The 56,989-nt window shown below is 67.0% G+C and carries 53 protein-coding genes and 1 tRNA gene (2 of these 54 only partly in view); 19 read left to right on the top strand and 35 right to left on the bottom strand.

Features of this window, described 5'->3' with window-relative positions:
• The 4 genes in view from NRB20_RS13635 to NRB20_RS13620 are tightly spaced (at most 37 nt apart) and all read right to left on the bottom strand, a layout consistent with a single transcriptional unit that may run on beyond the window.
• Positions 1–279, bottom strand: partial view of an ABC transporter substrate-binding protein gene (locus NRB20_RS13635; protein ID WP_153410487.1) — the start only. Its footprint begins 747 nt before the window's first position; 279 of the gene's 1,026 nt are visible here — the first part of the coding sequence; the start codon lies at positions 277–279; its stop codon lies beyond the left edge, outside the window.
• A 5-nt stretch (positions 280–284) separates the two neighbouring features.
• Positions 285–1,163, bottom strand: coding sequence for a hypothetical protein (locus NRB20_RS13630; RefSeq protein WP_153410486.1), 879 nt, complete (start codon positions 1,161–1,163; stop codon positions 285–287).
• Between the two features lie 36 nt (positions 1,164–1,199).
• Positions 1,200–2,411: a DUF3500 domain-containing protein gene (locus tag NRB20_RS13625; RefSeq protein WP_194289837.1), complete on the bottom strand. Its 1,212-nt coding sequence runs from the start codon at positions 2,409–2,411 to the stop codon at positions 1,200–1,202.
• A 37-nt stretch (positions 2,412–2,448) separates the two neighbouring features.
• Positions 2,449–3,255 (bottom strand): ABC transporter ATP-binding protein, encoded by an 807-nt coding sequence (locus tag NRB20_RS13620; protein WP_153410484.1) that lies wholly within the window; start codon positions 3,253–3,255, stop codon positions 2,449–2,451.
• A 447-nt stretch (positions 3,256–3,702) separates the two neighbouring features.
• Between NRB20_RS13620 and NRB20_RS13615 the strand changes: the two genes are divergently transcribed.
• Together NRB20_RS13615 and NRB20_RS13610 are read left to right on the top strand one after the other, a co-directional pair.
• Positions 3,703–4,398: a hypothetical protein gene (locus NRB20_RS13615; RefSeq protein WP_153410483.1), complete on the top strand. Its 696-nt coding sequence runs from the start codon at positions 3,703–3,705 to the stop codon at positions 4,396–4,398.
• Positions 4,399–4,521: 123 nt separating this feature from the next.
• The gene (locus NRB20_RS13610) at positions 4,522–5,646 is read left to right on the top strand and encodes a Nickel transporter NicT (RefSeq protein WP_227833484.1); all 1,125 of its coding nucleotides are present in this window, start codon (positions 4,522–4,524) and stop codon (positions 5,644–5,646) included.
• A gap of 8 nt (positions 5,647–5,654) precedes the next feature.
• Here NRB20_RS13610 and NRB20_RS13605 read toward each other — a convergent pair whose 3' ends face one another.
• The 4 genes from NRB20_RS13605 to NRB20_RS13590 all read right to left on the bottom strand — a co-directional run bounded on the left by NRB20_RS13605 (position 5,655) and on the right by NRB20_RS13590 (position 8,781).
• Complete coding sequence (locus NRB20_RS13605) at positions 5,655–6,365, bottom strand: GntR family transcriptional regulator (RefSeq protein ID WP_153410482.1); 711 nt, start codon at positions 6,363–6,365, stop codon at positions 5,655–5,657.
• Between the two features lie 221 nt (positions 6,366–6,586).
• Positions 6,587–7,606, bottom strand: coding sequence for an ABC transporter substrate-binding protein (locus tag NRB20_RS13600; protein ID WP_153410766.1), 1,020 nt, complete (start codon positions 7,604–7,606; stop codon positions 6,587–6,589).
• A gap of 2 nt (positions 7,607–7,608) precedes the next feature.
• Positions 7,609–8,403, bottom strand: a complete 795-nt coding sequence (locus tag NRB20_RS13595) for an amidohydrolase family protein (RefSeq protein WP_153410481.1) — start codon at positions 8,401–8,403, stop codon at positions 7,609–7,611.
• Positions 8,404–8,511: 108 nt separating this feature from the next.
• On the bottom strand, positions 8,512–8,781 hold the full coding sequence (locus NRB20_RS13590; protein WP_153410480.1) for a hypothetical protein: 270 nt from the start codon (positions 8,779–8,781) through the stop codon (positions 8,512–8,514).
• A 156-nt stretch (positions 8,782–8,937) separates the two neighbouring features.
• On the opposite strand from NRB20_RS13590, the gene NRB20_RS13585 reads away from it, so the two are divergent.
• Positions 8,938–10,089 (top strand): RNA-guided endonuclease InsQ/TnpB family protein, encoded by a 1,152-nt coding sequence (locus NRB20_RS13585; RefSeq protein ID WP_153410479.1) that lies wholly within the window; start codon positions 8,938–8,940, stop codon positions 10,087–10,089.
• Here NRB20_RS13585 and NRB20_RS13580 read toward each other — a convergent pair.
• Both NRB20_RS13580 and NRB20_RS38900 read right to left on the bottom strand, forming a co-directional pair.
• Complete coding sequence (locus NRB20_RS13580) at positions 10,025–10,948, bottom strand: ABC transporter substrate-binding protein (RefSeq protein ID WP_194289836.1); 924 nt, start codon at positions 10,946–10,948, stop codon at positions 10,025–10,027. The genes NRB20_RS13585 and NRB20_RS13580 overlap by 65 nt on opposite strands.
• Before the next feature lie 244 nt (positions 10,949–11,192).
• Positions 11,193–11,324, bottom strand: a complete 132-nt coding sequence (locus tag NRB20_RS38900) for a hypothetical protein (protein ID WP_264766350.1) — start codon at positions 11,322–11,324, stop codon at positions 11,193–11,195.
• A 34-nt stretch (positions 11,325–11,358) separates the two neighbouring features.
• Here NRB20_RS38900 and NRB20_RS13575 point away from each other — a divergent pair, with 34 nt between their 5' ends.
• Genes NRB20_RS13575 through NRB20_RS13550 form a run of 6 tightly spaced genes read left to right on the top strand, consistent with a single transcriptional unit; the run spans position 11,359 to position 17,354 of the window.
• Positions 11,359–11,859: an SRPBCC domain-containing protein gene (locus NRB20_RS13575; protein ID WP_319944860.1), complete on the top strand. Its 501-nt coding sequence runs from the start codon at positions 11,359–11,361 to the stop codon at positions 11,857–11,859.
• Positions 11,856–12,707: an HpcH/HpaI aldolase family protein gene (locus tag NRB20_RS13570; protein ID WP_153410476.1), complete on the top strand. Its 852-nt coding sequence runs from the start codon at positions 11,856–11,858 to the stop codon at positions 12,705–12,707. The genes NRB20_RS13575 and NRB20_RS13570 overlap by 4 nt, the downstream gene beginning before the upstream one ends.
• Before the next feature lie 21 nt (positions 12,708–12,728).
• Positions 12,729–13,784, top strand: coding sequence for an amidohydrolase family protein (locus NRB20_RS13565; RefSeq protein ID WP_153410475.1), 1,056 nt, complete (start codon positions 12,729–12,731; stop codon positions 13,782–13,784).
• Complete coding sequence (locus tag NRB20_RS39285) at positions 13,781–15,430, top strand: thiamine pyrophosphate-binding protein (protein ID WP_319944859.1); 1,650 nt, start codon at positions 13,781–13,783, stop codon at positions 15,428–15,430. The genes NRB20_RS13565 and NRB20_RS39285 overlap by 4 nt, the downstream gene beginning before the upstream one ends.
• Positions 15,431–15,463: 33 nt before the next feature.
• Complete coding sequence (locus tag NRB20_RS13555; protein WP_153410474.1) at positions 15,464–16,450, top strand: substrate-binding domain-containing protein; 987 nt, start codon at positions 15,464–15,466, stop codon at positions 16,448–16,450.
• A gap of 46 nt (positions 16,451–16,496) precedes the next feature.
• A complete protein-coding gene (locus NRB20_RS13550; RefSeq protein WP_153410473.1) occupies positions 16,497–17,354 on the top strand; it encodes an amidohydrolase family protein in 858 nt (285 codons plus the stop codon).
• Between the two features lie 389 nt (positions 17,355–17,743).
• Here NRB20_RS13550 and NRB20_RS13545 read toward each other — a convergent pair whose 3' ends face one another.
• Genes NRB20_RS13545 through NRB20_RS13530 form a run of 4 tightly spaced genes read right to left on the bottom strand, consistent with a single transcriptional unit; the run spans position 17,744 to position 20,566 of the window.
• Positions 17,744–18,970, bottom strand: a complete 1,227-nt coding sequence (locus NRB20_RS13545) for an NAD(P)/FAD-dependent oxidoreductase (protein ID WP_153410472.1) — start codon at positions 18,968–18,970, stop codon at positions 17,744–17,746.
• Positions 18,967–19,152 carry a rubredoxin gene (locus NRB20_RS13540; RefSeq protein WP_153410471.1) on the bottom strand — a complete coding sequence of 62 codons (186 nt, stop codon included), beginning with the start codon at positions 19,150–19,152 and terminating at the stop codon, positions 18,967–18,969. The genes NRB20_RS13545 and NRB20_RS13540 overlap by 4 nt, the downstream gene beginning before the upstream one ends.
• Positions 19,149–19,337, bottom strand: coding sequence for a rubredoxin (locus NRB20_RS13535; protein ID WP_153410470.1), 189 nt, complete (start codon positions 19,335–19,337; stop codon positions 19,149–19,151). The genes NRB20_RS13540 and NRB20_RS13535 overlap by 4 nt, the downstream gene beginning before the upstream one ends.
• A complete protein-coding gene (locus tag NRB20_RS13530) occupies positions 19,337–20,566 on the bottom strand; it encodes an alkane 1-monooxygenase (RefSeq protein ID WP_153410469.1) in 1,230 nt (409 codons plus the stop codon). Before NRB20_RS13530 ends, NRB20_RS13535 begins: the two co-directional genes overlap by 1 nt.
• 96 nt (positions 20,567–20,662) lie before the next feature.
• On the opposite strand from NRB20_RS13530, the gene NRB20_RS13525 reads away from it, so the two are divergent.
• Entirely contained in the window at positions 20,663–21,280 is a 618-nt protein-coding gene (locus tag NRB20_RS13525) for a TetR family transcriptional regulator (protein WP_227833483.1), read from the top strand.
• Between the two features lie 53 nt (positions 21,281–21,333).
• On the opposite strand, the gene NRB20_RS13520 is transcribed toward NRB20_RS13525, so the two are convergent.
• From NRB20_RS13520 to egtA, 5 genes are all read right to left on the bottom strand, one after another.
• Positions 21,334–22,380 carry a ParB/Srx family N-terminal domain-containing protein gene (locus tag NRB20_RS13520; protein WP_194289835.1) on the bottom strand — a complete coding sequence of 349 codons (1,047 nt, stop codon included), beginning with the start codon at positions 22,378–22,380 and terminating at the stop codon, positions 21,334–21,336.
• Between the two features lie 211 nt (positions 22,381–22,591).
• Positions 22,592–23,563, bottom strand: a complete 972-nt coding sequence (egtD, locus tag NRB20_RS13515) for an L-histidine N(alpha)-methyltransferase (RefSeq protein WP_153410467.1) — start codon at positions 23,561–23,563, stop codon at positions 22,592–22,594.
• Between the two features lies 1 nt (position 23,564).
• The gene (gene egtC / locus NRB20_RS13510) at positions 23,565–24,359 is read right to left on the bottom strand and encodes an ergothioneine biosynthesis protein EgtC (protein WP_153410466.1); all 795 of its coding nucleotides are present in this window, start codon (positions 24,357–24,359) and stop codon (positions 23,565–23,567) included.
• On the bottom strand, positions 24,359–25,699 hold the full coding sequence (gene egtB / locus NRB20_RS13505) for an ergothioneine biosynthesis protein EgtB (protein WP_153410465.1): 1,341 nt from the start codon (positions 25,697–25,699) through the stop codon (positions 24,359–24,361). The genes egtC and egtB overlap by 1 nt, the downstream gene beginning before the upstream one ends.
• A 56-nt stretch (positions 25,700–25,755) precedes the next feature.
• A complete protein-coding gene (gene egtA, locus NRB20_RS13500) occupies positions 25,756–27,006 on the bottom strand; it encodes an ergothioneine biosynthesis glutamate--cysteine ligase EgtA (RefSeq protein WP_153410464.1) in 1,251 nt (416 codons plus the stop codon).
• A 297-nt stretch (positions 27,007–27,303) separates the two neighbouring features.
• Here egtA and NRB20_RS13495 point away from each other — a divergent pair, with 297 nt between their 5' ends.
• Positions 27,304–28,500, top strand: coding sequence for an aminotransferase class V-fold PLP-dependent enzyme (locus NRB20_RS13495; RefSeq protein WP_406603822.1), 1,197 nt, complete (start codon positions 27,304–27,306; stop codon positions 28,498–28,500).
• 11 nt (positions 28,501–28,511) lie between these two features.
• Here NRB20_RS13495 and NRB20_RS13490 read toward each other — a convergent pair whose 3' ends face one another.
• The 4 genes from NRB20_RS13490 to NRB20_RS13475 form a co-directional block, all read right to left on the bottom strand.
• The gene (locus tag NRB20_RS13490) at positions 28,512–29,609 is read right to left on the bottom strand and encodes an ADP-ribosylglycohydrolase family protein (RefSeq protein ID WP_153410463.1); all 1,098 of its coding nucleotides are present in this window, start codon (positions 29,607–29,609) and stop codon (positions 28,512–28,514) included.
• A 363-nt stretch (positions 29,610–29,972) separates the two neighbouring features.
• On the bottom strand, positions 29,973–30,584 hold the full coding sequence (gene pth, locus NRB20_RS13485; protein ID WP_227833482.1) for an aminoacyl-tRNA hydrolase: 612 nt from the start codon (positions 30,582–30,584) through the stop codon (positions 29,973–29,975).
• Positions 30,585–30,616: 32 nt separating this feature from the next.
• Positions 30,617–31,207, bottom strand: coding sequence for a 50S ribosomal protein L25/general stress protein Ctc (locus NRB20_RS13480; RefSeq protein ID WP_153410462.1), 591 nt, complete (start codon positions 31,205–31,207; stop codon positions 30,617–30,619).
• Between the two features lie 678 nt (positions 31,208–31,885).
• Positions 31,886–32,458, bottom strand: a complete 573-nt coding sequence (locus NRB20_RS13475; protein ID WP_153410461.1) for a Uma2 family endonuclease — start codon at positions 32,456–32,458, stop codon at positions 31,886–31,888.
• A gap of 167 nt (positions 32,459–32,625) precedes the next feature.
• Here NRB20_RS13475 and NRB20_RS13470 point away from each other — a divergent pair, with 167 nt between their 5' ends.
• A complete protein-coding gene (locus NRB20_RS13470) occupies positions 32,626–34,245 on the top strand; it encodes a peptide chain release factor 3 (RefSeq protein WP_319944858.1) in 1,620 nt (539 codons plus the stop codon).
• A 6-nt stretch (positions 34,246–34,251) separates the two neighbouring features.
• Here NRB20_RS13470 and NRB20_RS13465 read toward each other — a convergent pair whose 3' ends face one another.
• Positions 34,252–34,785 (bottom strand): nuclear transport factor 2 family protein, encoded by a 534-nt coding sequence (locus NRB20_RS13465; RefSeq protein WP_153410460.1) that lies wholly within the window; start codon positions 34,783–34,785, stop codon positions 34,252–34,254.
• 160 nt (positions 34,786–34,945) lie between these two features.
• Entirely contained in the window at positions 34,946–35,779 is an 834-nt protein-coding gene (locus NRB20_RS38060; RefSeq protein ID WP_319944857.1) for an Abi-alpha family protein, read from the bottom strand.
• Positions 35,780–36,198: 419 nt separating this feature from the next.
• Between NRB20_RS38060 and NRB20_RS13455 the strand changes: the two genes are divergently transcribed.
• On the top strand, positions 36,199–37,521 hold the full coding sequence (locus tag NRB20_RS13455; RefSeq protein ID WP_319944856.1) for a hypothetical protein: 1,323 nt from the start codon (positions 36,199–36,201) through the stop codon (positions 37,519–37,521).
• On the top strand, positions 37,512–38,252 hold the full coding sequence (locus NRB20_RS13450) for an Abi-alpha family protein (RefSeq protein WP_153410459.1): 741 nt from the start codon (positions 37,512–37,514) through the stop codon (positions 38,250–38,252). The genes NRB20_RS13455 and NRB20_RS13450 overlap by 10 nt, the downstream gene beginning before the upstream one ends.
• 160 nt (positions 38,253–38,412) lie before the next feature.
• Here the strand turns inward: NRB20_RS13450 and NRB20_RS13445 are convergent, their stop codons facing one another.
• The 3 genes from NRB20_RS13445 to NRB20_RS13435 all read right to left on the bottom strand — a co-directional run bounded on the left by NRB20_RS13445 (position 38,413) and on the right by NRB20_RS13435 (position 41,758).
• Positions 38,413–40,218 (bottom strand): ABC-F family ATP-binding cassette domain-containing protein, encoded by a 1,806-nt coding sequence (locus tag NRB20_RS13445; protein WP_153410458.1) that lies wholly within the window; start codon positions 40,216–40,218, stop codon positions 38,413–38,415.
• A gap of 214 nt (positions 40,219–40,432) precedes the next feature.
• Positions 40,433–40,506 (bottom strand) — tRNA-Met (locus tag NRB20_RS13440).
• A gap of 331 nt (positions 40,507–40,837) precedes the next feature.
• Positions 40,838–41,758 carry a 4-(cytidine 5'-diphospho)-2-C-methyl-D-erythritol kinase gene (locus tag NRB20_RS13435; protein ID WP_319944855.1) on the bottom strand — a complete coding sequence of 307 codons (921 nt, stop codon included), beginning with the start codon at positions 41,756–41,758 and terminating at the stop codon, positions 40,838–40,840.
• Positions 41,759–41,926: 168 nt separating this feature from the next.
• On the opposite strand from NRB20_RS13435, the gene NRB20_RS13430 reads away from it, so the two are divergent.
• Both NRB20_RS13430 and NRB20_RS13425 read left to right on the top strand, forming a co-directional pair.
• Entirely contained in the window at positions 41,927–42,133 is a 207-nt protein-coding gene (locus NRB20_RS13430; RefSeq protein WP_153410456.1) for a heavy-metal-associated domain-containing protein, read from the top strand.
• A 60-nt stretch (positions 42,134–42,193) separates the two neighbouring features.
• Positions 42,194–44,785, top strand: a complete 2,592-nt coding sequence (locus NRB20_RS13425; protein ID WP_227833481.1) for a heavy metal translocating P-type ATPase — start codon at positions 42,194–42,196, stop codon at positions 44,783–44,785.
• 429 nt (positions 44,786–45,214) lie between these two features.
• On the opposite strand, the gene rsmA is transcribed toward NRB20_RS13425, so the two are convergent.
• Positions 45,215–46,096, bottom strand: coding sequence for a 16S rRNA (adenine(1518)-N(6)/adenine(1519)-N(6))-dimethyltransferase RsmA (gene rsmA, locus NRB20_RS13420; RefSeq protein WP_319944854.1), 882 nt, complete (start codon positions 46,094–46,096; stop codon positions 45,215–45,217).
• 395 nt (positions 46,097–46,491) lie between these two features.
• Positions 46,492–47,643, bottom strand: coding sequence for a lipase family protein (locus NRB20_RS13415; protein WP_153410454.1), 1,152 nt, complete (start codon positions 47,641–47,643; stop codon positions 46,492–46,494).
• A 269-nt stretch (positions 47,644–47,912) separates the two neighbouring features.
• Between NRB20_RS13415 and NRB20_RS13410 the strand changes: the two genes are divergently transcribed.
• Positions 47,913–48,680 (top strand): SDR family NAD(P)-dependent oxidoreductase, encoded by a 768-nt coding sequence (locus NRB20_RS13410; RefSeq protein ID WP_153410453.1) that lies wholly within the window; start codon positions 47,913–47,915, stop codon positions 48,678–48,680.
• Positions 48,681–48,725: 45 nt separating this feature from the next.
• Here the strand turns inward: NRB20_RS13410 and NRB20_RS13405 are convergent, their stop codons facing one another.
• Together NRB20_RS13405 and NRB20_RS13400 are read right to left on the bottom strand one after the other, a co-directional pair.
• Entirely contained in the window at positions 48,726–49,853 is a 1,128-nt protein-coding gene (locus NRB20_RS13405; RefSeq protein ID WP_153410452.1) for a resuscitation-promoting factor, read from the bottom strand.
• A 204-nt stretch (positions 49,854–50,057) separates the two neighbouring features.
• The gene (locus NRB20_RS13400) at positions 50,058–50,891 is read right to left on the bottom strand and encodes a TatD family hydrolase (RefSeq protein WP_153410451.1); all 834 of its coding nucleotides are present in this window, start codon (positions 50,889–50,891) and stop codon (positions 50,058–50,060) included.
• A 58-nt stretch (positions 50,892–50,949) separates the two neighbouring features.
• On the opposite strand from NRB20_RS13400, the gene metG reads away from it, so the two are divergent.
• Positions 50,950–52,509, top strand: coding sequence for a methionine--tRNA ligase (metG, locus tag NRB20_RS13395; RefSeq protein WP_153410450.1), 1,560 nt, complete (start codon positions 50,950–50,952; stop codon positions 52,507–52,509).
• Between the two features lie 395 nt (positions 52,510–52,904).
• On the opposite strand, the gene rsmI is transcribed toward metG, so the two are convergent.
• Positions 52,905–53,723, bottom strand: a complete 819-nt coding sequence (gene rsmI / locus NRB20_RS13390; RefSeq protein WP_153410757.1) for a 16S rRNA (cytidine(1402)-2'-O)-methyltransferase — start codon at positions 53,721–53,723, stop codon at positions 52,905–52,907.
• Positions 53,724–53,792: 69 nt separating this feature from the next.
• Here rsmI and NRB20_RS13385 point away from each other — a divergent pair, with 69 nt between their 5' ends.
• On the top strand, positions 53,793–55,370 hold the full coding sequence (locus NRB20_RS13385; protein WP_406603821.1) for a dolichyl-phosphate-mannose--protein mannosyltransferase: 1,578 nt from the start codon (positions 53,793–53,795) through the stop codon (positions 55,368–55,370).
• Between the two features lie 144 nt (positions 55,371–55,514).
• Here the strand turns inward: NRB20_RS13385 and NRB20_RS13380 are convergent, their stop codons facing one another.
• Both NRB20_RS13380 and arcA read right to left on the bottom strand, forming a co-directional pair.
• A complete protein-coding gene (locus tag NRB20_RS13380; RefSeq protein WP_153410449.1) occupies positions 55,515–55,871 on the bottom strand; it encodes a GntR family transcriptional regulator in 357 nt (118 codons plus the stop codon).
• Between the two features lie 8 nt (positions 55,872–55,879).
• Positions 55,880–56,989 carry the 3' portion of an arginine deiminase gene (gene arcA / locus NRB20_RS13375; protein WP_153410448.1) on the bottom strand. Its footprint extends 120 nt past the window's final position, so 1,110 of the gene's 1,230 nt are visible here — the last part of the coding sequence; its start codon lies beyond the right edge, outside the window — the gene reads right to left on this strand; the stop codon is at positions 55,880–55,882.

The following is a 56,989-nucleotide window of genomic DNA, read 5'->3' as shown; positions in this document are numbered from 1 at the left end:
GTCGTTGTAGAACTGCACCGAATCCGATTCCAGCGCAGCAGAACCGATCGAGGCGGTGAGCGAGACGAAATCGACCTTCAGGCCCGCGGCCCGGAAGAAGCCTTTGGCGTCGGCCACATGCAGCTGGGTGTCGAAGATACTGCCGCCGACGCCGATGGAGATCTTCGTGAGCCCGTCGGCGTCGTCCGAACCGCACGCGGTCACCAGCGTCGCACCGAGCAGCGCGATCGCCGCGAGCACGCCGATCCGAATGCGCCTGGGTACCAATGAATTACGCATCCGAATCAGCCACCGAGACGCGCGGGTGATACGCCGAGGGCGTCACACGACTGGGAGACCAGCTCGTCGAAGTCGACCCGCCGGGGCAGCACTTGCTGTTCGAACGCGAAGTCCGCGGCTGCGGAGATCGGCCCGCGCAGCGCCTCGAAGCCCGCCGAATCACGTTGCGCCGCACCGGATGCCGAGCTTTCCTCGACGGCGTCGCGCATGCCGTCGTAGATCGCGCAGATCGACGCCGAATTGACCCGTGCCGCAGCGACACTCACGCCCATCACGTGATTGACCGGAGCGAAACCCTTGTCCGCCGCCCATTGTGCGGCGACATCGAGCGCGTCGGGCACGACGGTGCGAATGCGATCGTCCTTCGGCAGTTCGTTACCCATGATCCCGAAATCGAGACGGCCGTCGAGGAAGTCCTGCTGCAATTTCTCCCCCGCCGGTGCGCGGCTCACCCATTCCGGATCGGTGTATTCGTCGACGTGCCCGCCCTCGTACACGATCCAGTTCACCTTGCGCAGGTCGACGCCGTACTGCTGGGACAGGAATCCGCGCATCCACACCCCGGTGGTCTGGCTCCAGGACCGGATGCCGACGCTACGGCCCTCGATATCCCCGACCGTCAGCTCCCCGCACGTCACCAGGGTCTGGTGCTGGAACCGGGTCAATGTGGTGATCGGCAGCAGCACAACGGGTTTGCGGTAGGCGACCGCCTGCAACAGCGTCACGATGGCCAATTCACAGACCTCGGGCGAACCGCCGTTGAGGAATCCGCGCGACGCCTTGTGCACCGGTTTCACCGCGAGCCGCTCCAGCGGTGCACCGGCCGCAGCGGCCGCCTTCTCCGCCGCGGCCGCGAGATCGTCACGGCCCGTTACCAATTTCATTGTTCCTCCACGTGGATAAGTCTGGGAATGCGCGTTTCAGGCGTGTGGGCCGTGCGTGTGCGAATGCGAATGTCCGTGCGGCGCATGGTCGTGCGGCTCGTGCCCGTCGGGGCCGTGCCGATGCCGCTCGTGATGCTGCCGCAGCAGGTCGACGCCGTAGTCGTTGCCGTTGGGCGTACGCACGATGGTGTGGATGTGCCGCCGCGTCGGGGTGTCGTTGTCGAACATCACCCCGGCCATGTGCTCGAATTCGACGAGGATCACCGGACTGTGGATGCGGTAGTAGAAGACCCCGTTCGCATCACCGGCCCAGGCGAAATGCGTGTCCGATTCGCGGGCCAGCACCTCGTCCATTCGCACCGCGGCGTGTCCGTCGTTGGCCCGATTGATGTACAGCCCCAACAGATCCCGCGCGATCACATGTTGTTCGGCGGTCAACTCCCCGAACGGCAGACCCGAATAGTTCAGCTCGAAATTGTCCCGGAACGCGCCGACGAACAGTTCCGGCGGCAGGTCCTCGGCAATGGTCGCGGCCTTGCGCTGCTGCTCGTCCAGGCTGGCGAACAGATTCCGGCCGACGACCTCCTCGCGCCCGAAAGCGCGTGTGCCCGCGTACTTTCCGGACTCCGCGAGCACCGGTTCGGCCCCGAGGAAACTCGGCGTGAGCACCATCTGATCGCCGACGAAGACGCAGTTGACATTGACGTGATGCCCGTCGAGTTGCCAGCCCCACGGACCGCCCTTCTCCGGCTCCCCGTAAATGCTGAACCAGTACAGCCATTCGTTCAGCAGATCGACCTCGTCACGCATCTCGCCGATCGTGAGATTCAGGTGCATCAGGTCGATGACCTGTGCGTATCCGGCCGCACTGAGGCTGCGGCGCAGGATCTCCAGCACCAGATCGCGGGTGGTCTCGTCGAGTTCCTCCAGGCACACCCCGTGCCGCAGGAAATAGCGAGCGCCATTGTTCCAGTGCCGCCAGGACACATCACGCATGGTGAAACGCCCCTCGGCCAATTGTTCCGGCGTGAGCGCGGCGAGATAATCCTGTGCCGCGCGCCGGGGGCGTTCGACGTCGACGCCGGTGCTGCGCAGCGGGAACAATCCGGGCACCACGCCATCCGAAGTGCCAAGTCCGCGAAAGGGTTCCGCGGCCGCGCGCCGACGCCATTCGACCTTCGCCAGCAGCTCCGGTGTCCACACCGTCGGCCGCCGCGTCGGCGCGGCTCCCCGATTACGCAGTCCCATTGATTCTCCTTCGCGGCCCGCGCTCGGCGGACTTGATTTATCGGACGCCGGCATCGGCCGTATCCAGCTCGGCCTTGAACAGGCTCCACAGGTCGTTGTAGAGCTCGGCGAATTCGCTCGTCTCGAGCAGCGAACCGATGTGCCGGGGCCGTTCGAACGGAATCGGCAGCACCCGGCGGACCGTGCCCGGCCCGCTCGACATCACGATGACCTCGTCGGCCAGATAGATCGCCTCGTTCAGATCGTGGGTGACGAATACGAGCGTGCCGTTCTGCTCCTCCCACAGGTCCAGCAGATCCTGCTGGAGTTTGAGCCGGGTGATCGCGTCCAGCGGGCCGAACGGCTCGTCCATCAGCACGATCGAGGGGTCGTAGATCAACGCGCGCGCGATCGAGACGCGTTTCTGCATACCGCCGGACAGCTCGCGCGGGTAATGGTTCTCGAATCCGGTGAGTCCGACGAGCGAGACCCAGTGGGCGATGCGGTCCTCGCGTTCGCTCTTGGGCACGTTCCGGAATTTCAGCGCCAGCCCGATATTGGCTTTCACGCTCAGCCACGGCAGCAGATTGGCGCGCTGGGTGACGTAGGCGGCCGTGGAATTGACCGTCGTGACGGGTTCGCCGTCGAAGTAGACTCGCCCCCGGGTCGGGCGCAGCAGGCCCGAGGCGAGGTCCAGCACGGTGCTCTTACCGCAACCGCTGGGCCCGATCACCGCGATGAACTTTCGCTTGGTGACCTGGAAAGATACATCACGAATAGCGGGCCGGTGGCCCCCTGGGAACTCCAGGGTGACGTCCTCGAAGCGAAGCGCTTCCGCAGCTGGATCGCGCTGATCGGTCGACATCGGTGTCTCCTTGACGTGCACGCGGGTACTGGAAGCCCGCAGCCTCACAACTGGCGTCGAGTGCACCCTCCGGCGGGACGTCCCGGGCGCCGCCCGATCCACCGTCCCACACGGCCACTCATAGATTGTCTAACAATTTGTGACTCGAAACTAGCACGGCGAGATCTCCGCCACAAGCATCACAAGGTCATAGCCGATTGACCCTGACGAGTCGGCTATGAAAGCCCTTGCGCAACACAGTCTTGTATGACAATCTCATGTGACCTGCGACATACCCGACATCCCCACCGCTACGTGCGGATGCGGCGTCAGCGGCGGCGGAACCCGACGTCGCCATCTCCTCCGGCGGACTCGACCACCGAGCCGACCGTTCCTACCGGCGACCGTTCGTTCCGACCGGCGGAATCTCACGCATCGCAGGGAACCCAGAAGAGGAAGTGAACCCAGATGAGGAAAATCGCAACAGCATCGGTGCTGCTCGCGGCCGCGTTGAGCATCCCGGCCGGCACCGCGACCGCGACCACCGCACACAATGGCGCGGTCGATTTCACGGCCAGGGCCAGCGACAGTTCGACGATCATCAAGACCGACGCCGGTTCCATGGACGTCGCGAACGGCGTCTTCGAGATCAAGGCGGCCGACGGCACGGTCCTGGCCGGAACTCCGTTGAAGTTCCGCGTCGACGATTTCGAATTCCCGATCGCCGCGAACATCGCCGACCACACCGCCATGCTGACCCCGCAGTTCGACATGGGCCACGCGGTCTACAAGCCGGTCGATCTGCCCTACCAGAACACCGCGCCCTGGAAGACCCCGTACGACCGTGAGCAGGCGGCCTGGAACCGGATGAAGGACACCATCTCCACCGGCGCCACCATCGGCACCCTGACCGGCGGCCTGACCGGCGGGGCCGTGGGCTGCGTGCTCGGCGGTATCGCGGGGGCGACCGTGGCCGCGGCGACCATCGTCGGCCTGTTCGGCGCGTTCGTCCCGGCCGCGGTGATCGGTTGCATGGGCGGCATCATCGCGGTCGGCGCGCTGGGCACGCTCGCGGGTCAGCTGCTGGTGACCGCACCGGCGGCGATCGTGGCCGTGGCGCAGTACTTCAGCACGATCAACGCGCCGTTCACCCCGTCGAAGTAGAACCGTTCTCCCGCAACGGATTCCGCTGACGAGTCAGCCTCGGCCCGCCCGGTTCCGCACCGGGCGGGCTGTGGCCGTTGGTCGAGCGGCCTAGAATTCCCACTTCCCGGCAGAGGAGATCCCTTGGCGCACACCACCGACCGCCGCGCACCCTGGCACCGCACCGTCGCCGCCGCCCTGACCGGGCGGGAGTGGGCCTCGGTCGCCACGATGGCCGCGGTGGTACTGCTCCTGCACGTGCTGGGCTGGCTGACGTTGACCATGCTCGTCGCGCCGCGCCATTTCGCGTTGGGCACCAAGACATTCGGCATCGGTATCGGCCTGACCGCGTACACGCTGGGCATGCGGCACGCCTTCGACGCCGACCACATCTCCGCCATCGACAACACCACCCGCAGGCTGATGAACAACCGGCAACGCCCGCTGTCGGTCGGGTTCTACTTCTCCCTCGGCCACTCCAGCATCGTGTTCGGCCTGGCGCTGCTGCTCTCACTCGGGATGCGGTCGCTCGCCGGTTCGGTCGAGGACGACTCCTCGGCGCTGCACCGCTACACCGGCCTGATCGGCACCGGCGTCTCGGGCGGGTTCCTCTATCTGATCGCGGGGCTGAATCTCGTCGCGTTGCTCGGCATCGTGCGCGTCTTCCGGGACATGCGCACCGGCCGCTACGACGAACGCGAACTCGAGGACCGACTTGCCAAGCGCGGCTTCATGAATCGGCTGCTGAACGGACTGACCGGCGCGATCCGGAAACCGTGGCAGATGTATCCGGTCGGGCTGCTGTTCGGGCTGGGATTCGACACCGCCACCGAGATCGCGCTGCTGGTGCTGGCGGGCACGGGCGCTGCGGCCGGGCTGCCGTGGTACGCGATCCTTTGTCTGCCAATCCTTTTCGCCGCCGGGATGAGCCTGTTCGACACCATCGACGGCACGTTCATGAACTTCGCGTACAGCTGGGCCTTCGCCGAACCCGTGCGCAAGGTCTACTACAACATCGCGGTCACCGGACTGTCGGTCGCGGTCGCGCTGGTCATCGGCAGCGTCGAGTTGCTGGGCCTGCTCGCACAGCAACTCGGCTGGCAGGGCGGGTTCTGGGGGTGGATCGGCGGACTGGATCTCAATATCGTCGGGTTCGGGATCGTCGCGCTGTTCGTGCTGACGTGGGCGGTCTCGGCGTTGATCTGGCGCTTCGCCCGGATCGAGCAGAAGTGGTCCGCCCCAACGGATTACGCCACACCGTCAGACTGACGCCGCCCTCAGCAGTCGTGGCCGTGCGCCGACGACGTATCGTCCGGCACACTGAAATTCAACTGCAACGCGCGCCGCACCGCCGAGAGGTGATGCCGCATCGCCGCCGCGGCCGCCTCCGGATTGTGCGTGACGATGCAGGCCAGGATCGCCTCGTGCTCCTTGACCGAATCCAGACGCGGATTGGTCCGATCGGCATTGCTGTACTGCCGCAACACGAGTGGGTACAGCAGGCTGTCCACGAACCGGGTCAGGGTGGACTGCCGCGCGGTCTGCCGGATCTGCTCGTGGAAGCGGTGGTTCAACCGCACGTATTCGTCACGGCCGCCGGGCTTCTGGTGATCCCACATGCGCCGGCAGGTCTCGGTCATGGCCGCGATGTCCTCCTCGGTCGCGCGTTCGGCGGCCTTGGCGGCCAGCGCCGCCTCCAGCACCGCGCGCGTCTCCAGGATCTCCACGGCCTCGTCCACGGTGAACGAGCGGGTGCGGGCCCCGCGATTCACCTCGGTGGTGACGTAGCCCTCCTGCGCGAGCCGCGCGAGTACCGACCGTATCGTGCCGCGCGACACCCCGAGTTGCGCGGTGAGCTCCGATTCGGTGAGTCGGGAGTCCGGCGCGTAATGTCCGGACAGGATCAGCGTGCGCAGATCCTGATACGCCTGCGCGGTCCGGTTGGCGACCGAATCCGCCCCGGTCTCGTTACCCACAGCGATCACCATGGTGCAGTACCTTCCCCGCGGTTCGGGGACAACGCTCGCACTGCCATGTTGTTCAACAACACTGGAGCGTTGCCCTGCGATTGCTCGATCATCATCCAGTATGGGCCTGCCCAGCCGAATGCTTGTATTCAGCATTGTTGCACAATATGACGGCCCAACGCGAGCACGCAGCCGATCGGGTTCCCCGCGGTTTCCGGGTACCCGATCGGCTGCGTGCGTCGTTATTTCCGGGCCAGGGCCAGCGCCTCGGTCCGCAGCGACAGGTCGGTGTAGCTGTCGTAGGCCAGCACCTTGCGCTGACTGCCGCTCGCCACGTTCTGTCGCTGGATGAATTCGGCCTTGTTCTCGGGGAATTCGAGCGTCGGCGAGTAGGCCGCGTTCGTGCTCACGAACTGCCACTCCACCTCGCCCTCGGCCTGCGAGCCGCCCGCGCCCATATACGCCTTCACGTACGGATCCTTGGATTCGGGCGTGGTCAGGTAGGCGAAGAGCATGGCGTAGGCCGCCAGCACCTTCACCATCGCGGGGCGTTTGTCGGCGATCGCCTGGGTCGAGGCCACCGCGGCGTTGTTCATCCACAGCGGCAGTTCCTGGTTGACCGTGGCGATCATCCGGGTGTGCTGCTTCTTCGCCAGTACTTCGTTGCCGACCTGGCCGTACCCGCAGTCGACCTGACCGGCCAGCGCGGCCTTCAACGAATCCGCGCTGCTGCCGACATTGCGAAAGGTCGCGCTCTCCTTGGGAATTCCGTACTTGGCCAGCAGCGCGGCGAACACCGCGTACAGCTCCGACCCGACCGCGCCCACCCCCAGCGTCTTGCCGCGGAGGTCGCGCGCGGAGGTGATCTTCGGATCGCTGCTGAACAGGGCACTGGTGGAGACGACCTGGGTGCCGCCGACGACCTTGAGCCGCATACCCTTCTCGATACCGGGCAGGATGCCGATCAGCCCGCTGGTCATGGTCAGATCCGAGGAGCCCGACGCGACCGCGGCCAGCACCTGATTGCCGGAACTGACGTTGGAGATCTTCGCCTGCGCCCCGAGTTTCTCGAAATACTTTCCGTCGCTGAGCAATTGGTTCAGCGCGACGGCTGCGGTGGCGGAGGTGTTGATGATCCGGACGGTATTCGGATCGCTGCCGCAGGCCGCCAGCAGCCCGGCCGCGCCCACCCCGGCGGTGAGACCGAGGAAGCCGCGCCGCGACAGCCGTCCGAGCGGAACCTGCCTCGTTGCATGGTTCATCGCTATCTCCTTGTGCCGGAATAGATCCGGGCCGCGGTGCCGCCGAGGATCTCATCGCGCTGCACGGGGGCGAGTGCGGCGAGCGCGTTCTCGACGAAGCCGCGCAGTTCGGCGAGCGACCCCTGGGAGGCGGGGAAATTCGAACCCCACGCGATCCGCTCCGCGCCGAAACCCTCGACCAGCCGCGCGATCAGCTTGACCGGATCACCGTCCGGTTCGGCCGCGGCCCGGCGGATGGTGATCGGGGTGATCTTCAGGAACACGTTCGGGAACTCGGTCAGCTCGAACAACTCGCTCAGACCCGAATATGGCGGTCCCCCAGCGAGATTCGGCCGACCACCGTGATCGAGCGCGACCACCAGATCCGGATGCCGGCGCAATACCGACGCCAGGATCGGCGCGTGATGCGAATGCATCTGGATGCAGACCGGGATCCGCTCGGCCGCCAGCCGCGACCAGGCCGGTTCCAGCCGGGGATCGTCCAGGCTCGCGGCATTGGCGACCGGCGTCGTACCGTCGGCCGCGCGAACCCGCACCCCGGCGAATCCCCGCTCACCGATCCAGTACTCGATGCGTTCGAGGGCGTCGTCGGCGACCAGATCGATCGAACAGACCCCGATCAGCCGATCCCGGTGTGCACCAAGGGAATCCGCGACGTAGCTGTTGTCGAAACCGTACATCGTCGCCGCCTGCACCACGGCCGCCCGCTCGATCCCGGCCTCGTCGAGCGACCGCAGCAACTCATCGAGCGTGGCCGGACGTTCCGAGGACCAGGTGGATTGCTTGCCGTCCACCATGGATGCCGGATAGCGCTCAGCACCCCGGATTGTATGTGCGCGTGCAATTCGACCAGTCTTATCGTCACTTTCACCTCGATTCGTCACGCGACAGCGCGGCAATCTCCTTCAGCCAACGGGCCACACCTCGAGCAGCACGCCGATCCGCATCAAGATCAGCAACGGAGACATGGAGTCTGCCTGATAGACAGCAGTATGAGTCTGGATCCGACCGTCGAATCCGGATATGCCGGTGAAGAGTTCGGCAATCACACCGATCAGCGCGCGGCCGATCGAGATGTGGAGACCCCCCATGACGAACAGCACCGAACTCGACAGGATCGGTCTTGCGACCATCTGGTATGCCGAAGCCACGTACGCGCGGTAGACGTAGAGCACGTGCTGAACGACCTCACGCGCCTATGACGCGTTCAACAGCATCGAGAACAAGGTCAGCATGAACGCCTTGGTCGAGCGTGACCCGCCGTCCCTGGCAGAGAGGGCACGGGAAAGCGACTTATGGCACATGACAACCTTCTTCGATAGTATGTTCGAATGGACGAGGTGGTGCGATACACATACCGGCTTCGGCCCGGTCGCACCGCAGAGAAAGCGCTGCTGGCCGAATGGGGCCGCTGCCGATGGCTGTGGAATGAGGCGGTCCACCAGCAGCGATCGGGGCAGAAGCCAACGTTCGCGCGGTTGGGAAAGCTGCTGACTCGGGCGCGAGCGGCGATGCCGTGGCTACGGGAAGGTTCCAGGGTTGCCCAGCAGCAGATGCTACGCGAATACGCGCAGTCGTTGGATCTTTCTTTCAGGGTGAAAGAGCGACGCCGCCCGAAGGTGAAGTCCCGCAAGACATCCCTACCCTCGCTGGAGTACACGCGAAGTGGGTTCTCGCTTCGCAAGGGTCGTTTGATACTGCCGAAGGGCGTCACGATCCCAGTGGTTTGGTCGCGAGAGTTGCCATCCGAACCAACATCGGTCCGTGTCCGCCAGGACAGTCTGGGACATTGGTATGCCTCGTTCGTTGTACGACGCGAGATTACCGATTCTCCACAGGGTCAGGGTGGCATCGGGATCGATTGGGGTGTAACCACCACTGCGACCACCACCGACCCGACCTTCGATCTACCGCATCTCGGCCATCGCAGGCGTTGTGCCGCAGAGTTGGCGAAGGCGCAACGTGCAATGGCGCGACGTCATCGAAAAGGTCGCCCACAGTCTCGCGGTTATTCCGATGCCAAACGCCGAGTTGCTCGGTTAACGAAGAAAGCGGCCCGGCGAACCACCCACGACTCGCGCATGTGGGCCAAACATGTTGTTGACCAGCATAATCTGATCGCAATCGAGGACTTCAAACCGACTTTCCTGGCCAAGTCCACCATGGCCCGCAAAGCCGCTGACGCTGCGATCGGTACAGCCAAGCAGGAACTGATCAAACGTGCCAAGCGGTCCGGGCGGACGGTGGTGATGGTCCGGCCCGCATATACAACCATGACATGCAGCGCTTGCTTTGCGAGAACCAAGCAAAGACTGGAACTGCACGAGAGGGACTTCCGGTGCGACAGTTGCGGATTCGCAGACAGTCGAGACCGGAACGCTGCCAGAGTGATTCTGGCCGTGGCAGAACGGGGCCACGTCAGTGTTGAGGACGTAAGACGATCGAATCACCACCCCCAGGTGGATAGTCCGGTTGCAGTCTGAGCTGGAAATCTCCCACCTCAGGGGGGAGAGCCGCTAACAGATGTTGTTGTGCCGCATAGTCGATCGACAAGCGCAGCGCTTCTTGAATACTGTCGGTGAGACCGTGGCCGTAGCCGCGCGGGCCCGGTTCGGACCTCGCGGTGAAGGCGTCGATCTCTGCGGCGAATGCATCATAGACCGCACGCACAGCCTCTGGATCCTCGCGCAAGAGTTCGGTGCGCACGGTTAGAAGATGATTGATCGGGACGGTCCGATGCCGTTCATACCATGCCTTCTCGACCTGTTTATAGTCCTGAATCAGCGGTTCGAGCGGGGCACCGGCAGGCACTGCCTTCGGGCCCATCACTACCGCAGCGATATCACCCGAGCACACCAGATCGATCAGCGATTCGGAGGTCCGCTCGACATTGGCCGGTTCGACGTATTCCGCAACATGCGGCCCCTCGGTGGTCACCCAGGTGATGTCATCGGGGTCAATGCCATAGTCCTCGGCAAGCAGTCCACGCACCCACATCCCGGTGGTTTGTGTATAAGCTCGGACCCCAACTCGTTTGCCTGCCAAGTCCTTCGGGCTCTTGATCGGACCGCTAACCATCTGGCAGATCGACCGGTGATGAAAGTTCCCGTGCAGAGCTAGAGGCAACGCACTCAGCTCAATGCCCGCTTCCCGTGCTTGAAGATAGGTCACCAAGGCCAGTTCACAGAAGTCGAATTTCAGCTCCCGCACCATCGGCGCGAAGGCCCGGTGGATGGGTTCGATCTCCGGGAATTCGACCCGGCAGTTCTCCGGTGCACGCGCGCCGGACTTCACCGGTGTCGTGTACGGGTAGTCGCGAACCGCCGCTGTGTAGGTCTTCACTGTCCACCAACCTCCCATGCGTTTCGGGTGTGGCCCGGCCGTCGTCCGACTCGCGCCGCGCGGGGTGACCGCCGGGCCGTGAGGTGCGGATCCGATTCGAGGGGTAGCGAGGTCGAACCATCGCTCTCAACGCAGATTGTCTAACAAGATGTGAGATCAAGCTAACATCGTTGTGACATCGCGGCAAGTATCTTGCTCTATCTAATGACCCACTGCTAACGTGCCTGAGAAGTTGTTAAACAATCTAGGCGATCGAGGGATAGTTCTCCCCCAGCCGCAGAACCGTCTCCGGCGTCCGTCCGCAGCCGAGCTCACCCGTCCGACGCCGCCCGAGCCAAGTGAGGTCCAGTGCGTTGATCACGATCACAGAAGACATAGACGTCCCCTGCCCGACCGAGCGCGTGTGGGAGGTGGTTTCGGACCCCTCGCAGGTCGTGGGGTGCATCCGCGGCGCGGAACTGGGGGAATCCCACGAGGACGGTTCGTTCGACGGCGCGCTGGTGGTGAAATTCGGCGCGGTGCGGGTGAAATTCGGCGCTCGCATCGCCCTGGATCTGGACGCCGACACCCGGGAGGGGCATCTGACCGCCCGCGGTAACGACGGTCAGGGCGCGACGCGCTACAAGGCGAACGCCACCTTCGGGGTCGGTGCGGGTCCGAAGGAGGGGACGTCCCGAGTGCGTGTCCGGGGCGAGATCACCCTCACCGGAAAACTCGTACCGCTGATCGAAGCCGGAGCGGGAGCGGTCATTTCGCGGATGACCAAGGACTTCGCCGATGAACTCGTGCGGCGGTGCGCGGGTGACGAGGTGGCCGCGGAGGTCGCGCCGGTCCGGCGGTCCTGGTGGGCGCGCCTGGGCGATTGGTGGCGACGCGTCACGGGGAAGCGGACCGCGGAGGCCGTGCGATGAGACTGAACAGTGTGATCGCCGCCCTGGAATCGGGCGGCCATGCCTTCGCGGCCTTCGCGGCCCCGGAACCCGCTGTGGCACTGGACTTCGCGACGTCGGACTACGACGGCCTGGTGTTCGAATCCGAGCACAAGCCCTGGGATGCGACGACTTTGCGCGACAGCCTGCAATATCTGCTGAACCGCCGCCGCATCTTCGAGGCCGACACGCTCGCCCCCGCACCCACTCCGCTGATCCGAATCCCGGTGAACGGCGCGGAATTCGGGCAGTGGCACGCCAAGCAGGCACTGGATCTGGGCGCCTACGGCATCGTCTGGCCGCACATCTCGACGGTCGAAGAAGCGCGCAATGCCGTTGCCGCATGCCGTTATCCGCGCCTGCCCGACGCGAAATACCATGAGCCACCGGGCCTGCGCGGTGACGCACCGGCCGCCGCCGCCCGCTACTGGGGTGTGTCCACCACCGAGTACTACGCCAAAGCCGATGTGTGGCCGCTGGATCCGGACGGGGAGATCCTGGTGGTGATCCAGATCGAGGATCAGCTCGGCATCGAGAACCTGCCGGCGATCCTCGAGCAGGTACCCGGGATCGGGCTCATCCTGATCGGCGAGGGCGATCTGAGCCAGGAACTCGGCATACCGCGTCAGCTGGACCATCCGCTGCTGGTCGAGGCCCGGCGGCGCATCGTGCGGATCTGCCACGACCACGGCGTCGTCGTCGGGCACCCGCACGTCACCCCCACCAACGTCGAGCAGGTGCTCGACGAGGGCTACCGCTTCCTGATGTCCGCGCCGGTGCGCGGTTATCCGGGCCTGGACCTGGGCCGCACGCTCACCGGCCGCGCCTGAATCAGCACTCTTGGAGAATTCATGATCATCGACTGTCACGGCCATTTCACCACGGCCCCAAAGGAATTGGGGATATGGCGGGAGCGCCAGATCGCCGCGTTCGAGGGTTCGGGCGCGCGCGTCTCGCCGAGCGAACTGGAGATCGGCGACGAACAGATCCGCACCGCCATCGAACAGGGGCAGCTCAAACTCCAGATCGAGCGCGGCACCGATCTGACCATCTTCTCGCCGGGCGCGGGCAAGATGGCGCACCACTACGGCGACGCGCGGACCAGCCTGGACTGGTCGCAGGTGAGCAACGATCTGATCGCGCGGGTGTGCGGGCTGTTCCCGGACCGGTTCGTCGGCGCGTGCCAGCTGCCGCAGTCGCCCGGAGAGGCGCTCGCGGAATCCATCCGCGCCTCGGCGATCGAGGTGGAGCGTTGCGTCACCGAGCACGGATTCGTCGGCTGTCTGCTCAATCCCGATCCGTCCGACGGGTTTTGGCAGGCCCCGCCGCTGACCGACCGGGTCTACTACCCGCTCTACGAGAAGCTGGTCGAACTCGACGTGCCCGCGATGGTGCACGTCGCGATGTCCCGCAATGCCGCGATCCAGGGCACCTGCGCGCACTACCTGAACGGTGACACCTCGGTGTTCATGCAGCTGTGCCAGTCGGAGCTGTTCCGCGACTTCCCGACATTGCGGATGATCATCCCGCACGGCGGCGGCGCGGTGCCGTACCACTGGGGTCGCTACCGCGGCATGATGATCGATCAGGGGCGGCCGCCGCTGGAAGAAGCGTTGCTGCACAACGTCTTTTTCGACACCTGCGTCTATCACAAGCGCGGCCTCGAGCTGCTCACCGATATCGTGCCCGCGCGCAACGTGCTGTTCGCCTCGGAGATGATCGGCGCGGTCCGCAGCGTGGATCCCGAGACCGGACGCCGGTTCGACGACACCAAGGCGATCCTGGATTCCATCGAGTCGATCGGCGACCAGGATCGCGCGGCGATCTACGGCGACAACGCATTACGCGTCTTCCCGCGGCTGAACGCGGCATTGCAGAACACCAAGCAGCAGGAGGTTGCGCAGTGAAGGTCTACGAAGCGCTCGCCAACGCGTTCGCCGCCGAGGGGGCGACCCACGTCTTCGGCATGATGGGCGACGCCAATATGCACTGGATGAACGCCCTGGCCGAACACGGAACGCGGTTGTACGAGGTGCGGCACGAGGGTGCGGGCCTGAGTATGGCGCACGGATTCGCCCGTGCCACAGGGCAACCCGGCATCGTGACCACGACCAGCGGTCCGGGCACCGCGCAGCTGGCGACCTCGATGATCGTGGCGAGCCGGGCACGGATTCCGCTGGTGGCGTTCTGCGGGGAGACCTCGCTCGGTGACACCTCGGCCGTGCAGTATCTGGATCAGCGTCGGTTCGCCGCCGCGATCGAGTCCGAGTTCATCCAGGTGACCAAGGCCGACTCCGCCGAAGATGTTGTGCGACAGGCGTTCTACCGAGCGCGGACCGAATCGCGGCCGGTGCTGATCAGCGCGCCGTTCGACGTGCAGTTGCAGGAGTTCGACGACTTCAACGACTACGTTCCCTCGACCGAGCTGATCCGGCCCCCGACGCTGCTGCCGAATCCGGAGCGGATCGCGCGGGCGTGCGAGCTGATCGCGGCGGCCAAACGTCCGGTGATCATCGGCGGGCGCGGGGCACGGCGGGCCGAGGCGGGTGCGCAGATCCTCGAATTGCAGCGTCGCACAGGGGCTTTGCTGGCCACCACATTGCAGGCCAAGAACTGGTTGTACGGGGAGACCGACTATCACGTGGGTATCGCGGGCCTGTTCGGCAGCAAGGTCGCGATGGAGTTGTTGCAGGAGGCCGACTGCGTGATCGCGGTGGGCGCGAGCCTGAACCACTACACGATCGAGAGCGGATATCTGTTCCCCGAAGCGACTTTCGTGCAGATCGACACCGCGCCGCATCTGGTGATGGGCAACGGCAAGGTCGCCGACTGCTACATCCAGGCCGACGCGATCAGCGGGCTCACCGAGCTGACCACGGCCCTGGATTCGCGCGGCGTCGGGCTGACCGGATTCCACACCCCCGAGGTGCACGACCGGCTCACCGCACCGCTCATCGATCCCGCCGAATACCGCAGCGGCAACGGACTTCTCGATCCGCGCGAGGCGATCGCGGTGATCGACGCCGAGCTGCCCGGTGAGATCGGGCTCGTGCTGGGCAGCGGACACCAGACCGATTTCGGCACCATGCTGTTCCAGCGTTCGCGCGAAATCACCTCGAACTACGGCATGTTCGGCGCGATCGGGCAGGCGCCGCTGCTCACCATCGGCATCGCCGTCGCGACCGGGGAGCCGACGTTCGTGGTGGAGGGTGACGCGAGTTTCCTGATGCACCTCTCGGAATTCGAAACCGCTTGCCGCTACGGGCTTCCCGTGCTGGTTGTGGTCATGAACGACGAGGGGCTGGGCGCGGAGTACCACAAGTCGCGGGCCAAGGGATTGGATCCGGAACTCGCGGTGATCTCCACGCCGGAGTTGGGCGCGGTGGCCGAGGCGCTCGGCGGGAACGGCGCGACCGTCCGCACCGTCGCCGAATTGCGTTCCGCGCTGGGCGAATACTTGCGCGCGCCGGGGCCGACGGTGATCGACGTCCGGATCACCCGCGACGTGCTGAGTGTGCCGTACCGGCGGATCCAGTTCGGCGAGGACGTCTGATCCGATTCCGATTTCTGAACGAAAAGGCAAGATATGAACAAGCTTTCGATGGTTCTGGGCAACTACCCACACGCCGCGCCGCTGCTGCGGGGTGACGTCGAGCTCGACGGGTACGCGGTGGAACCCGTGACGGTCGAACCGGTCATCGGCGCGTACCGGCGGATGATCCGCGACCTCGAATTCGACGTCTGCGAACTCGCCCCGACCTCCTACCTGATGGCCCTGCAGGCCGAGGTGGGGCTGACCGCGATCCCGGTCTTCCTCAACCGCCGCTTCCACCACTCCGATGTGCAGTGCGCCGCCGGATCGGGCATCGGTGTCCCGAAAGATCTGGCGGGCAAGCGAATCGGCGTGCGCGCCTACACCGTGACGACCGGGGTGTGGGTGCGCGGCATCCTGTCGAACGAGTACGGCGTCGACACCGATTCGATCACCTGGGTCGTGGACGACGACGACCATATCGAGGGCCGCGCGCCGTCGAACGTCGAGCGGGTCACCGACGGGCGTTCGCTCGGAGAGTTGTTGCGCGCCGGGGATATCGACGCCGCGCTCAGCGGTAACGCCGGGACCGGTCGCGCGGGCGCACCCCGCTCGGGCTGGCAGGCCGCGCAGCCCGACGCGCAACCCGAGGCCGACGCCGGACCGTATCCGCTGTTCGCCGAGCCGGAGATACTGGCCACCGACTGGTACCTGCGCACCGGGATCTACCCGCTGCACTCGGTGATCGCGATCCGCAGCGAACTGGTCCGGCGCGATCCCGAACTGCCGACCGCGCTGTACGCCGCGTTCGCCGAGTCCAAACGTCGTCAGGTGGAGGCGGATTCGCAGTGGTCGGCGCTGCCGCGACTGGGGAGGCAGGCAGCTCAGATCGGTGGCGACCCGATTCCCTACGGCCTCGAGGCGAATGACGCCAGCCTGCGCGCGCTGGTGCAGTTCTCCCGGGAACAGGGCCTGCTCGACCCCGAATTCCCCGCCGATCCCGCGCGCCTGTTCGACGACGGCGACTATCCGGACGCCTGAGCGCACTGCACCGAAAAAGACTGTCCCGCAATGGAAAAGATCAGCTATGGACATCATAGATACGCACTGCCACATCATCTCCGACGACACCGCCCGCTACCCGCGCGCGCCGCTGGGCGGTAAGCAGTCCGGCTGGGCCTCCACCCGCCCGGTCACCGCGGCGGGCATGGTCGCGGCCATGGACGAGACCGGAATCTCCCGATCGGTGCTGGTCCAGGCCACCACCGCGTACGGCTACGACAACTCGTACGTGCTGAACAGCCAGGCACAGCGGCCGGACCGGTTCATCGCGGTGGGCACGGTGGATCCGCTGCGGCCCGATGCCGCCGACAAGCTGGCCGCGGCCGTGGGCGACGGCGGCCTGTCCGGGGTGCGGCTGTTCACCAGCGGCAGCACGGTTCCCGTGCAGGGTGAATGGTTCGCAGCCCCGGAGACCTACCCGTTCTGGGAGAAGGCCACCGACCTCGGCGTCACCGTCTGCATGCAGATGCGCCTGGGCCCCGCGACCGCCCAACTCGAGGAACTGCTGCGCCGCTTCCCCTCGGTCTACGTCCTGCTCGACCACATGGGCTACCCCGACGTCGTGGCCTCCCCCTCGGCCGCCGGCAAAGAGGTCGCCGCCCTGGCCCAGCACCCCGGCCTGCACCTCAAACTGACCCACCGCACCCTCGAACCCCTCCGCGACGTCGGCAAGGAAGCCGCGAGCTTCCTCGACCCCGTCCTGACCGCCTTCGGCGCGAACCGCATCGCCTGGGGCTCCAACCTCCCCGCCGCCGAACAACCCCTCCCCGAACTCCTCGCCCTGGCCCAAGCCGTCCTCAGCGACGTCCCCCAGGCCGACCGCGAGGAGATCTTCGCCGGAACAGCCCGTCGGCTCTACCCCCGCCTGGCAGCATCGGCGTAGCCGCAAACCCACAAGTCCGCTGGAATACGTTGTGCGCCTCGCAGTTAAGCGCATCCGACGACCGCAGGCAAGGCGAAGTACGTGGCCGGTCTCGATCCGGAAACGCACGGATCACCACGAGACACTTCGGCGAATACGTTGTGCGCCTTACCCATAAGGCAGCCTGAACAGAATGGCCTGTCGCAGTGGACAGTCGGGGTCCAGGGGACGACCAGGACCGGGGTCCGGTCGGCGAGATCGGTGGATTCGTCGGCCCAGGCTTCGGGCGTAACGTCGCCTGTCTCCGCCGGAAACGCGCGATTCGCCACGAGACACTTCGGCGAATACGTTGTGCGCCTTACTCATACGCCCGTCTGTCGGAATGACCTGTGGCCGTACGCAGTCGGGGTTCAGGGGGCGACCGGAACCGGGGCCGGGTCGGCGAGATCGATGGACTCGTCGGCCCAGGCTTCGGGGGTGCGGGTGGCACCGGAGGCGATGAGGTCGCGGGCGGTTCCGATGTCGCGGGGGCGACCGAGGGATACGGCTCCGGTCAGGGCGCCTGCGGTGAGGGCGAGGGCGGTGAAGTTGCGGGTGGCGATCGAGCCTCTGATGATCAGGTCGTCGTAGGTGGCGGGCCAGCCCGCGAACTGGAGGTTCAGGCCGTATTGGGTGGACCAGCCCCAGGGCGTTTCGGAGTCGGGGAGCTGTTGTCCCAGCAGGGATTTGGCGGCGGCTTTACCGTCGGACAGGGCGCTGTTCCAGTGTTCGCAGCGTTCGTGGCGGCCACGGCGCGGGTCGAAGCGGCTGGCCACATCGCCAGCGGCGTAGACGCCCGCGGCGGAGGTTCGGTACTGCTCGTCCACCAGAATGCCGTCGTCCACGACGATTCCGACGGTTCTGGCCAGGGCGGTGTCGGGAACCGCGCCGATGGCGACCAACGCCGAGGAGGCGGTCCAGGTGCGGCCGTCGGTAGCCGTGGCGACGACTCCCCGACCGTCGATCTGGCAGAGTTCGGCGAGGCGGATGTCGTTCTCGATCCGCACCCCGTGTTCGGCGTGCAGATCCACCATCAGATCCGAAATCTCCGGTGGCACAATGCGATCCAGCGGCGCCGCGCCCGCATGCAGAATCCGCGCCTCCGCGCCCAGACCGCGGGCGGTGGCGGCGACCTCCAACCCGACCAGCCCCGCGCCGATGATCAGCAACGGCCCGTTCTCGATCGCCGCGCGCAGCGGCGCGATATCAGCGACGCCGCGCAACGTCCGGACCCGCACGGGCGGATGCTGTTCCAGCCGACGCGCCCGCGCACCGGTGGCCAACAGCAGCGCGTCGTAATCCAGCGACTCACCGCTGCTCAACCACAGGCGGCGGCGATCGGTATCGATATCGACCACCCTGGTCGCCAAGCGCAGCTCGATATCGCTGTCGTACCAATACTTTTCGGGCTCCAGCAGGCATCGCTCGATCTCGCGAGTCCCGGCGAGCAGATCCTTCGACACCATCGGGCGGCGGTAGGGGCCGTGGCGTTCCGCGCCGACGAGCACGATCCGGCCGGTGTACCCCTCGGCGCGCAGGGTCCGGGCGGCGGTGGCCCCGGTCGGTCCGGCCCCCGCGATCACGATCCGATCCGTCATGCCCGGGAGACCTCGACCATCTCGAAATCCGCCTTGGCCGCACCGCAATCCGGGCACGCCCAGTCCTGCGGAATATCGTCCCAGCGGGTGCCGGGCGCGATGCCGTCCTCGGGCCAGCCCAGCGCCTCGTCGTACTCGAAACCGCATTGCAGACAACGGAACAGCTTGTAGTCGGTACTCATCGGGACTTCCTTCCGGATAAATCGGTGACGGGCTCGAAATCGACCTTCTCCCGGACGCCACAGTCCGGACAGCACCAGTCGTCGGGAATCGCGGACCACGGCGTTCCGGGCGGAAACCCTTCGCGCGCCGCGCCTTCGGTCTCGTCGTAGACGTATTCACAGACCGGGCAACGATATTCGGCCATCACCGTGCTCCGTACTTCGCCAGCACCCGTTCGCGTTGTGCGGGTTGAATATTCACGCGAGTGATATCGCCGTCGTAATGCTCGAGCACCCGGCGATCCATCACCCTGCGCCACAGCGGCGGGAAATAGGCCAGACCGATCATGCTGGCATAACCGCTGGGCAGGTTCGGCGCGCCGTCCATACTGCGCAGAATCTGGTAGCGCCGAGTGGGATTCGCGTGATGATCACTGTGCCGCTGCAGGTGGTACAGGAAGATATTGGTCACGATGTGGTCGGAATTCCAGCTGTGTTCCGGGGTGCACCGCTCGTACCGCCCACTCGCGGTGCGCTGCCGCAGCAGGCCGTAGTGCTCGAGGTAGTTCACCGTCTCCAGCAGCGAGAAGCCGTAGACCGCCTGCACCAGCAGATAGGGCAGGATCGCCGGTCCGAAGATCGCGGTCAGCACGCCCCACAGCACCAGCGTCATCAGCCAGGCGTTGAGGATGTCGTTGTGAATCGTCCACGGGCTCTTACCCATTCGCCCGAGGCGGGTCTTCTCCAGCTCCCACGACGACCGCAGGCTCCCCCACACACTGCGCGGCAGGAACATCCAGAAATTCTCGCCGAAGCGGGCGCTGGCGGGATCCTCCGGCGTGGCCACCCGCACGTGATGTCCGCGATTGTGCTCGATGTAGAAGTGGCCGTAGCCGGTCTGCGCCAGCGTGATCTTCGAGAGCCAGCGCTCGAGCTGATCCTTCTTGTGCCCGAGTTCGTGCGCGGTGTTGATGCCCACGCCGCCCACCGCGCCGATGCTCAGCGCCAGGCCGATCTTGGAGATCACGCCGAGCCCACCGTCGATGCCCAGCCAGGACAGGTCCGGCGCCGTCCACAGATAACACGCGAAAACCAGGCTGATCAGCTGGAACGGGATGTACGCGTAGGTGCAGTAGCGGTAGTACGGGTCGTTCTCGAGCTGCTCCATCACCTCGTCGGGCGGATTCTGGCCGTCCGGACCGAAGAACAGATCCAGCGTCGGCAGCAGCACGTAGACCAGGATCGGGCCGATCCACCACCAGACCGGGCTCACCGCCTGCCAGCCGAACCAGTTGAACGCCCGGACCAGCGCCGTCGCCACGAACAGCGCGGTCGGCGCGACCAGGCCGAGCAGCCACAGATACCGCTTGCGGTCACGCCACTGCCGGGGCTCGGCCGCGGTGGGCCCCGATTCGCCGATCCGAGATGTCGTCATATCGCTCTCCGTTTACACATTCGCCGCATGTGTATCCAGTGAAGACAACTTATGCTTGATTGTCAACGACGGAGTCACAAGAGGAGCTGATGTACGATGACGACCGTGGCAGATGCGCCGAATTTCCAGTCCGAGATGCGCCTGCTCCTGCGCGAACGAGCCCTGGACGCCGCCCGGGAGGTGGTCTGCACCGAAGGCTGGGGCGCGGTGAACATGTCCCGGCTCGCCAAGGATGTCGGCATCAGCCGCCCGGTCCTCTACAAGGAGATCGGCACCCGTCAGGCCCTCGCCGACGCGCTGATCGAACGCGAACTCGGCACCTTCCTCAGCGGTATCGTCGCCACCCTCGCCGAACACCCCGCCGACCCCATCACCGGCATGACCCACGCCGCCGAGTACACCCTGCGCACCGGCGCGGACAACACCCTGCTCAAAGCGGTCCTGTCGGGCCGCCACACCGGCGACACCACCCTGCTCCCCGCCCTGGTCACCGAACCGGAACCGGTCCTCGGCCGCGCCCTGACCGCCCTGATCGCCGCCATGCGCGACCGCTACCCCCACCTCACCCTCACCGACGACGACCTGTCCACCCTGGTGGAAATCCTCGTCCGCCTGACCCTGAGCCACCTGTTCCAGCCCATCGGCCCCATCGATCAGGCGACCACCCAGATCGCCCTGGTGATCACCCGGGTCTTCACCGCAATGGCCGCCTAGCACCGACGAAAACCCATGCCCGGGCGACGACGAGCCGCCCGGACATGCGGCGATCACTTACCGTTGCGCGCCTTGTATTCGATCGCGTAGGCGAGCTTGCCCGGCTTCGCATCCGAGTACGGCTTCGACAGCTTGGCGAATTCGCCTGCGGTGGCGGCGCTTCCGGCATTCCACGCGGACAGCACGCCCAGGTCGCCGGCCGTCTTACCCTCGGCCACAACACCATTGGCACCGAGCGCGACCTGCGCCCGGGTCATGGTCTCGACCGCGGACAGGTAGCTGGTCAGGTCCTTGGCGTTCCAGTCCGGGACCGCCTTGCCGTCGCGAACCCAAGCGCCCCAATAGAATTCCTGGAACGGCAGCGAATTCTGCGAATAGCCGATGTCGCGGCCGAAGTAGAGCAGGCCCCGGTACTTGTCGTTCGCGAAGTTGGCCAGCCCTACCGACTTCGGCAGCTGCGCCGGCTTGATCGTCCTGCCGTTCACATCCTTCAGCCACGCCCAGCCGTTCTTCTGCATGGTGTCCCAGAACGTCGACATCGGCTGCGCACTCAGGTTGCCCAGCACCTTGAGCCGGATGTGGGTGTCCGCGCCGGCGTCCGGAGTCTCGTAGAACGAGGTGAGGGTGTGGTGGCCGTCGGTCAGGTACAGCTTGCCGCCCGGACCGATGACCACGGTCTTCATATTGGCGATGCTCTCGGTGGTCTCCTTGCCGATCGCCACCGAACACGTGAACGAGGCCGAATTCCGCAGCGTCGAGGCGGCGGTCACCGTCGCCGCACTGACCTGACCGTTGGATTCGCACCAGTCGTCGAACTTCTTGTTCACGGTGTCCTTGCCGAGGGTGTAGCGCCCCAGCTTGTAATACACCTCGTCGTAGCCCAGCGACGGCTGCGTCGGCAGCACGTCACCGATCCGGACGTCGACCAGATCATTGGTCTTGGCGCACAGGTACTTCGCCGCCGGGTTGTGCCGCTGCGTGGTGGCGCAGTCGGTGTCGGCCGTCGCCGGAGCCGTCAGTGCCACGGTGCTGGACAGCGACACCATGAGCCCCGCGACCGCGGCCACCCATCGGGCCCGTACCGAACTGGTCTTCACCATCTGATCCCTCGATTCATACATGTGGTGCAAACCGAACAACGGTCACCAGCCCCGATGAAGCCCCGACAAGCCACGGGCGGCCGGATCCTGTTGTCTTGGCAAACAATCAGTGAATCAGCGGACCGCATCGGAGATCAGGAGTGTCGCATGTCGGCGCAGCACCGGTAGCCCCGACCATGGGACGGTCGGGGCTACCGGTGTGAGCTGTCGATCAGCGGCGGGCGGCCAGGATCAGGGCGAAGCGATCGTCCGGATCGGTCCAGATGTGCTCGGTGTCGAAACCCGCGGCATCGAGTTCGGCGGTCAGGCCCTGCGGACGGAATTTGGCGGAGATCTCGGTCCGCATCTGCTCACCCCGCGCGAACTCGACGGTGATATCCAGATCGGGAACCGCGACGGTCATATCCCGGGTGGCTTCGAGCCGCATCTCGATCCACTCGTGCTCGGCATCCCACAGCGCGATGTGCCGGAAGGCATCCGGATCGAAATCGGCGCGGAGGCGAGAGTTCAAGACGTGCAACACATTTCGATTGAACTCCGCGGTGATTCCGGCGGCGTCGTCGTAGGCGGGCACCAGGACGGCCGGATCGATGACCAGCCCCGCACCGAGCAGCAGTTGCTCACCGGGTTCCAGCACCGCCGCGACACCGGCGAGGAACTCGGCGCGTTCGGCGGGGATCAGATTGCCGATGGTGCCGCCGAGAAAGGCGATCATGCGACGCCCGCCGCGCGGCAGATTGTGCAGGGTATCGGTGAAATCGCTGACCACGCCGTGCACCGCGAGCCCCGGGAATTCCACACTGACCTGATCGGCCGCACCGCGCAGCGCGGACTCCGAAACATCCTGGGGCACATAGGTCTTCAACGGCCCGGCCGAACTCAGCGCGGACAGCAACAGCCGGGTCTTGGCCGCCGACCCGGCACCGAGTTCCACCAGCACCTCGGCCCGCGCGATCCGCGCGATCTCCCCGACGACGCGCTCGAGCAACGCCCGCTCGGTCCGGGTCGGGTAGTACTCCGGCAGCCGGGTGATCTCCTCGAACAGCTCACTGCCGCGCGCGTCGTAGAACCATTTGGGCGGCAACGTCTTCGGGTCCGAGGTCAGCCCGCGCCGCGCGTCCGCGCGCAGCGCCTCGGTGAGATCGGCGTCGGTGAGGTGGATTTCCAGCGTCGGTGCGGTCATGTCACAGTGCCCCTTCGGCGTCTTCGGCATCTTCGGTATCGAGCGGGACGATCGACAGGTGGCCGGGACGCAATGTCACCAGCTGCCGGTCCGCGATCTCCCGCCAGCGCGGATCGTCGTCGTACGGTTCGGAGGCCACCACCGCGATCTCCTCGGTGACCAGCACCGACAACGCGTGGTGAACCGTTGTGGCCCACAGTGTTCCGCCATCACCCAGCAACAGGTTCAGGCGCGATTCGGGAGACAGTTCCAGTACCGCGCGGATCACCCGCGGCAGCACCTCGGCCGGGTCGGCGGTCGCGGCGTCGGCGTCACCGGACTTCTCCAGCAGATCACGCACGATCACCCACAGGGTCGCGGCGTCCGTGCGCGATTCGGCCTCGATCAGCGACGGTGACCCGAATTCGGTTGCCAGCCTGGTCAATACGGGCTGCCAGTCCGGAATCCGGCCGTTGTGGCTGAACGCCCAGCGCCCACCGGCGAACGGCGCGCACGCATTACGCTCCACCGACAGCGAATTGGTCGCCGACCGCACCGCACCCAGCACGGCGGACGAATGCAGTTGCGGCAGCACCTCTTCCACCGCCGGATCGGTCCAGATCGCCGACGAGTTCCGATACCTGCTCACCTCGCCCCCGGGCCGCCACCACGCGACCCCGAACCCGTCGGCATTGATGGTCCCGCCGCCCCGCATATCGCGCGGCTCCCACGCCTGCCGGTACAGCGAATGCGCACCGCGCGTGAGGATCTCACCGACCGGCGCGACCGGACCCAGATATCCCAGATGACGACACATCAGCGCTCGTCCGATCGCAGATCGCGGGCGAGCCGGAAGCCGGAGAAGATCTGCCGCCGGATCGGATGATCCCAGTTCCGGAACGTCGATCGGCAGGCCACCTCGTCGGTGCCGAAACTCCCGCCCCGCAGCACCCGGTAGTCCCCGCCGAAGAACACCTCGGAATACTCCGGATACGGGAACCACTCGAACTCCGGATACCGCTCGAATCCGGAAGACGTCCACTCCCACACGTCCCCGATCAGCTGATGCACCCCGGCCGGTGACGCGCCCGCCGGATACGCACCCACCTCGGCCGGTTCCAGATGCCGCTGCCCGAGATTCGCGGTGCTCTCGTCGGGATCGGCATCCCCCCACGGAAACCGGCGCGAACGCCCGGTGGCCGGATCGAACCGCGCCGCCTTCTCCCACTCCGCCTCGGTGGGCAGCCGCTTACCGGCCCAGTTCGCGTACGCCTCCGCCTCGAACCAGCACACGTGCACCACCGGCTGCCGCGGCCGCAACGGCGTCATCGCGCCGAAAACCCTTCGCCACCAATTGTTTCCGCCGTCGTTCTCCCAGAACTGCGGCGCGTTCAGATCCACCTCGACCCGATGCGCCCACCCGCGTTCGGACCACAGTTCCCGCCGCCGATAACCACCGTCGGCGATGAATTCCAGATACTGGGCGTTGGTGACCGGCGCGGCATCGATCGCGAAGCCGGGCAGCCGCACCGGATGCGCGGGCCGCTCGTTGTCCAGCGCCCACGGATCGGTCGCGGTGCCCATCGTGAATTCTCCCGCGGGAATGACGATCTCGCCCGACACCGGCACCGCCGCGGTGGGTGCGGGCGAGGCCGCGAGCGCCGGGGCGCCGGTCCGCAGCTGATGGGTGGCCAGCATCGTCTCGTCGTGCTGCTGTTCGTGCTGAGCGATCATGCCGAAGGCGAAACCGCCGGAGATCAGCCGATCACTCCGTAAATCGCTGTCCGCCAACACATCCAGCGCCTTCGCCCGCACCGTGCCGGTGTACTCGCGGGCCTCGGCGGGATCCAGCAGCGGCAGCGCGGGCCGGTCCGCGCGCGGATGCCGGAACGCGTCGTAGAGCTGATCGATATCGGCGCGCACCGGCTCCCGCCCGCCGACATCGCGCACCAGCCACAGTTCCTCCTGATTGCCGATATGCGCCAGATCCCACACCAGCGGACTCATCAGCCGCGAATGCTGGGCCACCAACTCGCCCTCGTCCAGGCAGTCGGTGAGCCCGGCGGTGCGCTCGCGCGCCCTGATCAGCACGCGGGCGATCCGCTCGCGTAATCGTTCGGTATCGCTGTGGTCGGTTCCGGGCAGGTGGACGGTCATGACAGCACTCCGTGGGTGAGGTGGATGAGCACGCGACAACCGCGCGAGGGGTCGGTTCAGCGCGCGGTGGGCATGAGTCCGGCGCGACATCGGCGCACCGCGTCGTGCACCACATCGACGACGTCCGGGGCCGCGGCGGACGCCGCGATCTCCAGCAGATCCACTGCGGCCGAACGAATTTCAGGATCGGAGAGACCACAGCGGGCAGCCTCGAGCCAGCGGTCCGCCACCGGTTCGCCCGCGCGGGTGGCCGCGGCGACCACCTCGGGCGCGGACATCAGGGCATCGATCACGTGGATCGGCACCGCCCAGTCCTGACCGGGCTGCGCGTCGATGTAGCGCACCTCGAGATATCCCGAGGCCCGCACCGGCGGGAACATCGTGGTCAGGTGGTAGTCCAGATCGGCGGCGTCGGGGCGACGGCCGATCTCGTCGTCCAGCGCACCGCACAGCCAGTCGGCGAAGGTCGCGCCGGGCGGGGCGGTCCAGTCGCCGTCGCGATCGGACTGCCGCACACACAGCAGCGGGACGTCCAGCACCCAGCGCGCGTAGGCGGTGATCGGATCGGACCAGTCCAGCACCGGCGGCCTGGTCCGGGCATGATCCAGCCGCAGCCAGGTGCGCATGCGCTGCGAGGCCCACGCACCGGCCGGGGCCTGATGCAGATCCGGGGAACAGGCGAAGGCCGCCAGCAGGGCCGGGCCGATGGTGTTCAGGGCGGTCCAGCGGGCCGCGATCTCGGCGTTGTCCGCACCCGCGTCGACGCTGACCTGCGTCGCGGCAGTATTGCACATCATGAGTTTGCCGAACGGGCCGATTCCGGCGAAGGACCGTTCCATGGCGCGATAGCGCGGGGATTGCAGCACGCGCTGCGGCGGGCGCAGGCCGTCGGCCGCGGCGGAGAACGTTCGGATGGAACGGGATTCGAGCAATCGTTCGAGCTGGCGGGCATCGGCCCGCAGATTCGCGCAGAGTTCGGCGGCGGATTCGAACGGGGCACTGGAGAGTTCGACCTGCCCACCGGGTTCGACGGTGACTCGGCTGCCGCCGGGCAGAGGTAGCGCGGGAGATTCGGGGGAAATCGTGGACGGCGCGTAGGGCCCCAGTGCCTCCGCGAGCGCCGTCGGCTCGGGACGCGGGGCGGGTGCCGAACACTCACCGGATTCGGTGAGCCACTCGAGCTCGGCACCGATCAGACAGGGTGGGCCCTGCTTGAAACAGACACCACCGATATACGCCTCGGCCGCGGCGCGTGAGGTCAAACCAGCCCCCGCTCCGACCGCGGTCCGTACCGCCGTGACTGCCATGTCAACCTCCGCTCCGCCGCGGACCGTCTCGGCCGCGGCAGCCGTGCTGCTCCCTAGCTGTGCCGCCCGGAACCCTCGTCCGACCGACCCGAACCAGAGTAGCGGCGGGCACCGACAAGAAATCTGACGAAACGGTGACAGCTGCGTGGACACCACTTCCGACCAGCATAAATCGGATTCACCCGACCTCACGGACAATCTCGGATTCACGCGGCGCGCCCGAACGCGGGACGTCCCGGGCCGGATTCGGCGAGTTCGCCGCACACGTGACGCCTCCGATCTTCTATCGTCGATCGGGTGCTCGATCTGACTCGCCTTCGCGCCGACATCCCGGCCTACGACAACGTCACCTGGCCGACACCGGTATTCCTGGACAGTGCCGGATCGTCGCTGCCGCCGCGGCCGGTGCTGGACGCGGTGACCGCGCATCTGCGCCGGGAGACCGAGATCGGCGGATACCGCGCCGCCAACGAACGCCTGGACGACCTGGAATCGGTCAAGACCGCGATCGGCACGCTGATCAACGCCGACCCGGCCGGTATCGCGTTGAGCGACAGCGCGACCCGGGCCTGGTCCGACTTCTTCTACGCGGTGCCGCTCGCCCCCGGCGACCGCATCCTGATCTCCGAGGTCGACTACGCCAGCAACGCCATCGCGACCCTCCAGCGCGCCCAGGCCAGCGGCGCGGTGGTCGAACAGATCCCCAGCGACGACACCGGTCAGCTCGATCTCGACGCCCTGGCCGCGATGCTCGACGAACGGGTGAAACTCGTCTCGCTGGTGCACGCGCCCACCAACGGCGGCCTGGTCAACCCGGTCGCCGAGGCGGCCCGGCTGACGCACCGGGTGGGCGCGCTGGTCCTGCTGGACGCCTGCCAATCCGCCGGACAGCTCCCCCTCGACGTGGCCGAACTGGACGTCGACGCGATGTCGGCGACCGGCCGCAAATGGCTGCGCGGCCCGCGCGGCACCGGATTCCTGTACGTGCGACCGGAATTGGCCGCGACCATGGAACCCACCCGCCTGGATCTGCACAGCGCGGCCTGGGTCGGCCCGCGCGAATACCGCCTGGCCGCCGACGCCAGCCGCTTCGAATTCTGGGAATGCGACGTCGCCGCGCGCCTGGGTCTGGGCGCGGCCGTGCGCTACCTGCTCGATCACGGCCCCGACGAGGTCTACGCCGCGATCGCCGCCAACGCCCAGCAACTGCGCAAGACCCTCGCCGGAATTCCCGAGGTGACCGTCCGCGATCTGGGCTCCCGGCACAGCGGCATCGTCTCGTTCACCATCGACGGCTGGATTCCGGTGGACATCCGCGATCGCCTACTCGCCCAGGACATCACGGTCACCGTCAGCCATCGCGGCTCGACGCTGCTGGACATGTCCGCGCGCCGGCTGGACTCGGTGGTGCGCGCCTCGCCGCACTGCTTCGTGAGCCCCGACGAGCTGGAGCGTTTCACCGAGGCCGTCACCGCGCTGGCCACCGGTCGCTGACTCGCGGCCGGTCAGTGCACCGGCACGTCGAGCGGATAGCGGGCGGGCAGGTGATTGCGGTCGCCGACGTGGAAGGCCAGGATCAGATCGTCGGCGACCTGGATCAGCTCGTCGCGCCCCTCCACCTTCCCGGCCCACTCCAGCGGCAGCGCCGACAGGCCGTGCGCCGCGCCGATCAGATTGCCCGCGACCGCGCCGGTGGAGTCCGAATCGCCCGAGTGGTTCACCGAAAGCAGCAGTGCCGCACGGGGATCCGCGGTCCGGTCGGCCACCAGCGCGCAGTACACCGCGACCGCGAGGCATTCCTCCGCGATCCAGCCCGCGCCCACCTTCTGCACCTGTTCGGCCGTGACCTCGTCCTCGTCGGCCACCTCGACCGCGCGATGCAGCGCGGCCACGGTCTCCTCCGCGTGCGGACCGCCGGTGATCTGAATGATGCTCTGCTGCACCGCATCCCGCAGCGGAATACCCGCGACCACCCGATCGATCAGCGCGGCGAAGACCCCGGCCGCGAGATAGCCGGTCGGGTGGCCGTGGGTGAGCTGGGCGCAGCGCGCGGCCATGGTGAACGCGACGTCCGGGCCCAGGCGCGCCAACCCGAACGGCGCGGACCGCATCACCGTCCCGCACCCCTTGGAGTCCGGGTTGACCGGTCCGGGCACACCCAGCTGATGCGGTTCGCGGTACTGCTCCTGCTGCCGCGTCAGTCCGCTCATGCACGCGCTGCCGGGTCCGCGCCGGGCGTAGAGGAACGGCCGACCCGCCAGCCAGCCGTCCGGCGCCGGATCCGGCTCCTCCTGCTTCTGGGTCCGGAACCAGCGCAGATACGCCCGCCGCAAGGCCGGGGCCGGATCCGTGCCCGGCACCAGCCGCAACAACCCCTCCGCGGTGAACAACGTCATCTGTGTGTCATCAGTGATCTGCTGCGGCGCGTCGGCGACCCGCCCCGGCAGAAAATCCGTCACACCGTCCGGACCGTGAGCGTCCCGGATCTTATCCAGCTCGTAGAACTCGATCGGCCACCCCAGCGCGTCACCGATTGCCCCGCCGAGCAGTGACCCACGGACCCGATCAACAAGTTTCGTGTACTCCTGCACACATCCGATCATCGCAGCCCACCGCAGATCTCACGCGCCCAGACCGCAATCCGAGTCTCGCACAACGTAATCGGCGCTGGTGAACAGTGCCTCGAGCAGGGGTACGCGAGCACGCGCGATGATAGCGCTACTTCGGCGTAAGTGGTTCCGGCGCAACGTAATCGACGCCGCTGAATGTCTGCGGTTACCGACTCGGCACCCGAGCGCCGTATCAACCCGTATGCGCCACAGCACAGCAACCATGCGACAGCGACAGGCGCGATAAGGGCAGACACGATCCCGGCAGACACGATCGAAGCGGACGCGATCCCGGCCGAGCAATAGAGGCAGAGACGATCCAGGCGGACGCGATCGACGCAGACGCGATCGATCAGGTCAGTGCAATTGATTCTGCGCGGGCTCGAGGCCGACTCGGAGCAGCAGCTCGACCGCGTCGGCGGCCTGCTCGACGATGACGGGAAGTTCCTTGCGCTCGACGCTCGCGAAGGGCTTGAGCACGAAGTCGGCCGGATCCTGCCGACCCGGCGGACGCCCGATACCGAAGCGGACGCGCAGATAATCCTTGGTGGTCAAGGCGCTGGAGATCGAACGCAGACCGTTGTGGCCGCCCTCGCCGCCGCCGCGCTTGAGCCGGATGGCGCCGAAATCCAGATCGAGTTCGTCGTGGACGACGATCACCTCGGTCGGCGGGATCGAGAAGAAGCGGGCCAGCGCGGCGACCGGGCGGCCGGAGACGTTCATGAACGAGCGCGGCTTGGCCACCAGCACCTTGCGCCCGTCCAGCCGCGCCTCGAGCAGATCCGCGCCGGACTTCTTGTGCACGGAGAAACGGCCACCGACGCGCCCGGCGAGCGCGTCGGCGACCATGAAACCCGCGTTGTGCCTGGTGCGCTCGTATTCGGTACCGGGATTACCCAGACCGATCACGAGCGCGGGCCCCGTGGGACGTGCCGAACCGGACGTCGAATTCTCGGGCATCTCAGGCATGTCGTTCGATAGGAGAACCGTTGGGCGGCAGCTTATTCGGCCGCGGCCTCGGCTTCACCCTCACCCTCGGCCTCGGCGGCCGGGGCGACGATGATGTTCACGACCAGCGTCTCGGCGTCGGCGGCCAGGGTGACCCCCTCGGGCAGCGCGATGGAACCGGCGGTGACCTGCGTGCCGGCCTCGACGCCCTCGATCGAGACCTCGATCTGCTCCGGGATGCTCAGCGCGTCCGACTCCACCGACAGGGTGGTGGCTTCCTGGGTGACCAGGGTGCCGGGGGCGGCGTCGCCGACCAGGGTGATGTGCACGTCGGTGACGACCTTCTCGCCACGCTTGACGATCAGCAGGTCGGCGTGCTCGATGTAGCGGCGGATCGGGTGCACCACGACGGACTTGGTCAGCGCGAACTGCTTGGTGCCCTCGATCTCCAGGTTCACCACGGCGTTGGTGCCCTGCTCACGCAGGATCGCCGCGAACGCCTGCGCGTTGATCGCCAGATGCTTGGGGGCCTCGCCGTGGCCGTACAGCACGGCCGGAACGTTGCCGTCGCGACGGGTACGGCGCGCGGCGCCCTTGCCGAATTCGGTGCGTACGGTGGCTTCGAGAAGGCTGGTGTCGGACATGACTGGAAGTTCTCCTACGGCTTTCCGGGGCGGGTGTACCTAACTGGCCAGGGACTGCCCTGGCAAAGGGTCTGCTCGTCAGGCGAAAGAACGAACGAGAACGGCGGAAAAGCCGAGCCGCGTCGATCACGGTGTGTGCACATCTGTGCCTCACACCCTCGCCGAGACAACCCGAAGAGAATAACACGCACGACGGAACACCCCGAACCGGACCCCGCGTCGCCGAAGCACGCCCGTATCCGCGCCCCGACCGGCGCATCGCGCACCTGCCACCCTACCGCCCCGCGCGCCGATGTACAGAGGTTCGAATCCCTCGAATCGAATCCCCGCTCCGCAACATCCACACGAACCCGGTCGCCCGACACGTTCACACGAGGCGACCCCACACTCTCACGAGGCACCGACACATCACTCACGAAGCGACATCGAACCGTTTCGCGTAGTGATCGACATATCGCCGCCCGGAACGCTGCACGAGCTCGGACATCAACGCATCGGTCGCGCCACGCACACCGTCCTGGTCCGCGGGCCGGAAGTACCGCGGCTCCCCGAAACCGATCCGCACCTTGGCGAACCGCCACCCACGCCGCGCCCTCGCGGATTCACCCGATCGGTCCCCGACAGCACCACCGGAATCACCGGCGCACCGTCGTTCAGCTGTCGCCAGGGCCGCCGGGCTCAGCGTGCCAGCGCCGACAGATCCACAGCGATGGCGAAGGGGACGGTCACGGCGAGCTTGTCTCGCTGAATCGAGGTCGGGACGTATGCGTGTGTCGTCTCGTCCAGTTCATAGACGTGAACCACGGGGTTGCCCGCCTCGTCCTCGATCCGCCAGTGGTGGCGAATACCCGCGCGGGCGTACTTGAACGGTTTGGTTTCGCGGTCTCGCGCTCGGGACTCCTCCGAAACCACTTCTACCAGCAGTGTCACCTGCTCAGGAAGGAAGTTGGTGCGATTCGGATCGTACGGAACCGCGGCCACGATGACGTCGGGCTCCGGCCTGTCGGCTCGGCCGAGCGTGATCGTCATCCGGGCCTCGACGGTGTGCCCGGCGGGGGCCTGGTCCTCGAGCGCACTGGTCAGGCGACGGATGATGCGATCGTGCCAGGACCGCTGGGGCGACACCATGAAGATCAGCGACCCGTCGATCAACTCGGTATGCCGGGGCAGCTCGGGGATCCGGTCGAGATCGTCGGCCTCCCAGCCGCTCGGCCTCGGCGGATACATCCACTCCGGTAGCGTGCGTGCCATCCGGTACGCCGCCTTTCTCGGTGTTCTTCTCGCGGTGCGCTCCGGATCACCAGCGTAGTGCGGTCGAAACGAACGGCACGTCGTGCGCGGGCGGACCGAGACAGGCGTAGAAATGCCGCTCGAGTAGCCTTAAGGGGTTGACCACCCCCCGAACAGGAGCCCGTGCCGTGAATTCCCCTTCCCCGAGCGCGACCACGTCCGGGCGGTTGGCACAGGAAGTCGCGCGGCGGCGCACCTTTGCGGTGATCTCGCATCCCGACGCCGGTAAATCCACGCTCACCGAGGCACTTGCGTTGCACGCCAAGGTGATTGCCGAGGCCGGTGCGATCCACGGTAAGGCCGGGCGCAAGTCCACCGTGTCGGACTGGATGGAGATGGAGAAGGCGCGCGGTATCTCGGTGAGTTCGACCGCGTTGCAGTTCGAATACGGGGACTGCGTGATCAATCTGGTCGATACGCCCGGTCACTCGGATTTCTCCGAGGACACCTATCGCGTGCTGACCGCCGTCGACGCCGCGGTCATGCTCATCGACGCGGCCAAGGGACTCGAACCGCAGACGCTCAAGCTGTTCCAGGTGTGCCGGCATCGCGGCATTCCGGTGATCACCGTCATCAACAAATGGGACCGGCCCGGCCGCGCGCCGCTGGAACTGCTCGACGAGATCAGCGAACGCATCGGCCTGACCCCGACGCCACTGTTCCTGCCGGTCGGCATCGCGGGCGATTTCCGCGGCCTGCTGCGCCGCGGCGAAGAGGGTGCGGCCACCGAGTACATCCACTTCACCCGCACCGCCGGCGGCGCGACCATCGCGCCCGAGGAGTCCTACGGCGTCGAGCAGGCGGCCGAACGCGAGGGCGAGGCGTGGACCACCGCGGCCGAGGAGAGCGAACTGCTCTCGGCCACCGGACAGGACCACGACGAGGAACTGTTCCTGGCCGGGCAGACCTCACCGGTCATCTACGCCTCGGCGATGCTGAACTTCGGGGTGCGGCAGATCCTGGAAACCCTTGTGTCCCTTGCTCCCCCGCCCGGCGCGCGCGACGACGTGACCGGTTCGGCGCGCGAGACCACCGACCCGTTCAGCGCGGTCGTGTTCAAGGTGCAGGCCGGCATGGACACCGCGCACCGCGACCGGCTGGCGTTCATGCGCATCGTGTCCGGCGAGTTCGAGCGCGGCATGGTCGTCACGCACGCGCAGACCGGGCGGCCGTTCGCGACCAAGTACGCGCTGACCGTGTTCGGCCGGGAACGCTCCACCGTCGACACCGCCTATCCGGGCGACGTGGTCGGCCTGGTGAACGCGACCGCGCTGGCCCCCGGGCACACCCTGTTCGTGGACAAGAAGGTCGAGTTCCCGCCGATCCCGTCCTTCGCGCCGGAGCATTTCGCGACCTTGCGGGCCCGCAGCGCCGGAAAGTACAAGCAGTTCCGCAAGGCCATCGATCAGCTGGACTCCGAGGGCGTGGTGCAGGTGCTGCGCAACGACACCCGCGGCGACGCCTCCCCCGTGCTGGCCGCGGTCGGTCCCATGCAGTTCGAGGTGGTCACCGCCCGCATGCAGGCCGAATTCACGGTCGAGACGCAGCTGGACTTCCTGCCGTATCAGCTCGCCCGCCGCACCGACGCGGAGTCCGCCGCCGAACTCGATCGCCAGCGCGGCGTCGAGGTCTTCACCCGCACCGACGGCGCGATCCTGGCCCTGTTCAGCGACAAGTGGCGGTTCCAGTACATCCAGAAGGAATTCCCGAAGCTGACCATGGAACCGCTGGTCGCCGCGGCGGACTGAACGCTCTCACCCCATGGTTTCTTCCGGAGTACTCGGCGATTGCCCGTCGCCGCCGGTGATACCGCCGGTCTCCGGTTCGGCGGCGATCAGCCCCCAGCGGCTCGAGGTCAAGCGCAGGCTGGGTAGGTCCGAGAGGGACAGCACGACCTCGTAGGTCCGTTCGTAACCGGTGTGCGAGATGCGCCAGCGCCCGTCCTCGCACCGCACGTAGCGATCCGAATAGAACGCCGCGCCGCGCAACAGCATGTTGTGACCGGGGATGAGCACGGTATCGGCGAGATACCAGGTCCCGGTCGCCTCGTCACCGTCGACGTCGATCTCCGGATGATCGCAGTGATGTTCGGTGATCACGTGCGGCCCGAGAGTATTGCGCATGAACGCCAGGAAGGCGTCCCGCGATTCGAACTGCAGGTACTCGCTGTAGGTCGCGGTCGCGTCCGGGACCATGGTGTCGGCGAAATCGTCCCAGGACTTGGTGTCGAGTGCCCGCAGGTAGCGGAACTTCAGCCGACTGATTGCGGAGACGGCATCGGAGTCCATACCTCAACAATCCCATTCACAACCGCACTTCTCCGTGATTTGGGAGATCTGTGCTGGATTCTTGGCCTCCGTCAGTCCAGAATCGCCCCGGGCCCCGCCCCTTACTGTCGGCGTGATTTGGAGCTGGCGGAACTGGGTGCGCTGACGGTCGACGTTCGAACTATGCGTCGGTGCGCGGCGACGTGACGCCCTCGGCGGGGAGGGTGAAGCAGGTGCGGCAGAAGTCCTCGCCGAATTCTGTGAGGCGCAAGCTCTTTCGCACGATCTTCGGGACGCGACCGGCGGCCTTGAGCGCGGTTTCGACGATCGGCTGGACCTCGAGCACCATGTAGCGGCTCAGCAGGACCGGGTCGTCGGAGTTCATCAGCAGGCCGAGGCGGTTGAGGTTGATCAGGTAGTGGCGCGCGCGGTCCGGGTAGCGCACACCGGCCTGTTCGGGGACCGAGGTCAGATCACCGGCGACGAGTTCCGAACCGATGCCCAGCGGCCGGTTGGTGCGTACGTCGACCGAGGGCTGCGGGCCGTTCTGCGCCATGAAACGCAGGATGCGCGCCTCGTCGGGAGCGAGCTGATCGAGGATGCGGTCGTAGGCCGGATGCACCTCCTCGGTGAAATACACATCGGCCGAACGAGCCAGCAGCGCGTCACCGCGCCGACGCAGATCGTCCATCGTGGTCGACCGGACGTAACCGCCGGTAATGGCTTGCGGCGTATGCCCGTTCGCGGTCGGCACATAGCTGACGATCTCGCGCACCGAGCCCTCGGTCACGCCCAGCACACTTCGAGCGACCGATTGCAGCGCCTGTCCGGCGCGCTCGGCGATCTCGGTGGAGGACTCCCCGTCCAGGGCCGCCTGAGTGATCGTGCGGGTGACTTCGTAGGTGGTGCCGACGGCCCACTGACCACCACGCACCGCAGTGCCCGCCGCCAGCCCCGCCGCGCGGAACACGCCGCGAATCAGCCTGGCCTCATTGCTGATCTGTCGTTCTTCCACGTCCGAGCTGTGCCTTCTGGGCACGATCGGGGGCCCTACGTGGTTACGCTCCGCTGCCGCCTCCGGGCCCGACCCGCTCGTGCCGCGCTCGACCGAACGCGGTCCGGGGCGGACAACATCGCGCCCGGTCCTGTCCTCTGCCACGTTCTTCTCCGAAACTCGCCAGGTGAACGAAATCGTTCACAGACTATCGCCGCCACCCGGACACCGGATGCCCCGGCCCGGCGGGCCGTGCGAAGAGTACCGGGCAATCACGACGACCGGCTACCCGAAAGTCTCCCACTTCGGACGGCACGGACCGCATCCGGCCACAAATTCGCCCATCTCCGCAATTCCACAGTAAGGTCCTGCGTGCCGACGGGTACCTTCGAGTACCGGGTGAGGCGGCGGTCACCGGTACGGTTCAGCAGGAGGGTGTCGTGCTAGACAGCTATTTTCATATCCACCCGTCAATTCTGCTGGAACTGATCACGATTCCCCTGTTCACGGGCATCATCGGCTACATCACCAACTGGACCGGCATCCTGATGCTGTTCAAGCCGATCTACTTCCACGGTATTTCGGTCCCCGGCCTCAAATCGCTGTTCCACTTCCTGCCCAAGCGGATTCAGGTGCTGCCGCTGCTGCGCTACGACGGCCGGATCGGCTGGCAGGGCATCGTCCCCTCGCGCGCGGACAAGATGGCATCCATCGCCGTGGACAAGGGGCTGGCCAAACTCGGCAGCGTCAGCGACTTCTATCGCGAACTCGAACCCGACGCCCTGGCCGAACATCTGACGACGCTGGCGCAGGAGCAGATCCGCGACATCGTCGAGGAGATCGCGATCCGGGAGCATCCGCAGCTCTGGTACAACCTGCCCAATCCGGTGCGGGAGATGGTGCACGAGCGGGTGCGCGAGCAGTTGCCGGAGGTGCTGCGGGAGCTGACCGTCGAGTTGGGCAACAACATCGAGCAGCTGCTGGACGTCAAGCAGATGGTGATCCGGTACTTCCAGTCCCGCCCGCAGTTGCTCAACACGGTCTTCCAGGTGCTGGGGGCCAAGGAGCTGCGGTTCATGCAGAACTTCGGCTTCTACTTCGGCGCGCCCATGGGTGCGGTGCTGGTCGCCATCCTGCATCTGACGCATTTCTCGGCGCTGGTGGTGCTGCCGATCGGCGGGGTGGTCATCGGCTGGGTGGTGAACTGGATCGGCCTGAACATGATCTTCGCCCCCGCGTACCCGAAGTGGTGGTGCCCGTGGCGGCAGGGACTGCTGATCAAGCGACAGTCCGAGATCACCGAGGGTTACGCGGAACTGGTTGCCACGCAGATCATCACGGTCGCGAACGTCGGCGACGAACTGCTCAACGGGCCGCGCGCCGACCGCACCATGCAGGTCCTCGAGGACACCCTGCGCCCGGCCACCGACAAGGCGCTGGGCCCCGCGCGCGGTCCGGTGAAGTTCATGATGGGCCGACGCGACTACACGACGTTGCAGGACAGCTTCGCGGACAAGGCAAAAAGCCTGGCGCCGGCCGCATTTGCCGACCCGGCGTTCAACGCGCAGCAGAGCACTCAGGTCAGTCACTACATCGCCAAGCAGATGGCCGCGCTGTCGCCGCCGAGCTTCGTGGACATGCTGCGCTCGGCGATCAAACAGGACGAGTGGCTTTTGTTCGTCCATGGCGGCGTGTTGGGACTCATCGCCGGTTACGCTCATCTTCTGATCTTCGGAACGGAAGTGGCGAGAACATGGCTCTGAGCGACCCCGTGCGCGCTGCTGCCGGGCTGGTGCAGGTGGCGGCATCGGCTGCGGCGGAAGCGACTTCGTGGAGTGTGGACACCGCCCGCGACATCACCGGGAACGTGGTGCGCGGCAGTATGGCGGGCCGCCCACCCCGCGAGCTACTCACCGAAGCCGGTGAGCAGATGCGCGAATCGGTGCGTCAGGCGTTGGGTATCCCTGCGCCGCAAGCGGATTCGACTCCCGAACCGAGCTCGACACTGCGCGAGCGCGGCGCCGAACTACTCCGGCATTCGGCGCGGGTGCGGACCGGCGAGGGTGAGCATCCGGCGTACGCGCGCATCCTGTCCGAGCTGACCCCCGACGAGGCCCGCATCCTGCGCTTCCTCTACCTGGATGGCCCGCAGCCCACCCTGGACGTGCGCACCGGCCGCGCGCTGAGCCCCGGCGCGCAGCGAATCGAGATGGGGCTCAACCTGATCGGCGAGGAAGCCGCCCTGCACTCCCCCGACCGGACCGCCCACTACCTCACCAACCTGAGCCGCCTGGGCCTGATCGATTTCACCGTCGAACCACTCGACAACCCGGCCCGCTACCAACTCCTCGAGGCCCAGCCACAGGCGCGCGCACTGCTGTCCCGCACCCGCCCGCGCGTCAAGATCCGTTATTGCAGCATCGTTCTCACGGGATTCGGCGGGGACTTCGTGTGCTGCTGCCTGCCTGTTCCGCCGATCGATAAGGCGTTGTAGGGGATCCAGCCGAATCTACGGTGTTCGCCAACAGCTTTCGGCGCGCCGCATATGTCATCGATGTGGCACGGCCGCAGAGGTCGGACGGGGTCATGTGACCTCGTGCGATATTCAGCCGCATCGCAGCAACCGGTTCCGGAGCGACACAGGTCGATGCAGCTCAGCCGACCTCTTCGGCGAGTTCGAGCCAGCGTTCCTCGGTCGATTCCTTGTCCGCCTGAACCTGTTTCAGCTCTACGCCGAGGGTGATGAGCTTGTCGGGTTCGGTGGCGGCCGCGGCGAGGGCGTCGTGCAGGCGCTGTTCGCGGTCGGTGAGTTTCTCCAGAGCCCTTTCCAGGCGGGCGAATTCCTTGCGGGCGGCGCGGTAGGCGGCCGAATCCGTCGCGGGGGCAGGGGAATTGGTGGAACCGCCGGTGGCCGGGCTCGACGCGGGGGCGGCGAGGGCGGCGCGACGGCGCAGGTACTCCTCGATACCGCCGGGCAGGTTGGTGAGTTTGCCGTCGCCGAACAGGGCCCAGGTCGAATCGCAGATGCGCTCGATCAGATAGCGGTCGTGGCTGATCACGACCAGGGTGCCCGCCCAGCCGTCGAGCAGGTCCTCGAGTTGCTGGAGGGTGTCGATATCCAGGTCGTTGGTGGGTTCGTCGAGCAGCAGGACGTTCGGCTCGCTCATCAGGATGCGGGTCAGTTGCAAGCGACGACGCTCACCACCGGACAGATCGCCGACCGGGGTGCGCTGTTTCGCAGGCGTGAAGCCGAGCCGCTCGGCCAGCTGCCCGGCGCTGACCTCCCGGTCGCCCAGCATGATTCGCTCGGCGACGTCGGAAACCGCTTCCAGCACACGCATATTCGTCGGCAGATCGTCGAGTTCCTGACGCAGCCAGCCGATTCGGATGGTCTGCCCCTGGATGCGGCGGCCGGTGGCGAGTTCGGCGTCACCGGCCAGCGCGCGCAGCAGCGTGGTCTTGCCCGAACCGTTCACCCCTACCAGGCCGACCCGTTCGCCGGGCGCGAGCCGCCAGGTCAGATCGTGCACCAGCTCGCGGTCGTCGGGCGTGGTCAGGCGCACGTCCTCGAGTTCGATCACCACGCGCCCCAACCGCTTTCGCGCGAAGGCGGCCAGTTCGACGTTGTCGCGCGGGGCGGGCACATCGGCGATCAACGCCTCGGCGGCCTCGACGCGATAGCGCGGTTTCGAGGTGCGGGCCTGCGGGCCGCGACGCAACCAGGCCAGTTCCTTGCGGGCCAGATTGCGGCGGCGCGCCTCGGTGGCGTCGGCCTGCCGGGCGCGTTCGGCGCGGGCGAAGATCCAGTCGTTGTAACCGCCCTCGTAGCTTTCCACCTTGCCGCCCACCACTTCCCAGGTGCGGGTGGCGACGGTGTCCAGGAACCAGCGATCGTGGGTGACCACGACGAGGGCGCTGCGGCGGGCCAGCAGATGTTCGGCCAGCCACTGCACACCCTCGACGTCGAGGTGGTTGGTGGGCTCGTCCAGCACCAGCAGGTCCAGCTCGCGCACGAGAGCCGCGGCCAGCGCCACGCGACGACGTTCACCGCCGGAGAGATTGGTGACCGAGCTGTCCATCCCGAGGTCGGCGATGCCGATGCCCTCGATGACGTTGCGGATACGCGGATTCGCGGCCCATTCGTGTTCGGCCACAACGGGATTGCCGCCGACGGCGTCGTCCGCGAGTCCGGCGAGCACCACATCGCCGACGGTGGCGTTCTCGGGCAGGCTGCCGCGCTGGGTGACCACCGCCATCCGCAGCCCGTTCATCCGGCTCACGCGCCCGCTGTCGGGGGCCTCGATCCCGGTCAGCACCTCGAGCAGGGTGGTCTTGCCGCCGCCGTTCAGACCGACGACCCCGATCCGCTCACCCTCCTGCACACCGAGCGAGACCTGATCCAGCAGCGGTGTGATCCCGAAGCTCTTGCCGACCTGTTCCAGGTTGACCAGGTTCACCATGGGCTCGTCCGCCTCTCGTAATTCAGGCCAAACAGTGTGAGTGGCGTGTGATCATCGTCGGATCGCCTGCCGCGGTGGCAGCCCGTCCCCGGGGCGCTCGGCAAGCTCCTCATGATCTCACGCCGCCGCGCATGTCCCGGATTCCCCCCGAGCGGGCGCGATCCGGAAATACGAAAGTGGCCCGGAAGCATTGCCTCCGAGCCACTTTCGCTAGTAGCGGGAACAGGATTTGAACCTGCGACCTCTGGGTTATGAGCCCAGCGAGCTACCGAGCTGCTCCATCCCGCGTCGTGTTTCCAACAGTACACGAGCCTGCCCCGGAATACCGAATCGCGCCTGGAACAGCAGGTTTGCGGCGCATTTCGCGATCGCGGGGCTTTCGGGCCGTCGGTCATCGAACAGTTCCGCCGACACGACCGCACACCAGCCGGGGCGACCGCACACCCCGCCGACACGACTGCGCGTCCCACCGACACGACCGCGCACCCCACCGGAGCGACCGCACACCAGCCGGGGCGATATCGCGCCCGCTCGGTATTGCCGAGCACGCTACGGCCATTGCCGAGCAGGCGACGGCCGCAACTCGATGCCCCGAAGACTCGTCGATGCTCCCGACGGCTCAGTGTTCCCCGACGACGCGTGCACCCGGGACCGGGCCGCTGGCAGTACGGACGCTGCGGCATACGCCCGCGCCGGACAGTTCGGCGGCGACAGCGATGGCGGCGTCCTCGCTCTCACACAGGAATGCGCAGGTGGGGCCCGATCCGGAGACCAGCCCGGCGAGGGCTCCCGCAGTCGTACCCGCACGCAGAGTGCGACGCAGATCCGGTTTCAGGGACAGCGCGGGGGCTTGCAGATCGTTGCCGAGCAGCGGGGCCAACTGCGCCGGATCGCCGGATGCCAAGGCCTGCAACAGTTCCTGCGGTTCACCCAGGCGCGGCGGATCACCTTGTTCCCGTAGGCGATCCAGTTCGCGGAAGACCGTCGGCGTGGACAGGCCATCGCGCGCGAGTGCCAGCACCCAGTGAAAGGTGCTGCGCGACAACACCGGAAGCAGTTTCTCCCCGCGTCCGCGCCCCAGGGCCGTCCCGCCGTACAGCGCGAACGGGACGTCACTGCCCAACTCGGCGGCCAGCGTCGCCAGCTCGTCCCGCGTGAGCCCGACATCCCAGAGTTCATTCAATCCGACCAGGGCCGCGGCCGCGTCGGCACTGCCGCCCGCCATCCCGCCCGCCACCGGAATGCCCTTGCGGATCGCGATCTCCACCAGCGGCGCACGCCCCGCGCGATGGGCCAGCCGCACCGCGGCCTGCCACACCAGGTTCATCCGGTCGGTCGGCACCTGTTCGGCGCCCTCGCCGCTCACCCGGACCGACAGCGACGCGGCCGGGGTGATCTCGATATCGTCACTCAGCGACAGGGCCTGGAAGACGGTCGTGAGCTCGTGATACCCGTCGTCACGCAAGTCACCCACCCCGAGGTGCAGGTTCACCTTCGAGGGTGCCCGCACGACCACGGGGCTCGGCACAACAGAAAGCACGAGCCCCAAGCGTAATGGGCGGGACCGACATGTGCGGTCGCAGCGGCCGCCAACGCGCCGCCGACCCGGTCACACCCACCCCGAACACTTGCGTCGGATACCCATAGGGGGTACCTTCGGGAGCGTCCGGGGATACCCCCTCACCGTATGATTCCGAAGGAGCCGAACATGGCGACCAGCACCTACACCGTCACCGGAATGACCTGCGGCCACTGCGTGGCGTCGGTCCAGCAGGAAATCGGCCGGATCGACGGTGTCACGGGCGTCGAGGTGGATCTGGCCAGCGGGCAGGTCAAGGTGGAGTCGGCGAGCGAGGTCGACCAGGCCGCCGTGGCCGCCGCCGTCGACGAGGCCGGATACCAGCTCGCGAGCTGACGTACGACCCGCCGCGAGCGGTACGCGGCGCGAGAACCATCACCCGAGGAGAGCGAGACGATGAGCGCACCGGTGGCCGAGCGGTCGATCGAACTGGAGATCGGCGGGATGACGTGCGCCTCCTGCGCGGCCCGGATCGAGAAGAAGCTGAACCGGATCGAGGGCGTCACCGCGTCGGTGAACTACGCCACCGAGAAGGCCCTCGTCAGCTTCCCGGATTCGGTGAGTCCCGCGCAGCTCATCGAGCGAGTGGTCGACACCGGATATACCGCACAGGTGTACGCGCCGGTCGATACCGCTGCGCCGCAAGAGGATTCGCCGCTCTCCCTGGCCGCGCAGCTGCGCAACCGACTGCTGCTCACCGTTGCCATGGCGGTGCCGATCATCGTGCTCGCCATGGTTCCGGCCTTCCAGTTCCGCAATTGGCAGTGGCTCTCGCTGACGCTGGCCGCGCCGGTGGTGTTCTGGGGCGGCGCGGGATTCCACCGCGCGGCCTGGACCAACGCCCGGCACGGCGCGGCCACCATGGACACGCTGATCTCGCTGGGCACCCTCGCGGCGTTCGGCTGGTCGGTGTACGCGCTGTTCTTCGGCCATGCCGGAATGCCCGGAATGCGGCACGGTTTCAGCCTCACGGTCGAGCGCGGTGACGCGGGGTCGAACATCTACTTCGAGGTGGCGGCCGGGGTCATCGTATTCCTTTTGGCCGGAAGGTATTTCGAGACGCGCGCCAAGGAACGTGCCGGATCGGCGCTGCGAGCGTTGCTGGAGATGGGGGCTAAAGAGGTCTCCGTTCTGCGCGGTGCCGAGGCCGGTCCACGCGGTGCCGAGGCTCGTGCGCACGAAACCAAGGCGGAACTGCGCGAAACGGAGGCCGATCCGCGCGACACCGAAACAGATTCGCACAGAACCAAAGCCGGTCCACGCAGCACCGAGCCGGGACTACGCCAGACCGAGGCAGGACCGCGCGAGACCGAGGCCGATCCGCGCGACACCGAAACGGGTTCACACAGAACCAAGGCCGGTCCACGCGAGACCGAGCCGGGACTACGCCAGGCCGAGGCGGGACCGGGCGGCACCGAAATCCGTATCCCGGTAAGCGAATTGCGCTCCGGTGAGGTCTTCCTGGTCCGGCCCGGCGAGAAGGTCGCCACGGATGGTGTTGTGGTCGAAGGGAATTCGGCCGTCGATATGAGCATGCTGACCGGTGAGTCGGTGCCGGTGGAGGTCGCGCCCGGCGATCGGGTGGTCGGGGCGACGGTGAACGCGGGCGGCATGCTGACCGTGCGCGCGACCCGCGTCGGCGCGGACACCCAGCTGGCGCAGATGGCCGCGCTGGTCGAGCAGGCGCAGACGGGGAAGGCGCCCGTGCAACGGCTCGCCGATCGCGTCGCGGGGATCTTCGTGCCGATCGTGCTGGCCATCGCCGCGGTCACGTTGGTCGTCTGGCTGATCACGGGACCGTCGGTGGCCGTCGCCTTCGGGGCCGCGGTCGCGGTGCTGATCATCGCCTGCCCCTGCGCGCTCGGACTCGCCACGCCCACCGCGCTGCTGGTCGGGACGGGTCGCGGTGCGCAACTGGGCATTCTGATCAAGGGTCCGCAGGTGCTGGAGTCGACGCGGCGGATCGACACGGTCGTGCTGGACAAGACCGGAACCGTCACCACCGGCACGATGACGCTCGCCGAGGTGATCCCCGCCGAGGGCACCGATTCCGACGAGTTGCTCACTGTCGCGGCATCGGTCGAACACGGCTCCGAACATCCCGTGGCGCGCGCGGTCGTGGCCGGCGCCGCCGATCGCGGGTTGACTCCGGATCCGGTGCGGCAGTTCGTCGGTCACGGCGGCAAGGGCGTGCAGGGCCTCGTCGGCGAGCGTGCCGTGGTGATCGGCCGCACCGAACTGCTGGACGACTGGTCCATCACCTTGCCCGACGCGCTGGCCACCGCCAAGACCGACGCCGAAACCGCCGGTCGGACCGCGATCGTGGTCGCCTGGGACGGGGTGGCCCGCGGCGTACTGGTCATCGCCGACGCCATCAAACCCACCAGCGCCGACGCCATCGCCGATATGCGCGCCCTCGGCCTGACCCCCGTGCTGCTGACCGGCGACAATGCCGCCGCCGCGCACACGGTCGCCGATCGGGTCGGCATCACCGAGGTCATCGCCGAGGTGCTGCCCAGCGACAAACTCGACGTGGTGAAGCGGCTCCAGGACAGCGGCAAGGTGGTCGCCATGGTCGGCGACGGCGTCAACGACGCGGCCGCCCTCGCTCAGGCCGATCTGGGCCTGGCCATGGGCACCGGCACCGACGTCGCCATCGAGGCGGGCGACATCACCCTCGTCCGCGGCGACCTACGCACCGTAGGCACCGCAATTCGCCTGTCCCGCAACACCCTTCGCACCATCAAGGGAAACCTCTTCTGGGCCTTCGGCTACAACGTAGCCGCCATCCCCCTGGCCGCCACCGGCCTCCTCAACCCCATGCTCGCCGGCGCCGCCATGGCCCTGTCCAGCGTCTTCGTAGTCACCAACAGCCTCCGCCTCCGCTCTGTGTCTTTGGCCTCCGCTCCGCTCCGGCGGGTTTTCGGCGCCCGTGTGGCTCGTCGCTCACCCCTCGAGACTCGGCCTTCGGCCATGCGCTGTGTTTGATTGCCTCCGCTCCGCTCCGGCAGGTTTCGGCGCCCGTGTGGCTCGTCGTTCACCCCTCGAGACTCGGCCTCCGGCCATGCGCTTCGAGGGCTGAACGACGAGCCGCGCCGAAAACCTTTGGGGTTGGGCTTGTTGAGCCTTTCGCTTCGCGGGCGATTTCCAGCCCGACGGAGACGATTCGCCGCTGGGCGCGTCGGTCGTTACGTTGGGCTGTCATAGCAGTTCGGCGGTGGTGACTCGACGCTCAGCCATGTACTTCGACCGAACAGCAAGCCGAGCCGAAAACTTGGTGTTGTCTGTAGAGCTATCCGACCTGGTCAGCCAGACGCGCGAAAGCTGCGGTGCCGAGAGCGTCACCGCAGGCGGTGGGATCGACGCCCACAACAGAACATCCAGCAGTTCCGCGGTCACCGTTCGGGCAACGCCCGGTCAGACCTGGTCGGCGAGGCGGACGAAGGCTGCGGTGTCGAGGGTTTCGCCGCGGGCGGTGGGGTCGATGCCTGCGGCGAGCAGGCGGCGTTCGGCTTCGGGGGGCGAGCCTGCCCAACCGCTGAGTGCGGCGCGTAATGTCTTGCGGCGCTGGGCGAATGCGGCGTCGACCACTTCGAAGACGCGGGTGCGGTGTGCCACGTCGAGGGGCCAGGGGGGCTCGGTGTAGCGATCGATTCGGACCAAACCGGATTCGACCTGTGGGACCGGCCAGAACACTTGTCGCCCAACCGATCCCGCGCGGCGGACGGTGCCGAAGAAACCGGCCTTCACGCTCGGTACGCCGTAGATCCGGGAGCCGGGTTCGGCCGACAGGCGATCGGCGACCTCGGCCTGCACCATCACCAGAGCCGTTGTGATGCTGGGCAATTCGGCCAGCAGATGCAGCAGCACCGGCACCGCGACGTTGTACGGCAGGTTCGCGACCAGCGCGGTCGGCTGCGCGGGCAGATCCTGCGCCCGCACCCGCAACGCGTCGGCCCGCACCACGCTGAGCCGATCCGCGAGCCCGGCCGCCCGATCCGCGACGGTCCCCGGAAGATGTTGCGCCAGCACCGGATCGATCTCCACCGCGACCACCCGGTCCACCACATCCAGCAACGCCAACGTCAACGACCCCAACCCCGGCCCGACCTCGACCACCACATCCGCCCGCCCCACCCCCGCGGCCGCGACGATCCGCCGCACGGTATTCGCATCGTGCACGAAGTTCTGCCCCAACTGCTTGGTAGGCCGTACCCCGAACCGCTCCGCCAGCACCCGCACCTCTACAGGCCCCAACAACCCCGCCTGACCACGGCCAACGACCTCTGCTTCGGACACGCCCGCAAACCTACCAACCCCCACCCCACCACCCCACACACCGGCCCACAGCCGAACGATCAGCCAACACCGCCGCCATCACGCCAGCCACCAATCAACAAGTAGCAGCGGCCCATCGGATCTCGATCCCACGCACGACGATGTCACCAGTGAGGCAAGTTATCCGCCCACCCGGCGAAGTTACCTACCCTGGGCGCGCACGACCGGAATCAGCGGCAGGACGAGCAAGCGTGCTCGATCCCACGCACGACGGGGTCACCGGCGGGGCAAGTTATCCGCCCACCCGGCGAACTGACCGATCCCGAGCGCGCACGACCGGAATCAGCGGCGGAACAGGCGCGGCGAGGTCTTCGATCGGACGCAAGGGGACCAGGCGGACCGGGCATGCGGGGAGGTCAGGGGTGGGTGGGGGTTGTTTTGATTCGGGCGGCGAAATTGCTTATGGCGGACCACATTTCGGGGTTGAGTTCGCAGTGGGTGCCGTGGCCTACGACGGTGTGGAAGTCGACGCCGCCGGCCAGGAATTGGGCGGCGAGGGTGGCGTGGAGGGGGGCGGGGACCGTGGTGTCGGTGGCGTTGGTCAGGAGCAGGATCGGAGCGTCGTAGCCGGTGGTGGCGACGGCCATGTAGGAGGCCAGGGCCGCATGGAAGGTGGGGGTGGTGAGTTGGCGGGAGAGCAGGTCGCCGATCGTCGAGCCGTCGGTGCGGCGCATGATGTCGCGCAGGCACAGGTTGCCGATGCTGTCGACGAGGTCGCGGCCGCGCGGGCTGAGGTAGCTGTTCACGTCGACCTCGGGGTGCGTTTCCCGCAGGCCGGTCAGGATCATCGCGATGAAGCCGGCGGTATCGCCGTCGGTGACGCCGCTGACCCGCGGCACCCACGGACCGGCGGCGGGCAGCACATCCTCGATATCGGATTCCGGATCGACGGTGATGGTGCCGCGGAAATCCAGCTCCGGCGCATAACCGTGTTGCAGATGCGCGGTCCCCAGGGCCGCCTGCCCACCCTGCGATCCGCCGACCACCGCCCAGGTCCGGGAGAGTTCCGGATGCGTCGCGCGGGCCGCGCGAACCAGATCGATCGTCGCGGTCGCCTCGGTGTTCAACTCCAGATACGGATGCGGGCCGGTCCGAAATCGCCCGAGCCCCAAGTAATCCGGCGCAACCACCGCGAACCCCTTGGCCAGGAAGTACTTCGCGATCAGGTTGTCCTCCGACTGCCCCGGCGTCGTGGTCTGCCCACCACAACCCGCACCCAACCCGGAGGTCCCGTGGTCGTACGCCATGATCGGCCAGCCACCGACCGGCGCGCGACCGGACGGCACGAACAGCACCCCGCTGGCCCGCCGCGGCGTACCGTCCGATCCGGCCATCCAGTAATCGACGATCGAACCACCGGGAATCCCGCGCCACCCGTCGGCCTGCGGCAGCACATCGATCACGGTCCCCGGCGCGGCGGCCCGCGCGGGCCCGGCCACCGTCCACATCGCACTCACCGCGACCGCCCCCGCCACGACCAGCCGCCCCCAACCGCCGAACCACCGCATCCGAAACCCCTCACCGTCTCGTGGACAAATCCGGGCGATCGTATCGATCTATTTTGTGAAGCCATTGTGAGCGACACGAACGTCATCGGCCGTGACTTCGTGCGATACGCACCGCAGTGGGCCGAGCCCTGAAGCATGGCGTGCAACCAGGACGAACTGGAGGCCCAAGTCACATCTTCCGAAAGTACTGCATACTGATACACGTTCTAGTTTTCAGGCTGGATCGCATCGGAACGGGTGCGTTCACACGGTCGAGAGGTTGGCACGCAATGCAGCGCAGGCATGAGGGACGTCGGATTCTCGTCACGGGCGCGGGATCGGGCATCGGGCGGGGCGTCGCGCTGCGACTGCTCGCCGAGGGTGCGACGCTGGTCGCCGCCGACATCGCCGAAACCGGCCTGAAGGAGACCGTCGAAGCCGCCGACGCCGCCGACCGCGACCGGCTGCACACCGTCCGCATCGACGTCGCCGATCCCGAATCGGTGCGCGCGGGCTGCGCTTCCGCCCTGAACACCCTCGACGGCATCGATGTCCTGGTGAACGCCGCGGGCATCATGCGCGCCGCCCACACCCACGAGATGCCGTTCGAGGATTGGAATCAGGTCATCGGCGTGAACCTCACCGGCACCTTCCTGATGTGCCGGGCCGTGCTGCCGCGCCTGATCGAATCCGACCACCCGGTGATCGTGAACTTCTCCTCCACCGCGGCCTTCGGCTCGAATCCGTACATGGCCGCCTATTCCGCGTCCAAGGGCGGAGTCAACGCGCTGACCCACTCGCTGGCCCTGGAATACGTCAAACACGGTCTGCGCGCGGTGAACATCGTCCCCGGCGGTATCAACACCGGCATCACCTCGGGCCTGCAACTCCCCGCCGACGCCGACTGGAAACTCATGGCCCGCCTCACCGGCTGGCTGAACAACGGCGCACTCGGCGACCCGAAGGACATCGCGGGCGTGGTCGCCATGGTCGCCTCCGAGGACGGCCGCTACATCACCGGCAGCGAAATCCGCGTCGACGGAGGCGCGCTGATGTAGCCGCATTCCCCGGCCCGCTCCGGCGTGGGAGGCGAACCGGGGTCGCTACCCGATTCCCAGCCTGCTGGTACAAGTCGGCCAGGCGCCCCAACCCTGCCGCGCCCGGGTCTTCTCGGCGATGGCGATCTGTTCGTTGCGGGTCGCCAGGTCGGGGCGGGGGGCGTATCGCAGACCGCCCTGACGCGCCCAGGTGTTCTGATCGAACTGCACCCCGCCGAAGTACCCGTTACCGGTGTTGATCGCCCAGTTGCCGCCGGATTCGCATTTGGCCAGCGCGTCCCAGATCGCGCCGTCGCGGACCGGCGGCACCTCCGTGCCCGGCTTCGCGCCCTTGCGCACGGTCCGGGGCTGGGACGGGACGACGACCGAGCTGGAAACCGGCTTCTTGCCCGTGACGATGCCGTTCACGATCGACACCGCGAACGTCACGTCCTGCACCCCGGCCTTGCCCGGATTCTCCACGACGGTCCGGTCCATGTTCATGGTCACATCGGAGACGTTCTGCTCCGTCGGCGGCAGCGGCACCCGTTCCACGCGACTGACGACCCGTTTGCGGGTGACGGTGATGTTCATCCCGTCGGTCAGCGGCGTACCGGCGGGCGGTTGCACCGAATCCTGATCCACCAGCGGAATCCCCTGCACCTGCAACAGTTGGCCGACCGTCGGCGCGGCCAGACGCACGTACTTCGCCCTGCGGCCGTTGTCGGCCAGCAGCACGGTGTGCGGGCTGGTGACCGAGAGCGACGCACCGGTCAGCGGCAGCGAGGCCGGGCGGGCCGGGGAGACGAAGACGTCGTTCGGAATCTTCAACTGCGACAACGCCTCGGCGACGGTGTTGCCGGTGGTCCACACCGTCTGCGGGGAGCCGTCGACCACCATGGCAATCTGGCGTCCGCGATCGAAGGTGATGGTCGCCCCGTTCTCGACCGAGGATCCGGCGGGCGGAGTCACCGCGTCGTGGTCGCCGACCCGGTAGCCCGCGAATTTCAGCGCGCCGCGCACACTGCCCGCCATGGTGGTCACCGTGGTGGTGCGGCCGTCGACGACGACGGTGATCGTCTTACGGTCGATGACGGCCAGCCCCGCACCCAGGATCAACGTGATCAGCAGCGCCGCGATGGCCGTGTACAACATCGGCGATCGTGACGAGTTGATCCGCTCTAGTGCGGACATCCGAAACTCCGACATGGTCACAATACGATAACGAGCAGGTCAGGGCCCGACAACCACAGCTGGCGGAACAGGCGACTTCCAGGTCACGAAGCTATATCGACAACGCGGGGGTGTAACAGGTGTCGCAATAGTAGTGACACCGGACACAATCGCGCACCTCGAGGCGTGTCGGTGTGACACATCCCACTGAACGTGCTGTAACGCTCAGGATCCGAGCCGGTAGACGCGTTCCGCGTTGGCGGTGGTCTGCCGAGCCAGTTCGACCGGGTCCTGACCGCGGGTCTCGGCCAGCGACCGCACGGTGTACGGCAGGCAGTACGACTCGTTCGGCGCGCCCCGGAACGGGTGCGGGGTCAGGAACGGGGCGTCGGTCTCGACCAGGATCTGCTCATCGGGCACGAGCTTGGCGGCCTCACGCAACTCGTGCGCGTTCTTGAAGCTGACGGTGCCGGAGAAGGACAGCACGTACCCCTCCTCCACGCAGGCCAGGGCCATGTTCGCGTCCGAGGAGAAGCAATGGAAGACCACCGTGTCGGGTGCGCCCTCGTCCAGCAGCACCGCGAGCAGGTCGTGATCGGCCTCGCGATTGTGGATCATCAGCGGTTTGCCGAGCCGCTTGGCCAGGTCGATGTGCCAGCGGAAGCCCTCGATCTGCTCCTCGACGGTCGCGCAGCCGTCGAGTTTGCCGGGCCAGTAGTAGTCCAGGCCGGTTTCGCCGATCGCGACGACACGGGGGTCGGCGGCGAGCCTCTCGAGTTCGGTCCTGGCCGCGTCGTCCAGCGCGTTCGCACGGGTCGGATGCAGTGCGACCGCCGCGTACACGCGCGGATCCCAGTGCGCGGCACGCACCGCGAACCCCGCGGCATCCAGGTCGTCGGCGATGGTGACGACCCGTCCGACGCCGACCGCGGCGGCCCGATCCACCATGGCGGCAACCGATTCCGCGTCGGTCGCACCACAGGCATCGAGGTGGGTGTGCGCGTCCACCAGAGGGGACAGCGGTTCGGGCGGTTCGGGTGCGGGCCGCTTACCGGACATGAGCACAGGGGATATTCACGCGAGGGGTCGATGGCACGCGCATTAGAGTAGAGCCACCATGAGCGCATCCTCACGCCCCGCCTTCTACATCACCACGGCCATCGCCTACCCGAACGGCGCGCCGCACATCGGGCACGCCTACGAGTACATCTCCACCGACGCCCTGGCCCGGTTCAAGCGCCTCGACGGGTTCGAGGTGTTCTTCATGACCGGCACCGACGAGCACGGCCAGAAGGTGCAGCAGGCCGCGCGAGCGGCGGACGTTCCGGTGCAGGAGTACGCCGCGCGCAACTCGGACGTGTTCGAGCGCATGGACAAGGTGCTGGACATCTCGTTCGACCGATTCATCCGGACCACCGACGAGGACCACCAGGCCGCGTCCATCGCGATCTGGGAGCGGATGCAGGCGCGCGGCGACATCTACCTGGACACCTACGCGGGCTGGTATTCGGTGCGCGACGAGGCGTTCTACACCGACGAGGAGACCACGGTCCTCGAGGACGGCGCGCGGATCTCCACCGACACCCGCACCCCGGTGGAGTGGACCGAGGAGTCGAACTACTTCTTCCGGCTGTCCAACTATCAGGACAAGCTGCTCGAACTGTACGAGACGCATCCGGAGTTCATCGCGCCCGCGACGCGGCGCAACGAGATCGTCAGCTACGTCAAGGCCGGGCTGAAGGATCTGTCCATCTCGCGCACCACGTTCGACTGGGGCGTCCCGGTGCCGGGCGATCCGGCGCACGTGATGTACGTCTGGGTCGACGCGCTCACCAACTACCTCACCGGGGCCGGGTTCCCGAACACGGATTCGGTTGCGTTCCAACGGTTCTGGCCCGCCGATGTGCACATCATCGGCAAGGACATCACCCGCTTCCACACGGTGTACTGGCCCGCGTTCCTGCTCTCGGCTGGGATCGAACTGCCGAAACGCGTTTTCGTGCACGGGTTCCTGTACAACAAGGGCGAGAAGATGAGCAAGTCGGTCGGCAACGTCGTCGACCCGCTCGCGCTGGTCGAGGGCTACGGCCTGGACGCGGTGCGCTTCTTCCTGCTGCGCGAGATCTCCTACGGGCAGGATGGTTCCTACAGCCACGAGGCGATCGTCGGCCGGATCAACTCCGACCTGGCCAACGAATACGGCAACCTCGCCCAGCGCAGCCTGAAAATGGTTGCCCGCGACTGCAATTCGGTCGTGCCGACCCCCGGCGAATTCACCGCGGACGACCGCGCCCTGCTCGACCGCGCGAACGGCCTGCTCGAGCGCTGCCGCGCCGAATTCGACCAGCAGCAAATACATCTCGCCCTCGAGGCGATCTGGCTGACCCTCGGCGAGACCAACCGCTACTTCTCCGCCCAGCAGCCCTGGGCCCTGGCGAAATCCGGCGCCCCCGAGGATCTGGCCCGCGAGGCGACGGTCCTGTACGTCACCCTCGAGGTCCTGCGCATCGTCTCCATCCTGGTCCAGCCGGTGATCCCGGGTTCGGCGGGCAAGATCCTCGACCTGCTCGCCCAAACCGCCCGCACCTTCGCCGACCTCACCACCCCGATCGAAGCGGGCCTCCCCCTCCCCACCCCCGAACCCGTCTTCCCGAAGTACATCGAACCCAAGGACTGAGATGTCCCGCAGACGATACGCCGCCAGGGAATCCCGGCGGCGTATCGCCTCTGGGACAACAGAACTCGCCGCTGTGGCGAACCCTACGAGCTGTGCCCCGACGACCTCGTCACCGAACTCGACACGGCACACGACTTCGCCCGGATCACGGTGTCACAGGAGCGTTGTCGAGCATCGAAGCAATGGGGCGCACCCTTCCGGTTCGCCCGGCATGTGCCCTATTCCCATATTGCACAAGGGTTTTCAGGAACCAGAGCTGATATGACATGCACTCATCGACGAAACCCGCGCTCGATCGAATCACCGCCCACGATCGAACGAAATAAGTTCCCGCACAAGACAACCGATCCCGGCATGCGCGCCGCATGCGTCCGGAGCGGTATGAGATCCAGCGGTCAGTCCGAGCGTGCGGCCAGGACGGCGTCGTAGAGCTCTTTGCGGGAGGCGCCGTTGGCGGCGGCTACCTCGGCGCAGGCGTCCTTGAGGCGAAGTCCTTTGGCGACAAGGGATTCGACGTGGTCGACCAGGTCGGCGGGCGCGGCCGAGATCGGTTGTGCGCCTTCCAGGACGACGGTGATCTCGCCGCGCGCGCCCTCGACGGCCCACTCGGCGAGTTCGGCGAGAGTGCCGCGCACGACCTCCTCGTAGGTCTTGGTCAACTCGCGACAGACCGCCGCGCGACGATCCGGACCGAGCACGTCGACGGCATCGGCGAGGCAGGCGGCGAGGCGGTGCGGCGCTTCGAAGAACACGACGGCGCGGGGTTCGGCGACCAGGGTGCCGAGCCACTGTTTGCGCTGGCCGCTCTTGCGGGGGGCGAAACCGTCGAAGCAGAAACGTTCCATCGGCAGGCCGGACAGGGCCAGGGCCGTGGTCACCGCGGACGGGCCGGGCAGACACGTCACGGGCAACTCCCGCTCGACGCAGGCCGCGACCATCCGGTATCCGGGATCGCTCACCGAGGGCATCCCGGCGTCGGTGACCAGCAGAACCGTTCGGCCCCCGGCGATCTCGTCCAGCAGCATCGGTATGCGCGCGGCCTCGACGTGATCGTAGAAACTCACCACGCGTCCGGTGATCTCCACGCCGAGCGCCTTGGCCAGGGCGCGGGTGCGGCGGGTGTCCTCGGCGGCGACCACATCGGCCGCACCCAGCGCATCCCGTAAACGTTGTGAGGCGTCACCGATCTCCCCCATCGGCGTCGCCGCCAGCATCAAGCGCCCGGTGCCCGCAGTGGTATCCACATCGTCACCTTAGGCCCGCCCCCACCTAGACTCGTCTGCGTGACCCAGCTGACGGACGTGCGACCGCCGAACGCGCGCGGATCGAGTCCAGCGCCGCGGCGGCCATCCCCCGATTTCGGTCCGCTCGATCGGGCGCGCGGCTGGGTCGTCACCGCGTTCGTGACCGCGATCGCCGCGATCACCCGGTTCACCATGCTGAACTATCCGACCGACGCGGGCACCCCGGTCTTCGACGAGAAGCACTACACCCCGCAGGCCTGGCAGATGGTCACCGGCGGCGGCGTCGAGGACAACCCGGGGTTCGGGCTGGTGGTGCATCCGCCGGTCGGCAAGCAGATGATCGGCCTGGGCGAGTTGCTGTTCGGGTATTCGCCGATCGGCTGGCGGTTCACCGCGGCGATCTTCGGGTCGGTGATCATCCTGCTGGTCGTGCGCATCACCCGCCGGATGACGCGCTCCACCCTGCTCGGCGCGATCGCCGGAATCCTGCTGATCTGCGACGGCGTGACGTTCGTATCCTCGCGCATCGGCATGCTGGACATCTTCCAGGCCGGTTTCGTACTGGCCGCGTTCGGCTGCCTGATCGTGGATCGCGACGTGGTCCGGATGCGTCTCGCGCGCGCCGACGCCGAGGGCCGAATAGCCCTGAGCCAGTGGGGTCCTCGGCTGGGCGTGCGGTGGTGGCGGTTCGGCGCGGGCGTACTGCTGGGCCTGTCGACGGGCGTGAAATGGTCGGGCCTGTACTACATCGTCGCGTTCGGACTGCTGTCGGTGTTCTTCGATGTCGCCGCCCGACGCGCGTACGGGGTGCTGCGGCCGTGGGCCGGGACCATCGTGCGCGATGTGCTCCCGGCGATGTACGCGCTGGTCGCGATCGCACTGCTGGTCTACCTGGGCACCTGGGGCATGTGGTTCGCCAGCGAGGACGGGTACGACCGCTATTCGGTCGGCAACGCGATCGGCACGGGCGGCACCTGGTCGTGGATACCCGACGCCCTGCGCTCGCTCTGGCACAACCAGGGCGAATCACTGAAATTCCATGAGGGACTGACCAATTCGGCCGGTAACCATCACCCGTGGGAGTCCAAGCCGTGGTCGTGGCCGATGGGTCTGCGGCCGATGCTGTACTACTACGCCGACACCGGCGTCACCGGCTGCGGCCAATCGGTGTGTGTCAAGGCGGTCATGCTGATCGGCACGCCCGCGATGTGGTGGCTGTCGCTGCCGATGCTGGCCTGGGGCATCTGGCGCACGGTGACCCGCTTCGACTGGCGTTACGCGGCCATGCTGGTCGGCTACCTGGCGGGCCTGCTGCCCTGGTTCCTGGACCTGGACCGCCAGATGTACTTCTTCTACGCCGTCCCGCTGGCCCCCTTCCTGGTGATGGGCCTGGCCATCACCCTCGGCGACATCCTCGGCCCCGCCCCCTTCGCCCGCGCCCCCAACGGCCACCGCTTTCTGCTCACCAGCGAACGCCAATCCCTCGGCCTCCTACTGGTGAGCCTCTACGTATCGATAGTCATAGCCAACTTCATCTGGCTCTGGCCCATCCTGACCGCCCTCCCCATCACCGTGGACAGCTGGCACAACCACCTCCTGCTCCCCAGCTGGCGTTGAACCACTCCGCACCGTGAACCGGAATTTCCCGCACGAAGTCGGGCCAACCGCTGGGATCGAGGTGGCAGTGGCCCGACTTCGATATCTACGCGGTTCCCATCCGACGGTTCCGAGCCGACGTGGGATCGAGCTGCGAAACACGTTCTACTCGGCCAGCGCCGCCCGGACGTAGCGCAGGGCGGCTTCGTCGTCCAGGCCGAGGCGGCGGATGACGGTGACGTAGTCGGTGGCGGCTCGACCGGCGGCGTCCTGGGTGGGGTCGCCGGAGGAGGCTATGAAGGAGCCGAGGCGGCCTCGGGTTTCCAGGACGCCGTCCTGTTCGAGTTCGCGGTAGGCGCGGGCCACGGTGTTGGGGGCCAGGCCGAGTTGGACGGCGAGGGCTCGGACGGTGGGGATCTTGGTGCCGGCGGTGAGTTCACCGGAGCGAACGCGGGCGACGATGTTCTGTCGTAACTGTTCGTAGGGTGGGACCGCCGAATGGTGGTCGACCGGGATATCCATCTGCGCCTCTACATCTCGTCCCTGGTCAGCGGGCAGGACAGACAGCGGGGGCCGCCGCGGCCGGATCCCAGTTCGGAACCCGGAATCGTCAGCACCTCGACGCCCGCGTCGGTCAGCCGGGCATTGGTGTTCTCGTTGCGTTCGTAGGCCACCACCACGCCCGGCGCCAGGGCCAGGGTGTTGTTGCCGTCGTCCCACTGCTCGCGTTCGGCGGTGATGCCGTCCAGGCCGGTGTCGATGACGCGCAGTTTGTCGATCCCCATCGCCTCGGCGGCGGCGGGCAGGAACGGCTCGGGGCCGCGCATATCCACCGAACCGTCGTCGCGAATGGCGATCGTGAAGGCGCACAACGAATCCCGCACCGCCGGATACATCACCACCGCATCGGAGTCGACCATCGTGCACACGGTGTCCAGATGCATGGTGGCGCGGTTCTGCGCGATCGGCACCACCAGCACGGTGTGCGCGAGCGAATCCTCGAACAGGCTGCGCGCCAACGCTTCCGCACCCGCCGGCGAGGTGCGCTCCCCCACCCCGATGGCCACCACGCCCGGCGCGAGCAACAGCACGTCACCGCCCTCCATCGGCGCGGTGTGCGATTCGTACGCCCGGCGCACGCCCAGGAAACGGGGATGGAACGCGTAGATCAGATCGGTCAGCGAGGTCTCCCGGGCGCGCGCGGGCAGCGCCAGCGAGGTGATCGCCACCTTGCGCCCCACCCAGAACGAGGAGTCGCGGGTGAATAGCAGATTCGGCAGCGGATCGATGACGAAGTCGGTGCCGTGGTGCATGCGCCGCACCAGCGAGGTGGTGTCGGGCGCGAAGGGCAGTTCGTCGAATGTCATGCCCGCCATCAGGATTCGGGCCAGTTCCGGCGCGGGCACGCCGCGCAGATGGGCCTTGAGTTCCTCGGCGAGGGTGAATCCGATCCGGCGCGCGTCCACCGCCGCGGTGATGCCCATGCTGCGGCCCGCGCCGCTGACCGCGAGGGTGTCGGTCAGCAGATCCGAAAGCAGCAGCACCTCGACCCCGCGCCCGCGCAACACCTCGACGAAGATGTCGTGTTCCTGTTGGGCCCGCTCCACCCACGGAATGGCATCGAACAGCAACTGGTCGTT

Origin of the sequence: Nocardia macrotermitis (assembly GCF_009604405.1) — a bacterium.
In the GTDB taxonomy this organism is placed as follows: Bacteria; Actinomycetota; Actinomycetes; order Mycobacteriales; family Mycobacteriaceae; genus Nocardia; species Nocardia macrotermitis.
The sequence above is the reverse complement of the archived record's forward strand: the minus strand, read 5'-3'. Positions and strand labels throughout refer to the sequence as shown.

Excerpts from the sequence above, each read along its gene's own strand:
- NRB20_RS13465 (WP_153410460.1), bottom strand. The coding sequence starts at position 34,785 with ATGGACTCCGATGCCGTCTCCGCAATCAGTCGGCTGAAGTTCCGCTAC.
- NRB20_RS38900 (WP_264766350.1), bottom strand. The coding sequence starts at position 11,324 with ATGTCTTCTGTGATCGTGATCAACGCACTGGACCTCACTTGGCTCGGG.
- NRB20_RS13605 (WP_153410482.1), bottom strand. The coding sequence starts at position 6,365 with ATGGTGATCGCTGTGGGTAACGAGACCGGGGCGGATTCGGTCGCCAAC.
- NRB20_RS13535 (WP_153410470.1), bottom strand. The coding sequence starts at position 19,337 with ATGGCCGAATATCGTTGCCCGGTCTGTGAATACGTCTACGACGAGACC.
- NRB20_RS13570 (WP_153410476.1), top strand. The coding sequence starts at position 11,856 with ATGAGACTGAACAGTGTGATCGCCGCCCTGGAATCGGGCGGCCATGCC.
- egtB (WP_153410465.1), bottom strand. The coding sequence starts at position 25,699 with ATGACCGTCCACCTGCCCGGAACCGACCACAGCGATACCGAACGATTA.
- NRB20_RS13380 (WP_153410449.1), bottom strand. The coding sequence starts at position 55,871 with ATGGATATCCCGGTCGACCACCATTCGGCGGTCCCACCCTACGAACAG.
- NRB20_RS13630 (WP_153410486.1), bottom strand. The coding sequence starts at position 1,163 with ATGAAATTGGTAACGGGCCGTGACGATCTCGCGGCCGCGGCGGAGAAG.
- NRB20_RS13545 (WP_153410472.1), bottom strand. The coding sequence starts at position 18,970 with ATGACGGATCGGATCGTGATCGCGGGGGCCGGACCGACCGGGGCCACC.
- metG (WP_153410450.1), top strand. The coding sequence starts at position 50,950 with ATGAGCGCATCCTCACGCCCCGCCTTCTACATCACCACGGCCATCGCC.
- NRB20_RS13595 (WP_153410481.1), bottom strand. The coding sequence starts at position 8,403 with ATGGTGGACGGCAAGCAATCCACCTGGTCCTCGGAACGTCCGGCCACG.
- NRB20_RS13430 (WP_153410456.1), top strand. The coding sequence starts at position 41,927 with ATGGCGACCAGCACCTACACCGTCACCGGAATGACCTGCGGCCACTGC.
- NRB20_RS13530 (WP_153410469.1), bottom strand. The coding sequence starts at position 20,566 with ATGACGACATCTCGGATCGGCGAATCGGGGCCCACCGCGGCCGAGCCC.
- egtA (WP_153410464.1), bottom strand. The coding sequence starts at position 27,006 with ATGGCAGTCACGGCGGTACGGACCGCGGTCGGAGCGGGGGCTGGTTTG.
- NRB20_RS13480 (WP_153410462.1), bottom strand. The coding sequence starts at position 31,207 with ATGTCCGACACCAGCCTTCTCGAAGCCACCGTACGCACCGAATTCGGC.
- NRB20_RS13615 (WP_153410483.1), top strand. The coding sequence starts at position 3,703 with ATGAGGAAAATCGCAACAGCATCGGTGCTGCTCGCGGCCGCGTTGAGC.
- NRB20_RS13400 (WP_153410451.1), bottom strand. The coding sequence starts at position 50,891 with ATGTCCGGTAAGCGGCCCGCACCCGAACCGCCCGAACCGCTGTCCCCT.
- NRB20_RS13405 (WP_153410452.1), bottom strand. The coding sequence starts at position 49,853 with ATGTCCGCACTAGAGCGGATCAACTCGTCACGATCGCCGATGTTGTAC.
- NRB20_RS13620 (WP_153410484.1), bottom strand. The coding sequence starts at position 3,255 with ATGTCGACCGATCAGCGCGATCCAGCTGCGGAAGCGCTTCGCTTCGAG.
- NRB20_RS13540 (WP_153410471.1), bottom strand. The coding sequence starts at position 19,152 with ATGAGTACCGACTACAAGCTGTTCCGTTGTCTGCAATGCGGTTTCGAG.
- NRB20_RS13600 (WP_153410766.1), bottom strand. The coding sequence starts at position 7,606 with ATGAACCATGCAACGAGGCAGGTTCCGCTCGGACGGCTGTCGCGGCGC.
- NRB20_RS13425 (WP_227833481.1), top strand. The coding sequence starts at position 42,194 with ATGAGCGCACCGGTGGCCGAGCGGTCGATCGAACTGGAGATCGGCGGG.
- rsmI (WP_153410757.1), bottom strand. The coding sequence starts at position 53,723 with ATGCTGGCGGCGACGCCGATGGGGGAGATCGGTGACGCCTCACAACGT.
- NRB20_RS13585 (WP_153410479.1), top strand. The coding sequence starts at position 8,938 with ATGGACGAGGTGGTGCGATACACATACCGGCTTCGGCCCGGTCGCACC.
- NRB20_RS13625 (WP_194289837.1), bottom strand. The coding sequence starts at position 2,411 with ATGGGACTGCGTAATCGGGGAGCCGCGCCGACGCGGCGGCCGACGGTG.
- egtD (WP_153410467.1), bottom strand. The coding sequence starts at position 23,563 with ATGACCGCACCGACGCTGGAAATCCACCTCACCGACGCCGATCTCACC.
- NRB20_RS13445 (WP_153410458.1), bottom strand. The coding sequence starts at position 40,218 with ATGGTGAACCTGGTCAACCTGGAACAGGTCGGCAAGAGCTTCGGGATC.
- NRB20_RS13525 (WP_227833483.1), top strand. The coding sequence starts at position 20,663 with ATGACGACCGTGGCAGATGCGCCGAATTTCCAGTCCGAGATGCGCCTG.
- NRB20_RS13550 (WP_153410473.1), top strand. The coding sequence starts at position 16,497 with ATGGACATCATAGATACGCACTGCCACATCATCTCCGACGACACCGCC.
- egtC (WP_153410466.1), bottom strand. The coding sequence starts at position 24,359 with ATGTGTCGTCATCTGGGATATCTGGGTCCGGTCGCGCCGGTCGGTGAG.
- pth (WP_227833482.1), bottom strand. The coding sequence starts at position 30,584 with ATGCCTGAGATGCCCGAGAATTCGACGTCCGGTTCGGCACGTCCCACG.
- NRB20_RS13475 (WP_153410461.1), bottom strand. The coding sequence starts at position 32,458 with ATGGCACGCACGCTACCGGAGTGGATGTATCCGCCGAGGCCGAGCGGC.
- NRB20_RS13555 (WP_153410474.1), top strand. The coding sequence starts at position 15,464 with ATGAACAAGCTTTCGATGGTTCTGGGCAACTACCCACACGCCGCGCCG.
- NRB20_RS13450 (WP_153410459.1), top strand. The coding sequence starts at position 37,512 with ATGGCTCTGAGCGACCCCGTGCGCGCTGCTGCCGGGCTGGTGCAGGTG.
- NRB20_RS13415 (WP_153410454.1), bottom strand. The coding sequence starts at position 47,643 with ATGCGGTGGTTCGGCGGTTGGGGGCGGCTGGTCGTGGCGGGGGCGGTC.
- NRB20_RS13520 (WP_194289835.1), bottom strand. The coding sequence starts at position 22,380 with ATGGTGAAGACCAGTTCGGTACGGGCCCGATGGGTGGCCGCGGTCGCG.
- NRB20_RS13565 (WP_153410475.1), top strand. The coding sequence starts at position 12,729 with ATGATCATCGACTGTCACGGCCATTTCACCACGGCCCCAAAGGAATTG.
- NRB20_RS13490 (WP_153410463.1), bottom strand. The coding sequence starts at position 29,609 with ATGATCGGATGTGTGCAGGAGTACACGAAACTTGTTGATCGGGTCCGT.
- NRB20_RS13410 (WP_153410453.1), top strand. The coding sequence starts at position 47,913 with ATGCAGCGCAGGCATGAGGGACGTCGGATTCTCGTCACGGGCGCGGGA.